This window comes from Lamprocystis purpurea DSM 4197 (assembly GCF_000379525.1).
GTDB classification, from domain to species: Bacteria; Pseudomonadota; Gammaproteobacteria; order Chromatiales; family Chromatiaceae; genus Thiodictyon; species Thiodictyon purpureum.
The window spans coordinates 1-52,389 of the sequence record NZ_KB902519.1 but is presented as its reverse complement, the minus strand read 5'-3'; the positions used below and the strand labels follow the sequence as shown (position 1 = coordinate 52,389).

Here is a 52,389-nt window from a genome sequence, read left to right as displayed (position 1 = left end):
CAGATACAACCGCTCCAGGTCGCTGCGCGCGTCAACATCGCGCCAGTCAAATAAGCTCGGTTCAATGGCCGCCATGGGGTCCTCCTGCAAAGGATCGTCTCGATAACGATATGATCCCTTGGCGGCCGCCTTTTTGCACGACCCCGCCGCTACGCTGGGGTGAATTTTCGCCCGCCGCCCCAGCCCACCCGCGCAACTGACTGATTGTTCGTTCCGGGCTGGGGTAAACGAAAGTTTTCCACCGCCGGGCGGCTTTTCAGTTCAGGGGGTTGCGGACACCGCTAGAGGCTCGCCACCACCAACGAGGACAACACGATAACTGGACGAGCGGCCGCGCACACCCGGCAGCAGCCGCGCAGCAAATCACTTCTTGCACTGACTCACTGGAACGCTCATAATGCCCGGTTTTCCGCGATTCCCCTCTGCCTGACCCCCTCCTCGGACGCTCTCCCCGGATGCACTCCAGGCACCACTTACTCTGCGAGGTCCCCCATGGACTCCCCCAAGACGACCGAGGACGCCGGCGACACGCCGGTTCAGGCCAATCCCGAACTGACATCCGATCAGACCCCGGTCGAGCCCGACCAGGATGGTGTGCCAGCCGCACCGTTCACCGAGCCGGACGACGACACGCCGCGCATCCAGGAACCAGAGACTCGGGAGCCAGGGGTCGACAAGCCGGAAATTCGCGAACCGGCCGCTGACGCGGCCCGTGTCGACGCCACGAACCAGGGCGCACGCGAGACGGCGACCGAGCCCACGGCAGCCGCACCCGAGCCCGCCGACCTGCCCCCGGCCGACGGCTTTGGCGACCTGGGTCTGGCCCCCGCGGTCGCCCGCGCAATCGCCGAACTGGGCTACGAGTCCACCACCGCGATTCAGCGTGAGTGCATCCCGCATCTGCTGGCCGGGCGCGATCTGCTTGGCCAGGCGCAGACCGGCACCGGCAAGACCGCGGCCTTCGCCCTGCCGCTGCTTTCCCGGCTCGACGCGAACTGTCCGCTGCCCCAGGTGCTGGTGCTGACGCCGACCCGCGAACTCGCGCTCCAGGTCGCCGAGGCCTTCCAGCGCTACGCGCACTATCTCAAAGACTTCCAGGTTCTACCGATCTACGGCGGCCAAAGTTACGGGTTGCAGGTGCGCCAACTCCAGCGCGTTCCTCAAGTCGTGGTCGGCACGCCGGGGCGGATCATGGATCACATGCGCCGCGCCACCCTGTCGCTCAGCGCACTCAAGACCCTGGTCCTCGACGAAGCCGACGAAATGCTCAACATGGGCTTCGCCGAGGACATCGACTGGATCTTTGAGCACACCCCGCCCGAACGACAGGTCGCCCTGTTCTCCGCGACCATGCCCCAGGAGATTCTGCGGGTCGCCCGTGATCACCTGAACGATCCGGTCGAAGTCCGGATTCACTCCGCCACCGCCACCGTCGACACCATCGACCAACAGCATTGCGTGGTCACCCGTTTCCACAAGGTGGACGTGCTGACCCGCATCCTGGAGCTCGAAACCTTCGATGCGATGCTGATCTTCGTCCGCACCAAGGGCGGCACCACCGAACTGGCGGACCGGCTACGCTCGCAGGGATTCGCCGCCGAGGCGCTGAACGGCGACATGAATCAGGAGATGCGCGAGCGCACGGTGGAGCGCATCAAGGGCGGCAAACTCGACATCCTGGTCGCCACCGACGTGGCCGCCCGCGGGCTCGACGTGGAACGGATCAGCCATGTGGTGAACTTCGATATCCCCACCGACCCCTCGGCCTATGTGCACCGCATCGGTCGTACCGGCCGGGCGGGACGCACCGGCAAGGCGATCCTGCTGGTCGAGCCGCGCGAGCGCGGCCTGCTGCGCTCCATCGAGCGGACCATCCGCCGCTCCATCCCGGAGATGAACCCGCCCTCGGCCGCCCAGCTCAGCGCCTCGCGCATCGATCGGTTCACCGCCCAACTGCGCGAAACCCTGACCGAGCAGGATCTCGACTTCTTCTACCGCCTGATCGCCCGGATCGAGAAGGAGCAGGAACTGAACCTGCTGGATATCGCCGCCGCCGCGAGCTACCTGATCCAGCGCGAGCGCCCGCTCGAAGTCAAAGAAACGCCGCGTGAGCCGCGGCGCGACAACTACCGGGAGGGCGGTTACGAGCGCCCGCGGCGCCAGGACGGCGGCCGCCCGTTCGAACGCCCCTACGAGAATCGGCCCAGGCGCGATCAGGATGACCGTGGCCCCCGCCCGGAGCGCGACGCCGCGGGCGGCGAACGCCGCTACGACAACCGCGCAGAGCGCCCCGCACCCGCCTACAACCGGGAGCGCACGCCGGGCCGCGACGATCGTCCGCCGCGGGCCGACCGCGGTGGTCAACCCAGCCAGGTGCCCTATCAGGGCGAACGCGCCCAGCGCCCGGACGAGCGGCCTTTCCCGCGCGACCGAGAGGGCCGCGGCGATCCGCCCCGCTTCGACCGGGGACCCAGCCCGGCCCGTGACGACCGTGGGTTCCGGCCCGAGCGCGACGCCCGGCCGCCGTTCCGGGATCAGGGTGCGGCCCCGTTCCGCGAGCGCGACGGCAATCGGGACAGCGGGCGGAGCGACCCCCGTGACGACGACCGCGGCAACCGCTTCCCGCAAGGCGAGCGTGACCGGCCCCAGGGCGACTATCGCGACGCGCCCCGCACGGATACCCGCCCCCCGCGCGACCGTGATGACCGGGGGCACCGTGATCGTCCGGACCTGATCCAGCACCGCATCGAGGTGGGACACCGCGACGGCGTCACCCCGCGCGAGATCGTCGGGGCCATCGCCAACGAGAGCGGACTGGAAGGCCGCTTCATCGGTCATATCGATATCCAGGACGACCATGCCATCGTCGACCTGCCGGCGGGCATGCCGCGGGAGATCTTCAGCCACCTGAAGCGGGTCTTCATCCGCGGCCGGGCACTGCAGATCTCCGTCCTGGACGGCCCCCACCGCCCGCCGCAACCGCGCCGCGATGATCAGGACGGCCGCCCCCCGCGGCCGCGGGATGACGGGCGGGCGCCGGCCCCCCGGCGCTTCGGCGGTGAGGACGGTCCGCCGCGCGGGCCGCGACCGGATCAGGGCTTTCCGCGCAAGCGTCGGGACTGATTCCCCGTCCCTCGGCTCAGCGCGGCCAGCCGGGCGCGCTGTTGGGCCTCAATCAAGATTCCGGCCACTTGGGCTCGCCGGGTGCGTAGTCAGGCCATCCTGGCCTGACATCGTCAGGGCTGGAAGCCCTGACTACGCACACTACTGGCCGGAATACGATCAAGGCCAGTGAACCATTCCTGATCCGCACCCTGGCCACTATGCAAGACCCTGATACCTCAAACGACACTCTGGCCGAATTTTTGGCACTGGAGGAGCGGATCGGCCGCACCCACCTGCGCCAGCGCCTGGGGCTGGAGGGCGACCACGAGGTCTTTTGCTTTGCCCGTGCGGGGGCGCATTTTTTCTATCCGGAGAACTGGTATTCGGTTCACGGCTTCATCCGCACCGCCTTGCGACTGGTCGGTCTCTATGAGCGCGCCCAACGCAATGCCCGGACCATCCGGCTCACGCACAACCGGCTGACCATCGCCGGACTGCCGCGCCCGTTCGAGGGGCTGCGGCTGCTGCACCTGAGCGATCTGCACACGGACCTGGACCCCCGCATTACCCAAGCAATCTGTGAGCGCCTGCGCGGACTGGACTATGACCTGTGCGTGCTCACCGGGGATTACCGCGCCCGTACCTATGGCCCCTTCCAACCGGCACTGGACGGCCTGGCACGGATCCGACGCAGTTTGCAGGCACCCATTTACGCGATTCTCGGCAACCATGACACGATCCGCCTGGTGCCGGGGCTGGAAGCCATGGGGATCAGAGTCCTGCTGAACGAATCCGTGCCGATCGACCGGGCCGGCGCCGTGCTTCACCTGGCCGGCATCGATGACGCCCATTACTACCAGGTCCACAATCTTCACCAGGCCGCCGCCGCCATCCCCCCCGACGGCGTCGCCCTGCTCCTCTCACATACTCCGGAAGTCTATCGCCAGGCCGCCCACGCCGGCTTCCAGGCCATGCTCTGCGGGCACACCCATGGCGGTCAGATCTGCCTGCCCGGCGGCTATGCGCTGACCTGGGACGCCCGCTGCCCGCGCCGCCTCGCCGCCGGGTCCTGGTCCTATGGGACCATGAGCGGCTACACCTCGGTCGGCGCCGGCAGTTCGGTAGTCAACGCCCGGCTCAATTGCCTGCCCGAGATCACCCTCCATGAGCTGCGGCCGTGAGGACGCGCGCCACGGCAATCGCTGAGTCGTCGGCGGATGCCGGATGATGGAGCATCTCGCCCAGATCCTGATGTTGCTGAGCGTGGCCGTCGCCGTGGTCCTCGCGTTTCAACAAGTCCATATTCCAACCAGCCTCGGTTACTTACTGGTCGGTGTCATTCTTGGGCCGCACACGGCGGGACCAACGGTCCATGTGCCGGAGTTCGAAGCGCTCGCCGAGTTCGGTGTCGTCTTCCTGTTGTTCACCATCGGTCTCAACTTCTCCTTACCCCAACTGCACGCACTCAGGCATCAGGTGCTTGGACTGGGAACCGCACAAGTCGGATTCACCACGGCCGTCGTCGGCATCATCGTCTGGCTGGCCGGACTCCCCGCCGCCGCCGCGTTCGTGATCGGGGCCGTGTTCGCGCAGTCATCAACGACCATCATCGGCAGCCAACTGGCCGAGCAAGGGGAAGACAACAGCCCGCACGGCCGGCTCGGACTCGCCCTCTCCGTGTTTCAGGACATCATGGCGGTTCCCTTCCTGGTGGTCATCCCCGTCCTGGGCGCGGCGGTCGGTGCCGGTGTCCTGGCCGGCGCACTCGGCTGGGCGATGATCAAAGCCGTGGCCGCGTTCGCACTCGTCTTCTTTGTCGGCCGGTGGTTGCTGCGCCCGTTGTTCCATCTGGTCGCCAAGCGGCGCTCCGCCGAGCTGTTTACGCTCGCGGTGCTGTTGGTGGCATTGCTGGCGGCCTGGACCACCAGCAGTCTTGGACTGTCGCTGGCATTCGGTGCCTTTCTCGCCGGCATGATGCTCGGCGAGACCGAGTTCCGTCATCGAACTGCACCTGGGCCAGATCGCACTGACCTCAGTGCTCTTCGCCATGATCGCGGGCGCCCTGCTGATTCGCTTCAACCAGGCTATTGCGACACGCTTGGCCGGCCTCGGCCAGGGCCCGACGCACGGGGTCACCGAGCCGTTACCGCAAGCGCCGACACCGCAGGTCTTGATCGGCGGCTATGGACGCGTCGGACACGCCATCGCGATCCTGCTGCAAAGCAGCGGCGTTCCATTCATGGCCTTTGATACCGACCCGAAGCGGGTGGCACAGGGCCGCAGCGCGGGTCATCAGGTCTTGTACGGCGACATCGCCGACCCCGAACTACTGGCGGCGGCCCACGCGGAACGGGCCTCGTTGATCGTCATCACCGTCGACCGTTCAGCGACCGCGTTACGCGCCGTCTCCGCACTGCGCGGTGCTTGCCCCCAGGTTCCGATCATCGCGCGGGCACGCGACCTCGAAGCAAGCGCTCAACTGCTTGACGCCGGCGCGACCCATGCCTATCCGGAAGCAATTGAAGCGAGCTTGCGCCTGGGGGCGACGGCCCTGCGGATGCTGCATGTTCCGGGTGACGATATCGATCTGATCCTCCAGGGCGTCCGTGACTGGGGATACCTGCCCGTCGTGGAAGAAAAACAGGAACCTGGCCCCTAGCAGCCTGTCGGACTTAGCCCCTAGCATAAGGGCATGAGTCAACAAAAAGGCTTTTTATTGCTCCACAATCTAACGTAAGGTGATTTCCGCGAGAAACCCAACCCGTAGGAGCCCGCTTGCGGGCGACGGGTGGGGGCACAATGACGCGATTCCGGCAGGTCACGTCGCCCGCAAGCGGGCTCCTACGGAGCTTGATTCTTGATAGCGTCTTATTCGGAAATCGCCTAAAGTCCGACAGGCTGCTAGCCCAGGCAGCGAAGCGGCCTTGCCGTCGCGCTGCGGCGCATCGCACAGCGGATCACGGGGGCACACTCAGCGCCGTCGCCGTCCGGCCAGCCGTTTGCCCACCGGGGTCAGCACCAGGTCCAAGACCACGAAGGCACCGATGGCCAGACCCAGATCGACCCAGTCGAGACCCATCGCCTCGGCAACCAGCAGGGCCGGCAGCAGCGTCTCGGGCAACTGATCAAATACCGGCACCGACGCACTGGAGACGAGCCCCAACCGGCGCTTGGTGAAACTCGCGAGCAAATCGCCGACCATGGCGGCAAGGGCGATGGTCAACCCCACCTCCCAGCCGCACCCCAGGATCCAGGCAGCGACCGGTGTCAGCACCAGGGCCGCGGCCAAGCCCCGCCAGGTCTTGGATCGCCCGAAGACCGGGCGGCCGTCCCGCCACACCCGCCCCCCGTCCACTGGTCCGGCGGCAGCGCCGAACAGCAGACCCAACACGACCGGAGCCCCGTTGGCCAGCAGCAAGAGCAGGAGCAAGGTGAGCGGCAGGCCGCAGTGGGACAGCATCTGAACACCCAACATTCAGCGGATCGACGATAGAACCTTCGTATTCGGATATCCGGACAGACACGCGTGTAGGGGCGGGTTTGCAACCCGCCCCTAGGTCCGGCTATCACGTTCGACGGCTATAGGAGGGGCCTGTCCGACCATCCGGACGTCGCTCAGTCGGGGACGAATAACTCCGCCTGGTAGCCGGCATCGACCACGGCGCGAATCAGGGGCTCCGCCGGCACCTGACCTTCGATCAGTGCCATGCCGGTTTCCAGTTTCACCGCGGCACCCTCGACACCGGGGACCGATGCCAGCGCCCGCGAGACGGCACGGGCGCAGTGTTGGCAGGTCATTCCGGTGACCTTGAGTTCGATTGACATCAGCGTTGCTCCAAGTGCAGGTAAGCCGCCGCCGGCCGGCGGCGGTCGAAAGCGATCAGCGGGCAGTCATGTAGCGCGCTGCCCCAAGCAGCGGCGTGTCCCCGCACAGGATGACCCGCACCGGCATGCGGCGCATCAGCGGTTCCATCCGGCCCTTGGCGAAAAAGCCTTCCAGAAACCGGCTGCTGCGCAGCGCCTCCAGATTCTTGGGGGCGATCCCCCCGCCCAGATAAACACCGCCTACGGCCAGATGTTTGAGGCCCATGTTGCCGGCCTCGCGTCCATAGAGTTGGAAGAACATCTCCATGGTTTCGACGCAGATCGGACAACGGCCTGCCGCGGCGGCGGTCGCAATGGCTGCCGCCTGATCCGCCGCGGCGAACTCGGCGGCCAGCCAGTCGGGGGTCAGCGTCCGGCGCCAGGTGAGTAGAAAAGCATAAAGGTTGGCGATCCCCATCCCGGAAACGACACGCTCCCAGCTCACTCGCCCGAAGCGCTCTTGAAGATAACGCAGCAGGGCGAACTCCCGTTCATCCACCGGGGCAAAATCGGTGTGACCGCCCTCGGTGGCGAAGGGGTGATGACCGGCACCGTCCCAGAACAGTCCGGCCTCGCCCAAACCGGTGCCGGCCGCGACCACACAGGCATGGCCGACACCGGCCGCACCAGGGTGCAGCTCCGCCAGGTCGTCCGGCCCCAGGGCGGGGACCCCCCAGGCCACGGCCTCCAGGTCATTGAGCAGACCGACACGCTGTAACCCCAGCGCCCCCTCCAAGCGGTCCGCGTCGACATCCCAGGGCAGATTCGTGGTCTTACTGCGCCGACCCTCCACGGGTCCGGCGATGGCGAAGGCACCGAACGGGCAGTCGGTCGCCGGGGTCTGCCCGGTGTCTTCCAGATAGCGGCCGACGATGGCCTCCAATGAGGCAAAGTCGCCGCTCGGATAGCGGCGCTGACCGCTCAGACTCACCACCGAGCCGTCGATCACGGCTACCCCGAGCCCGGTCTTGGTACCACCGATATCGCCGACCAATACGCGCATGACCCAGCCTCCGTCTGTCGAATCGAATCGGCCCCGCTGCCCGCGGGCGCGCGGAACCGACTATGAGGTCGGAATCATAACAAGACGGGGAGGGGCGGCGAAGCCGTAAGCAGTCCTCCCACGAAACATAGCGGTTGCGGGCCGGGCGACGACTGCCCGACCACGCCGGCAAGACTAATACCTGTGGCAGTGCCCCGTATTGATCCAAATCAACTACCCCGAATCTCAACGACGACCGGATTGATCCGTTTCGAAGCGAAACGGCGCGGCGAACAGTCCGCGCGGAGTGGTCAGCAGAACCTTTGCCTCCCAAAGCATCCGGGCCCGCACGCAGGTGGGCAGCATGCCCGCACCACGCCAGGATCCTGAGCCAACGGGTGCCAATGATGGCCGGTTGTAGCCCATGTTCATATCAACGCCTGCGAAGTCCACGGCAACCGTGCTGACCTCGAGACCCCGGACCACAACCCGCAGGACCAAAGGACGGATCACCGGGATGCCGCGTGGCTCCAGATCAAGAGTGACCTCGCCGCCGCCCGCGAAGCGCGCGATGCAGGGTCCGGCGCGCAGATCACAGTCGGGCTCGGCGACGGCCAGCACGCGCGGCGCGGGGACGAGCAGGGGTCCGAGTTTGACCGCGATCATACCCACCAGGGCGGCCGCCACGAACGCCGCCAGCACCCAGAGCGCGCGATGACGCATGTCAGGGTGGCCCGTCAGGCTCCTTCCGATTGCCAGGACTGGCGTTTGCGATAGATGGTGGACGGACTGACCTCCAGCAGCACCGCGGCGCGCGGGATATTCCCCTCGCAGAACGCGATGGCACGCTCGATCGCCTCCTTTTCGATGACATGCAGCGGCCTGATCTCCTGCGCGCCGGTCTCGATCACCCGCGCTGCCGGGGCCGCCGCCACCGGGGAAGCGGCGCGACCGGTGAACCGATTCAGCGGCGGCGGCAGCATCGCCAGGGTGACTTGTTCAGCGTCGTAAAGCACCACGACGTTGCGCAGCACGTTCTGCAACTGACGAATGTTGCCCGGCCAGTCGTACTCCAGGAAGACCGCTTCGACCTCCGGAGCGAACTCACGGAACGCCTTGTGCTCCTCCGCGGCGAATTTGCGCAGGAAGTTATTGGCCAACAGCAGAATGTCATCCACCCGATCGCGCAGGGCGGGCAGGTGGATCGGGATCACGTGCAGGCGATAGAACAGATCCTCGCGGAACCGCCCCTCGTCGACCTCCTTCTGAGGATCGCGATTCGTGGCACAGATGAAACGGACATCCACCTTGACCAATTGGGTCGCCCCGACCCGCGCAAAGGACCCGGTTTGCACGAAACGCAGGAGCTTGGTTTGCAAGTCCAGGTCCATCTCCCCGATCTCGTCGAGGAACAGGGTCCCGCCGTCCGCCATTTCGGCGGCGCCCTCCCGATCCCGCGTGGCCCCGGTGAAGGCCCCGCGGACATGGCCGAAAATCTCGCTCTCCATCAGATCGCGCGGGATGGCGCCGCAGTTCAGCGGGATAAAGGGCTTGTCCCGGCGGTTGCTTTGCCGGTGAATCGCCTCGGCACAAACCTCCTTGCCGGTCCCGCTCTCCCCGGTGATGAAGACCGTCGCCTTGCTCGGTGCGGCGCTGTCGATGATGCGATAGACCGCTTGCAGCGCCAGCGATGAACCGATGAATCCGTGGTAATGATCGCGTTGGAAGTCGTCGCGGATTTGCTCGACCAGCGTATTGAGGTTCTGCCGATCCACCGCGTTGCGCAGCGTGACCTTGACGCGTTTGGCGCTGAACGGCTTCTCGATGAAATCGAAAGCACCGTAGCGCATGGCGTCGATCGCCACATCCACCGAGGCATGACCGGTGATGATCACCACCGAGGTCGGAATCTGCCGATCATGGATGTACTTGAGGATGTCCATGCCGTCCATATCCGGGAGCTTCAGGTCCAGCAGCAGCGCCTCGGGCGGGTCGCGCTCGATCTCCGCCATGCCGCTCTTGCCGTCGCCGACGTGCTTGACCTGGTAGGGCTCCCCCCGCAGATAGCTGCGATAGACCTCCGCCAGGGCGGGGCTGTCCTCGATGATCAGAACTCTGGGCTTACTGGTGGACATGGATATCGCCTTACCCGGCGCATACGCCGCGGCCGGGTTGTCAGGGCCGTCACGGGCGGCCTTCAGTGGTCCCGGTGCGGGGAACTGTGACCTGTCCTTCCGACGGATCAAGGGGTGCAAGGATGATGATGGTCGCGTCGTCCCGCGGGGTCTCGCCGGCGACCGCGAAGAAGGTCTCCATCAACGCGTCGGCCTGCGCCGCGAGCGGGGCCGCCAGGCCGTCACAAGCCGCGGCAAGCAGATCCTGTTCCAGCACCTTGCGGCCAGGTCCGGACACGGCCCCTTCGAACAGGCCATCGGTGAACAACAGCAGCCGCTCACCCGCCTGCAACTTGAGCGAGAGAGTGTCGTAAACCGACTCCGACTGCAACCCCGGCAGCACGCCCCCGATGTCGAGCTGATGGGCACCATCGGCATCCAACAGCAGCGGCGCCGGATGACCGGCACAGGCGATCTCGACCCAGCCGGAGGGGGCCAGGTGCACCGCCACGCAGGTTAGCAGACTGTATTGATTAAGTTTATCCTCAAAGACGCGCTGGGAGATGGCCCGGCACAACTGGGCGGGTTCCCAGGCATCCGGCCGGGAGTGCAACAATCCGCCGACGTAGCCCGCATGGGCGTGCGCGAAAAACTTGGCGGCGACCCCGTGGCCCATCACATCGACCAACACGACACACGCATGATCGGCGCTCGACGTAAACGAGATGAAGTCCCCACCCCCGGCCTCGGCCGCCACCGAACGCACCGCCGCCTGCCAGCCCCCGAGTTCCTGGGGCAGCTTGGGCTTCAGGGCTTCGGTGATCGCTGCATCGATGCGATGACCGAGCCGCGCGCGCACACTGCGGCTGCGATACAGCGTGCGCTGAATCGCCGCGATCAGTTGGCGCTTGCGTATCGGCTTCAGCAGAAAATCATCGATCCCCAGCAGATCCGCCTGCTCCCGCACCATTTCGTCGCGGGTTTCGGTCATGAAGATGAAGGGGACCAACTCGGTGGCCGGATCGTCGGCCAGGCGGCGGCGCAGTTCCAGGCCATCCATTCCCGGCATATGGATGTCGGCGAGCACCAGATCGGGCGGCGCCCGCCGCAGTTGCTCTATGGCGACCAAGGGTTGAGAGAACGGCATGACCTGGTAAGCCTCGGAGAGATAGGCCGCCATCACCCGCAACTGCACCACGTCATCATCGATCACCGCGACGCTGACACTGCTCTCGCCCAGACTGAGGCGCCACCGGTTGAAATCACGCGCCGATGGACGAGGCTCGTAGAGCGCATCCGGAAACATGGCGGCGACCAGGGCAAGTCCTCTGCCGTGATCCCGCGCGACAATACTCTCTCCGTCGATATCGGCCGTGCTGAGTCGCTCCCGCCAATCCTGCAACGGCGCGCCGTTATCGATGATCTCCAGGCGCCACTGACCCCGCTCACGCGACAGCCGAACGCGAATCCAGTCCGGTACCGGTCGGCTGTGTTGCACCAGATTCGTCGCCAACTCGGAGACCGCCACCAGGATTTGGCCCTGTCGCGCCTCGGACAAACCGGTACAACCCAGGCCCATGGTCACTTTCCGCCGCAACTCACGCACCCCCTCCAACGTCGGAGGGACTTCAAAGGTCTGGAGATTACTGCGTATCATGGCGCCAGGAAGGGATAATCGGCACACAACCGAGCGCGGGTAGCAACGACCACAAGGCGCAGTTCCGGCAGCAGCGCGGCGAGACGTTCGCACGCCCCCGCGCGCCCCGCTTGCTCCAGTTCGTGCACTATTTGACGAAATGCCATCGCCCCGAAGGTCCCCGCACTCCCCTTGAGGGCATGGGCCTGATCGGCAGCACCTTGCGGATCATTGGCACTGACCCGCGCTTCGAGGAGGCCCACCCGGCGCTCACTCTCCAGTAAAAAGGTCAAGAGAATCTCGGGCAATTGCTCGCTCCCCACGTCTTCTTCCAATTGAATCAAAGTCCGCCGATTCACCAGCGGCGGCGTCACGCCAGGGCGCGCTGCCAGACCCCAGGCTGGGTCATCCGCCGCCTCGACCCAATGAGTCACCGCCTCCAGCAAGTCGAGCCGATCGGTCGCTGTGCTCAGAAAGCCGTCGATGCCGGCGGCGGAGCACCGGTCCTTGTCCTCCGCGCCGGCAGTCTCCGTCATGGTCAGAATCGGCACGTCGCCGCACGGGTGCGGCAGGCGCCGAATGCGGCGCGTCGCCTCGACGGCATCCAGCCCAGGCATCGCCAGCGCCATCAGGATCAGGTCGTAGCGGCACGCGGCGGCAGCCTCCACCGCGCTGCGGCCATCCGCGACCTCATCCACGGCATAACCGGCCTGCGCCAACACCTGGCTGGCCAGCATCCGTTTGGAACGGCTACCCTCGGCGAGCAGAATCCGATGGCGCTGGTCGGCAGTGCTCACAGGTGCGGCTCCGGATAGCCAACGAAGATTGGGCCTCGGCGCATCACCTCAGGTCTCCAGATTCAGCAGTTGCGACGCACGGATCCGCCCCCGCAAGCGTTGCGTGAACCCCGGCAAGAGACGATCGAAGCGCTGGGTCTCGCGCCGCAGTTCCTCCGCCAGCGAGGGGTTGTAACGATCGTTCAAGACAGTCCCGAGCGGCGTGACCCCCGCCGCTTTGAGGCGATCGAGAGCGGCGCGCACGGCAGAGGCCGGGGTCATGCCCGCGAGCACCACCAGGATCGACCCCGCGCATCCGTGACACACCCGCTCTGCCGGGATATTGCCCTTGTTACTGCCGTTCACTGGGGTGGTGTCAAAGAGGACAACATCATACTGGCTCAGCCAGACGTCGAGATACTCCGCGAAGTGATGTGAATCGCGAAGGAGCACCGCCTCGCCGCGATTCGCGGGGGCCGGCATCACGAAGAGTTTGTCACCCAGATCGACCCGCGGCAGGGCATCCGGACCGTGGGCACCATCCGGAATCGCCGGGATGAAACTCAGACCAAAGCGCTGGTGCAGAGCCGGCCGGTGGAGATTGAGATCGACCACCAGGGTCGATCGCCCCGAGTGACGGTTGCGCTTGGCCAGGGCGACGACCAGCGTGGTGACACCCTCGCCCTCGTCTGCCGCGGTGACGGCCAGCGAACGCACCCCCAACCCGATAGTCAAGGAGTAAACGCGTTCGAGTTCCGCATAGTGTTCAGGTAATTCGACTGCCATCTAATCACTCCCCAATCCCTCGATCAAGCTGAAGAGAGAAAGAATCCGGACCACATCGGTGATCCCCTGGCGGACCTCAAACGCCGTACTCTGGGTCTTATCCGGAACGTACACCGTATCCCCGGCCCGCACCACCGGCAACACCGCGAAATCCGGCTTGCGCATAAAACGTTCCATATCGAAGACGCGTGCCTGGTCCTTACAACACGAGAGATTCACGACGGTAATCCGGTCGGTCCAGGCATTCGCCGTCGTACCCCCGGCATGGGCGAGCAGATCCAGCAAGGTCAGCGAATCATTGAAGCTGTAACGACCAGGCTTGGCCACGGCACCCAGGACCCTGATCGTCTCCTCCTTGGTCTGCTCCCGCCAGTCCGGTTCACGGTCAGGAAAGAAAATGGTATCGCCCGTCCTGATCTTGGGCAGCAATGAATCGTCGCCGGTCTCGAAGTAGCGCGCCAGGTTGACCGTCGTGACCTCGACCCGCTTGCCGTTGCGGTGATTGACCCGGACATTGTACAGATCAGCACTTGGGCTTGGACCATCGGCCGCGGCAATCAGGTCGAGGAACCCCATGCTGTCATTGAAGGCATAGCGCCCCGGGGCATTGATCTTGCCGAACAGATAGACCGTGTCCGCGGCGGGCAGTCGCATCCATTGCGCCTTGTTGTCACTCGGGTCGTCCGGCATCGCCGGCAGCACGATGGTGGCCCCGGCCCTGATCTCGGGCAACTCACTGATATCACCGCCGCGCAACAGAAACCGCTCCAGATCGAAGGTTTCCACGCGGCTTTTGCCCGCCGCGTCGGTCTGCACCACCCGCAGATGCGCGGTATCCGCCTTCATCGTCGGTCCGCCGACGTGCGAGAGGAGATCCAACAGGTTCATCTCATCGGACCACTCGTAGCGGCCCGGCCGCACCACCTCGCCGATGATGCGCACGGCCCGCGTGGGCGACACCTTGATCCATGATTTCTCGTTCTGGTCGGTCTTCTCGGGCACGAAGATCGCGTCCCCCGACCCCATTTTCGGCGGCCGGGTCTTGCTCAAACCCTCGGTGAAGGCATGCAGATCGAACCGCTCGACGCTGCCGTCGGCCCGCAGGATGGTGATGTTGCGCGTCTCCGCATAGCGCGTCGGACCGCCCGCGTTGGCCAGGATGTCCATAAAGGTCGCATTATCGCTGTTTTCAAAGGCTCCGTTGCGTGCCACCTCGCCCATCACATAGACGGTATTGCGGCCGGCCTTGATCTCCTCCTGCTGGCGCGGCACGAAGACGGTCGCCCCGGGCTGGATCCCGAGCAGCAGCGCGGGATCGCCGCGATCGAGGTAGGTGGTCAGATTGAACTTCTTGGGTTCGCCCTCGGAAATCAGCCGGATCTGGTCGACCGCGGCGAATTGGGTGACACCCTGAGCGCGCATCAGGGCATCGACGATGGTCATGGCCGGCTTATAGGCGAACAGACCCGGACTGCGCACCTCGCCGAAGACTTTGATGCCGACATCCTCCTCCGCCGCGTCGCCGCTCGCCGCGAGCTTATCGCCGCCGAGTGCGCCCTCGACATTCCCCACGAAGGGCGAGGCCGGCACGAATAACTCATCCAACGACTCGAGTTTCGGTATCACCGTCGGGTCACCGGTATCGAGATAACGTTTGTAGTCGAACTTGATCGTCTCATCACCGCGCCGAATCTGCATGCGATCGAGTTGGGCCCCGACCCGGAGCCCCCCGGCCGCCTCCAAGGCACTCTGCACGCCGCCGTCGGCATCCAAGGTGACCATCCCCGGTTTCACCACATAGCCCAGCACCTTGACCAGCACCGTCGACGCCTCACGCGCGACACTCAGCCGCGACAGATCCCGCAACACTTGCGACAGCGCCAGACGGATACGGCGTTCCGATTCGGCGAGACTATAACCCGCCACCTTGAGGTAGCCCACCTCCGGCAGGCGAATGCGCCCTTGCCGATCAACCGGAAACTCGAGGTTGAGGGTGTCCTCCCCCGGCAGATCGATACGCAGCACATCGCCGACACGCAACACCGCGTCATCGTCGGCAGCGGCGCCCTCGGCAGTGTCCGGGGTGTCCGCGGGGTCCGCGGGGTCCGCCGCGGCTGGTTCCCCGACCACCGGATCCACGGCGACCGGCTGCAGATCGTCGAGCGCCGCCGCGGCACTGCCGACGATCAAAAGCCCAAGCAAGAGCCACCAGACCCCAAAGCAACGGGTCGCACGACGCGATGCGCACCGCTCAACCGGGGTGCTTGCCCCTTGCCACATGACGTTACCCGCCGCCGCGGACTGCCGCACCCGCCATCGCGGGTGTCACGCAGGCGCCGTTTGCTTGAATGTAGTCCAAGCGCCGCTGCATTTCTGCGAGGCGCTCGCGCAAGATGATGAGGTCGTTCGCCGCATCCAGGGGCAGCCCACCGTACAGTGCCCGGACGATGCGCCGCTGGCGCTCACGGGCGGCAACCACGTGCGCGGGCAGACACAACTCGGCCCCTTGCAACACCAGCGCTTCCAGGTGACAGTCGGTTTGTCGACGCTGCTGATCCAGTTCCTGCCAAGCCGAATCGCCGCGACCAAACCAGCGGCCGAACCAGCTACCGGATACCGGGCGCGCCGGCGGGCGCAGCTCGGCCATGCCGCCGGCGCCGGATGCCGGCCAAAAGGTGCAGGCCGCCAAAGCGCAGGCGACGCCGAGCCACAGCACGAGCGCAGGGAGGATCACGGCAGCCCGCGTCAGCCGCCGCCCGGCGCACCGACCGTTCACTGCTGCGGCCGGGCCACCAGCGTCTGGTTCACCGGGATCACACTGGTGATGCGCAACAACGCCAGCAGGTCCATCGGTTGGCCGGTCACTCCCACCAGTGCCAGCGCCCGCTTCTGGCCCACCAGGCGCTTGTGCAGGAACACCAGTGCTCCGGCCCCCGAGGAGTCCATAAAGGTGACACCGCTGAGATCGACGATCACATCGCCAGCCTCGTCATTCACCAGACGTTCGAATTCAGAGCGGGTCACGGGAGCACTCAAGGCGTCGAATTCGCCCTCCAGCACGATCACCGCCGCATCTCTTTCTTGCTTGAATACCTTGACTTTCACGTCACTGCTCCAGATCGAATCGAGGCCTCGTCGGCGACGCGTGCGCGCCAACGGCCGTCACGGCCGCCGCGGACGGGCGCCGCGGATACACACCCGATGCACCGGCCTGGCGGCCGTTCACCACCCGACGGCGAATACTCATGTTTCCGGGGTCTCCGGGGCCGCCCCACCCGAGAGTTCCAGCTTGGCCCGATGCCAGCGCCCCCGCTCCAGACCCAGGAGGTAACGGGCCGAACCAATCAGACCGACCAAGTGGCCCTGCACCAGATAATGGAGCGCCTGAAGCGGCCACGGAACCTGCTCCGGACCAACCCCTTGTACCACGAAGGCCGCCGCGTAGACGATGACTTGGACCACAAAGAGCACCAAAAAGAACCAGGAAGTGCTCGCCAACAGGGCACTTCCAATCAGGATCAGCAACAACAGGAAGGGCATGACGGCGCGCAGTGCTTTGCCGGACGCGAAGACGAAGGCCACCCCGCGCAACGACGGTCGCAGCAGGGACGTCAAGCGGATCAACTGTTGCATGTTGCCCGCCGCGATGCGTCGGCGCCGCCGCCGGTCAAGATCCAGTGAGCCGTCCTCGAGTTCCAGGGCCAGGATGCGCGGCTCGTAGCACGCCCGATACCCTTGGGCCACGATGCGCATGGGCAGGATGAAATCGTCGTTGATGACATCCAGCTCGAGCTGCTCGAACAAGGTTCGGCGAATCATATAAAAGGCCCCATGCACCCCCATGGTGGCGCCCAATGCACCCTCGCGTTTCTTGATTTCGCTCTGATAGTCCCAGTAGAGCGCCTCGCCGCTGGTGTGCCGTCCGTGCGATTGATAGGAACCGAACAACCGATAGGAACCGCTGACGACCCCAACCCTGGGATCCGCGAAACGGGCCACGGCGACCAGCAGGGCATCGACTGAGATCAGCGCGGAGACGTCGCTCAAGGCCAGCAGGTCGCAGTCGATATCGGGGATGATCGCATTGAGCATCGCCACCTTGCCGCGATTCTGCGCGAATTCCAGGATCTGCAACGGCAAATCCCGACATTCAGGCTCCAGACCGGCCTGCGCCGCCCGCTCCGCCGTCGCGTCCGTGCACCCATCACAAGCCAGGATCACACGCAACCGATCGCTTGGGTAATCAAGCATCGCCAGATTGCGAATCTTATCCGCAACATGGTCCGCCTCGTTGTACGCCGGGATCAGGACCGCCACCACCGGGAGAATGGCATCCGCGCTCGCCGCCCGGTACGCGCGCTGCGGTGTCTCCTGCGCGGCGGGCTCGGGAAGCTCGCCCGCCAGCCATTTCAGCAGCAGCGGATAGCCCACATGGTGATAGATCACCAGGAGTCCGGCCACCATGATCAGAACGCCGAGAAAGATGTGCGTCATTACAAATAAGTCGTCTATTTCGGCGCTGGAACAGCGTGATTCTGAACCGGTTGGCGTACCGCGGCAAGGCGCCGCGGCGTTCCCGCAGACCGGCCGGGATTACTCATAGAGCGCCGCGTAGGCATCGACCATGGCGCGCGCATTGCCGTGCTCCAGCACAAATGGTCGGGGGTTCGGACCGCCCACGCGTCCGAGTTGCCCGGCGATCGCCGCGGCGAGGGCCGCCGCGTCCCCCGGCGGCACCAGACGCCCGCTGGCCGGACACAGGGTCTCGCCGGCCCCGCCGACCGCGGTCACCACGACCGGACAACCGCACGACTGGGCCTCCAGGGGAGACAAGGGCATCCCCTCCGCCAGGGACGGCAGACAAAACAGATCCAAGGCCCGATAGAACCCGGTCATCACCTCGACCGAACCCAGGAAGTGAACCCGTGCGGCGAGACCCAATGTCGCGCTTTGGGCGCGCAGGGCGTCCTCTTCCTCACCGCTGCCGGCCAAGGCCAGGTGAACCCCATCATCGAGCCGGGCCAGCGCGTCGAGCAGAAAACGATGGCCCTTGACCGGGTGCAGCCGCGCGGCGCAGCCGACCAAGGGGGCGGTCGCCGGCAGCGCCGCCCCGCATCCGAGCGCCGCCCGTGCGGCGACCCGATCGCCGGGAGTGAAAACATCGGTATCGATCCCGTTGCGAATGACCGCCACCGGCCATCCGGGTAAATGATCGCGCACCGCCGCGGCCACCGCGTCCGAGTCCGCAACCAGCCGGGGGCGCACCAACGCCAGGATCAGCCGCTGCAGCCAACGCCGCCGCGGGTCCTGCAAGTGCCAGGCATCGTGCTCGGTGTGGATGATGCGCGGCACGCCGGCCAGGCGAGCGGCAATCCCGCCGTAAACCAGCGGCCCAACATGGTGTGTATGAACCGCACGGGGCCGCGACTGCCGCAGCCGGCCCCGCAGCGCCGCGATGAGACCGATCCGCCAACCGGGATCCTTATCGAAAAACCTCAGTTCAGCGCCGGTCCGCGTCAGCCGCGGCCAAGCGGCCAACGCGGCCGCGCGCGTACCTTCCAGACTCAGGATGTCGGTGACCTGCCCGGCGGGCGCCAACCGCGCCAGTTCCAGCACCAGGGTCTCGATCCCGCCGGGCCGCAGATGCTGAACCACTTGACAGACGTGAGTCATGCGCTGGCCCTGCGCTTGAGCACCACCACGGGCTTCAACACCGGCGGACTTGGCATCTCCGCCGCCTCCGCCTCCCGCAAGGGTGGAATGCGGCTGAGCATCGGCACATCGGCGTCGGGCAAGACGGACTTCGTGAGTGCTTCCAGGGCCCGTCGGCTGCGGATACTGGAGTCCATGAGTTCCAGCACGGTGGCCAGACTGGCGCCCAGTGCGATGCCGGCAAAGACGCCGCCGATCACAAAAATGGCCAGCGGCGGAGTGGCCGATGATTGGGGTGTGAAGGGAGCATCAATGATCTTGATGCGTTCGGACTGCTCGAAGCGCCCCAGCGAACTGGTCACCCGCGCCCGCTCCCGGCGCGCCAGCAGGTCCTCGTAAAGATCGCGCTGCACCTTGATGTCACGTTCCATCTCCTTCAATTGCTGCGCGAGCGAGCTGACGTCCTGGGCGTTGACCTCCCCCTCCTTGAGGGAACCGCGTAACTGTTCGATCTCGCGCTGCAGCGTTTCCACGTCGGTCTTGGCGGTCGAATAGCGCTCCAACTGGGACACCAGGAGACTGTTGGTGGAACGAGGATCTTCCGCCGACGATGGCCCTGAGGGCGTATTCAACATGCGCTCGATATCCGCCAGTTGATCGTTCTCGGCCATCAGGCGTCCACGCTCCGCCTCCAGCCGCTCCAACTGGCGCGTCACCCCCTGCACCTTCGAGTGTTTGGACGTGTAACGGGCGCTGAGTAAAGCCAGTTCACCGCGCAATTCGACGATCTGCTGCTCCAGGTGACCCACCACCGGATTATTGCGGGCCAACTGGCGGCCGATACTCGCCAGGGCCTCCTGGGCCCCGGCCAACTGCAATTCCTTCTTGGCGATTTCAGTCCGCATCTGGGCCATCCGGGCCATGTTCTGGCTGAAAAACTCCGGCAGCCCGTCCGTATTGGCGTCCTTGAAGGCCGCAAGCTCCCGTTCCTTCAGGTCCAGGCCGACCTTCTGCGACTCCAATTGATCGCTCAAAAACTGCACCGAGGACTCCAGGGCGGAGCGCTCCGGGGCCAGGATCTGTTCGACGAACTGGTCGCTGATCCCTTGCAGAATGGCCTTCATATTCGCCGAGGAGCGGGCGTCATAGGTGATCCGCAACATGTCCTTGCCGATGAATGCCACGCCCAGACCGCCGCGCAACTGACCGATCATACCCTCCCGCCGCCGCTCTTCATCAGGCCCAGGCGGAACCAACGCGAGGTCATCGACGACCTTCCCGATCACCGAGCGGCTCTTAAGCTGTTCGGTGAGGCCGGCCTTGCGGTCCGGCAGCGAGACTTTCACGGCCAGATCCTCCATGATCGGATTCTGCAATGCCGTCTCGACGATGAGCAGCGAGGTATGACTCTGAAACTTCGGAGGAGTCATGGCGCCGACGAATCCGCCCAGAATCGGCATCAAAAACACGGGCACGGCGACGACATAGCGCTGCCGCCAGCCGGCCGCCAGAATATCGTAGAGCTTGTGCGATAGATCGGCTGCCACTTGGTGCCTTCGCCGACGGTTACTCGTTGCTCGATGCCGCGTCCGGTCTCCCCGGTGACGCCGCGGCCCACCAGGTTCTCGGAATTCCGGGACCGCCGTGTCGCGCGCCCGAGCGCGCCGGTCATCATGACGCCCATCATAGTATCGGACGACTTGAATGGCATTTCCGTTCCCCTCATCAGGAAATCGGAGATTGATGCCCTAGCCGAGGGCGTCGATCAGCGCCGCGGCCTCGGCCGCCCGCGCCTGCCAGGACTCCCCCGCCACCCGGGCGCGGCGCGGCGCGGCGCGCCCCGCGGGCTCCAGCCGCGCCGCCGCCACAGCCGCGGCGAAGTCGGCGGGCCCGGTGGCGACACTGACCAGATCGCGGTAGCCGTCCAGCCAGGGAAAGTCCGTGCTCACCACCGGCTGACCGGCCGCCAGATACTCCCTCAACTTCAGCGGATTGGCGGCACGCATGGTGTCGCCGTCACGAAACGGCAGGAGCGATACATCCCAATGCTGGGCATAGGACGGCAGACGCGCATAGGGCCGCGGCCCGGCCAGGGTCACATTGCCGAGGGCCGCCAGGGCACTGACATTGGTTTTCACCGACCCGATCAGAAAAAAGTGCCAATCGGGCAAGCGCCGCGCCAAGTCGGCGAGCAGGTCCGTGTCCACCCAATCTTCGATCATACCGAAGAAACCGGCGACGGGACCCGAATCCGGCAGATCGGGCGCCCGGACCGCCGGGGAACTGAACAGATCGAAGTCGACGCCTTGAAGCAAGAGCCGCGTCTTCGCCGCCGGAAATCGCGCAAGCAGCGGCTGACTGACCACGAACACCAGGTCGGCAAGCTCGACCAGTTCCTGCTCCATGCGCAGCACCGGGGCATGATCGACCCCGGCCAGGGCGCCGAAATCATCCCCGCAAAAATAGACCACCGCATGCTCGCCGAGCGTGCCGACCACGTCCACCGCCGTCGGCAGGGACGTCCACAGCACCGGCTCGCGCATCCCATGATCCGCGGCGGCACGCGCCACCTGACGCCCGAGCACCCGGCGATTGACCGCCCGTGCCAGCGGATTGCCGGGCCACGGCAGAGCACGCGGCGCCAGTACCGGGAAGGGCGGCGGCTCAGCGCTCGGTCCCGGCCGCCCGGCACCGCTCAGCATCGCGCGGACCTTATGCCCCAGGCGACCGAGGTCACCGGCGGTCAAGCGCGGTCGACGCATCCCGATCGAGTTGACCCAGAGCACCCGGCGATCACGGGCCAGGTGCCGCACCAGGTGCTGGGTACTGCTCGGCAGCCCGCCCCAGTCCTCGCCGAATACGATGAGATCACGCGCCATGCTGTTTAACACCTGATACCGCGGCCACTTCGGAACCACACCCGTGCCGTCCCCGCCGTTGTCGTTGTCGTGGTCGTAATCGAGCTTACGATATCCGCGCGTTGCGGTCGAAACCGTGATCATGGCCCCCGATCGACAGCGGGTTGTTCATGCTTATAGTGAATCGTTTCTCCGATTACGATTACGACAACGACAACGACAACGACAACGACAACGACAACGACACGGCTCCGGTAGACGGCCTAGCCGGGCGCCGCGGCGATCGACCGGATCACCCGGGCCGGAACCCCGCCGGCCAGCACCATCGGCGGCAGATCTTTCGTGACCACGCTGCCCGCCGCCACCACCGTACCGCGGCCGATGCGCACCCCCGCGGTCACCGTGACCCCGGTCGCCAGCCAGACATCATCCTCCAAAATGATGTCTCCGACCTGATCTTCGGTCTCCGCCAAGCCTTGCGCGCGCGCCGACGGGTCCAGTGGATGGCCGGGATAGCCGACCAGGAGGCAACGCCCGGCCAGGCGCACATTGTCGCCCAGGACCACCCGGGTGCCGACGGCAATGGTATTTTGCCAGCCGATATCCACGTTCGATCCCACCTCCAGACTGGGCGTCACCCGCCCGCTGGTTCGTCCGGACAGTGTAGTGATTCCGGAGACGCGGCAGTCCGCGCCAAGCCTGATCCGCAGCGCACCGCTCAGCAGCGGCAGACCGCTGTAGAGATACAGACGCGGCGCCGGCCCCTCGAGTTGACTCTTGAATAGCGGGGTGTAGTAACCAACCCGCAACAGGGTTGCGATGGTGGCGGCGACCCCGCGATGCAACTGATAGAGGGCACGGTGCAAGCCTGGGATGACCGGGACCTCGATGCTCCGCACGGACTTCGCACCCGCGTACAGCAGTCGAGAGACCGCATGGTCCCTGCGCTTGACCCAATGTCTAAACGAGCCAACGGCCATCAGTGTTCGTCACCACTTCAGGTAATTACCCGAAGCATTGTCAGTGATCGTCCGCGGGTAAGCAACCTGAGCAGGCCGGCAGTTCCCAATCTTGAGTTGCTGACGCGCACACCCGGCGGCACCCGAAACAGATATCCTTGACGACGCGTGCCTTGATCGATCAACCCAACGCGGATGAGCCGCCCCATGCGTATCCTTTACGTGCTGTTCAACGCTCCGCCCCTGCATTCGGGCCGTGCCCGCCAGGCCTTGATGCTCGCCGAGGAACTCAACCGCCACCCCGGGGTGCAGGTCCAGGCCATCTCGCTCGACCAGGGCCAGGTGATCGCCCCGCCCTATCCGCCGCCGCTGCGCCGCCGTCTGGACGTCTGGCAGGCCAGGCGGGTGTGGCGTGTCATCTTCACCTTTTGTATCCGCGAGCGCATCCAGGTCGTGCACTTCCATGGTCACAACTATGCCACACATCTGACCCCGGTGCTGCGCCTGCTCGGCATCCGCTGTTTCCAGCACATGACCCAGAAAGGCTTCGATGACCCCGCCACCCTGCTCGACGGGCGCGGCAGCCGCCTCCAGCGGTACGCCCTGAGCCGACTGTCCGCCTGGATCGTCCAGAACCCGGACGATGTCGTCGCCCACACCCGCCCGCCCGTGATCAACATCCCCAACGCCGTCGCCCCGCCGCGCCCCCGCCTGGAGACGCCAGGCAAGCGCACCCTCATCCTGTCCGGCGTGGTCTGCCCGCGCAAGGGACAGTTGGAGGTGCTGCGGCTCTTCGCCGCCCTGCCCGCGGCGGTCCGCGCCGGGCTGCGGCTGCGCCTGGCGGGTTCATACACCGACGACTTCTGGGAGTTCGACGCCGACTATGTGGCGCAATGCCGGTCACTCGCGGCGACCCTCCCCGAGGCCGCCCTGCTTGGGCACCTGTCAAAGCAGGAACTCACGGACGAACTGCGGCAAGCCCATTATTTTTTCGCCATCTCCGCCGTCGAAGGTCTCAGCAACGCCTACCTGGAATGCCTCAACCAAGGGCTCTTGCCGATCACCTACACCGATCGCCACGACCCTCTGTTCAACACCCTGACCATCACCGACGCCCTGATCCGCATCCCCGCCGGCGACCCCGCGCGCGGTGCCGCGGCCCTCGCCGCCGCGCTTGCCGGTGAGCCCTGGTCCGAACCGCTCGCCAGGGATATTCAGGCGCGGGTGGCCGCCGGTTTCGGGCTCACCCGGATCGCCGATCGGCTGCTGGCGCTGTACCGCAACCCGCTCGCGCCCGAGCCTGGGGCATCGATTCAGTAGAGCACCGTTGTCGTTATCGACGGATCGGATAAGGAACATCAGCCACCCCGGACGATGAATGACCCCCGTGGGAGCGGCGTCCCGCCGCGATGCGGTGCCGCGGTGATCTCGAACGCTGCGGTGACACGCCCGACCCCATCGCGGCGGGACGCCGCTCCCACAGGGTCGCTACGCGACTTTCGCGGTAAAGCCTCGACCTCCAGAAGGGAGCAGGTTCGCTATTTAGCGCCGCACTCGGCCAATCGACAGTGATTCACTTCCACGGTCACATGCAGCAGACTCGGTATCGCGTCCAGCAACGCCCGATAGTGCTCGACCGGGCGCGGCTGATGGGTGACCAGGGAGACGATGCAGGCGCGACCGGCCGGTCCGACCCGCCAGATGTGCAGATCGGCCACCTGATTGTCCGCGTCGGATTCGATGGCCGCGCGCACCTGGTTGGCGATGGCGCTGTGGTCACCGGCATCCAGTAAATCCCGCGCGCTGTCGCGGGCCAGCCCCCAGGCCCAGCGACTGATCAGCGCGGCGCCGATGATCCCCATCAGCGGGTCCAGGAAGGCCCAGCCGTAAGCCATCCCCAGGCCCAAGGCGACGATCGCCAGCACCGAGGTCAGGGCATCGGCGATGACGTGGAGATAGGCCGCCCGCAGGTTATGGTCCTGCTGGAGCTCCGCGTGGTCCGCATGAGCGTGATCATGGTCATGCACATGGCCGTGCGCGTGATCATGATCGTGATCCGGTCCACCGTGGCCCAGGAGCCAGGCCGACAGCAGGTTGACCGCCAGACCCAGTGCGGCCACCAACAGCGCTTCCCCGTAGTGGATCGGCAGCGGGTCGATGAGTCGCCCCAGCGAGGCCCCCAGCATCCACAGGGCACCCCCGGCCAGCAGCAAGGCGCTGGTATAACCAGCCAGTGACGACACCTTACCGGTGCCGAAGGTGAAACGCGGATCAGCCTCGTGCCGCCGCGCGAAGGCATAGGCGTAGGCGGCAATCCCCAGCGCGGCGGCATGGCTGCCCATGTGCCAGCCGTCGGCGAGCAAGGCCATGGAGCCGGTGAGCCAGCCGGCGATCAATTCGCCGGCCATCGCCGCCAGTGTCAGGCCCACCACCCAGCGGGTGCGCTGCTCGGCACGCCGCTGCGCCGCGTGACTGAAGTCGTGGGTGTGACCCCAGGCACGCGGATCGTGGGGGAGCGCAGCCTGATCTTCGGTTGGGTTGGACAAGGCCATGACGAGAGGTCTCCACTCGCAAGATCATTGGACACCGGGACCTTCGACAACCAATGCGCCGGGTTTCAGTCCCCGCTGCGCCCAGCGGCGCATCCCGAAGATCAGGACGACGAAGCCGATCGCCAAGCCCGCGATCCAGGCGGCCGAGGTCGCCGGATCACGCGCAAAGATGGCGGTTTGGTAGAACACCGTGGCGATGAGGTAACCAAGCCCGGTCGTCCAGGCGACGGCAAACAGGGTCCAGCCCGTGCCGCTCTCCCGCCGGATGGCGGCGGTCGCCGCCACGCAAGGGAAATAGAGCAGGATGAACAGCAGATAGGCGAAGGCACCGGCCGCGCCGTCGAAACGCGCGGCCATAGCCCCGAAAGTGCCGGCGGCGACCGCCTGCGCGGCAGCGACGGCCTCGCGGTCGCTCAGGTCGCCGACCTTGAGACCCAAGGGGTCGGCCCAGGACCCCAGCGCGACACCCAGGTTGGTCGGGATGGTCGCCAGTGCGGCCGTCCAGCCGCCGATCAGACTGAAGGGCGGCGGTGGCGGCGCAGCGGCGCCGGTGTCGGCGACCGCCAGGGCCGAGTAGGCGGCATCCAGGGTTCCCACCACCGCCTCCTTGGCCAGCACACCGGTAAAGATGCCAACGGTTGCCGGCCAGTTGTCCGCGGTGAGCCCCAGCGGGGCGAAGGCCGGGGTCAGGGTGCGTCCGAGCGCGGCCAGCACGGAGCCGTCAACGCTCTGCGGACGCAGACTCCCGTCGGTGCCGATACTGCCAAGCACGGTCAGCACCAGCACCATCGGAACGATGACCTGGCCGGCGCCCACCACGAATCCATGCGTGCGTTCCCAGGTGCGGATCAGCACCCCCTTGACGGTCGGCAGGTGGTAGGGCGGCAGTTCCATCACGAAGGGGCTGCTCTCCCCCTGGAGCAGGGTATATTTCAGGATGTAGCCGGTGAGCACCGCGACGATGATCCCGATCAGATAGAGGGCGAAGACGATGTTCTGGCCGCCGGTCGGGAAGAAGGCGGCGGCAAACAACACATAGACCGGCAGCCGCGCACCACAGGACATGAAGGGTGCCATGAGCATGGTGAGGATGCGGTCGCGCGGATTCTCCAGGGTGCGGGTGGCCATGATCGCCGGCACGTTGCAGCCGAAACCGACCAGCAAGGGCACGAACGACTTGCCGGGCAGGCCAATGGCACGCATGAAGCGGTCCATGACGAAGGCGGCACGCGCCATGTATCCCGAGTCCTCCAGCACCGAGAGAAAAATATAAAGGAAGGCGATGATCGGGATGAAGGTGGCGACCACCTGGATACCGCCGCCGATCCCGTCGGCAAGCAGCAGCCGCACCCAATCGGACGCACCCAGACTGGCCAGGACCCAGCCGGTACCGCCGACGAACAGGGTGCCGGCCGCCTGGTCGAAGAAATCGATGAAGGCGCCGCCGATGTTGATGGTCAACATGAACATCAAATACATCACGGCGAGGAAGATCGGAATGCCCAGCACCCGGTTGAGCATCACCCGATCGATGGCCTCGGAACGGTCGCGCGACGCCTGCCCGGTGTGCACCACGCTCGCCTGGGTCAGTGCGTGAGCCAATCCATAGCGGGCATCCGCCAGCAGGATGTCCACGTCATCCGCCTGGTCGGCGAGCAAGCCCCTGACTTCCTCGCGGCTCACCCGGTCCCCGACCAGCGCCTGAGCCAGATCGTCCCCCTCCAGCAGCCGGGAGGCGATCCAGCGCGGGGGGTCTCCGGCAGCACGGGCGACTGGTTCCACCCGCGGCAGCAGGACCCTGATCGCGGACTCCAGGAGGTGGCCGTAGGTGACCTCGACGGTCGCGGTCGGCGGGGCCTCCGCGGCCTGGAGCAAGACGCGTTTCAGGTCTTCGATGCCTTCGCCGCTCGCCGCGGACACCGCCACCACCGGGCAGCCGAGCCGCAGTGCCAGCCCCGCCACGTCGATGCGCAGCCCGCGGTCACGGGCCGCGTCGATCATATTGAGCGCCAGCACCAGCGGCCGCCCCATCTCGATCAACTGGGTGGTGAGATAGAGATTGCGCTCCAGACTGCCGGCATCCAGGATATTGAGGATCAGGTCCGCCTCGCGCGCATGCACGAAGTCGCGGGCGATGCGTTCGTCGAGCGACACCTCCTGATCCGTCCCGGCGCCGAATACATCCAGCGAGTAGGTCCCCGGCAAATCGACCAGATCGAACCCGACATCGGCGAACCGATAATGCCCGGTCTTACGCTCCACCGTGACACCCGGCCAGTTGCCCACCCGCTGATGGGCACCGGTCAGGGCGTTGAACAGGGTGGTCTTGCCGCAGTTGGGATTCCCGACGACACCGATGGTGAAGACCTTCGCGTGCACCGCGCTCATGTTCATACCCTGGTTCGTGCGCCCGTGCGTGCTCGTGCTGATGCGGCTCGATAGAGCCTTCTCACCTGATATCCAGACAAACCCTTGGTGTAGGGGCGGGTTTGAAACCCGCCCCTACGTCCGGTTATCACGTTCGACGGCTATCCATCGACCGTCCGGTCTCCGGCGTTGCGCAGACAGAAAAGCGTACAGCATACCAGTGTCGCCGCCTCACCGGCTTCATCCTGCCGGTGGGCAGCAGTTCTAAATTTGGGCGGCATCGCGCGACCCCTGGTGGATGCGGCGCGCCCGACCGCCGTGCCGAGTCCCTGCCACCGAGCGGCGCGCCTTATCCACCCTACAACGGAGCAGGTTTCGTAGGGTGGATAAGCGCAGCGCATCCACCATCGGCCTCGCTGCCGACACGCTTTTTGGCGGCGGCTACCCAAATTTGGAACTGCTGGCCGGTGGGTCTCGCGCTCCGGCGCAGACGAGTGCCTGTTCGATCAAACGGCGGGCGAAGGTCCAGTCGGCGGGCAAGCCGGCACCGGCGGTCGGTAAGAACACCTCGATCCCGAGGTAGCGAAACGCCGCGTTGTCCCAGACGGATCTGGGGATCACGGTGTGAGCGGACAGCAGGGCGTCGCCGACCCGCGGCGGGTCATCCGGACCGGCGAGCAGCACCCCCCGCACCAGTTCGCCCGACGGCGGCGGCTGGGCCGGGCTCCGCTGGTCGAGCAGACACGCCAGCAGGTGTCGATCCGCGCAGATCAGATCGGCGCACCGCCCGGGCTCGTTCACTCCGGCGTGCAGATCCAGCAGCAGATCGTAGTGTCCGCGCACCTGCGCCAGGAGTTGCAGGTACAACTCCTGGTGGTTGGTACGGTAGTAGAAGGCCTGATCCTGACTGGGGCGAACCCCCGAAACACCCGCGGGAATCCGCAACAACGCGAGCTGCGACAGGTCGAGCCCGGCGGCCACGGCCTCGCCGAACGCCAGTTCCTCCCGGTGGATACCGATGACCAGGACCGCGCGCATCGGTCGCTGCGCGGCGAACTCAGGCCGCGGGGCTGCCGACGACCGCGGGCGGGGCCGTCTCACCCACCCACTCGTAGGTCTCGACGCTGGCCTGGTCGCACTTGCAGCACCCGCTGGAGCATGCGGCCCCGTTGGCAATGCGGCGCACCCGACCCTTGCGCTCCAGGGCCGCCAGCATCCCGCGCAGGGCATCCTCACTGGTCTCGAAGCGCAGCGCCATGTCCACCAGGGGCGCGCGCTTGCGCTCGGTCAGATAGGCGGTGAGCTCGGCAAGGATCATCTTGAGTCTCCTGTGGTGTCGTAGCGCCGGTGTCCGGCGTGCGGGAAACGCGGCTGCCTCAGGCCGCGGCCCGGACCAACCCCTCCGGACTCGGATCACGCGCCGCCCACCAGCGCAGGCCGATCAGCACCGCGGCGAACAGCCCGAGCATCCCCAGGATCCAGAGCGCCGAGGTGGTCGGGTCCCGGTCGAAGATCGCGGCCTGATAGAAGACCGTCGCCGTGATGTAACCGAGCCCCGTGGTCCAGGCCGCGGTGAAGATCGCCCAGCCGGGCGTGGTCTCCCGATAGATCGCCGCGATGGCCGCTACGCAAGGCGCATAGAGCAGGATAAACAGCAGGTAGGCAAAGGCCCCGGCCGCCCCGTCGAATCGCGCCGCCATGGCGCCGAAGGTGCCGGTACTGACCTCCTGGGCCGCGGCCGTCGCCTGCGTGTCGGTCAGGTCACCGACCGCCAACCCCAAGGGGTCGCCCCAGGTGCCGAGCGCAGCGCCCAGATTCGCCGGGATGGTGGCCAGTGCTGCCTGCAGACCGCCGGTCAGACTGAAGGGCGCGGGCTCTTCCGGCTCGCCCGCGTCCGTCGCGGCCAGCGCCGAGTAGGTCGCGTTGAGCGTCCCCACCACCGCCTCCTTGGCCAGGATCCCGGTGAAGATGCCGACCGTAGCCGGCCAGTTGTCCGCATCGAGCCCCATGGGCGCGAAGGCCGGCGCGATGGTGCGGCCGATCTCCGCCAGCACGGACTTCTCGCTGTCCTCGTTGCCGTAGGTTCCATCGGTCCCGATGCTGTTGAGCACATTGAGGATCAGCACCATCGGCACGATCACCCGACCCGCCCGCACGACGAACCCCTGGGTGCGCTCCCAGGTGCGGATCATCACGCCTTTGAGCGTCGGCAGGTGATAGGGCGGCAGTTCCATGACGAAGGGCGTGCTCTCACCCTTGAGCAGCGTGTGCTTCATCGCAAAACCCGTGAGCACCGCCGCCGCAATCCCGATCAGATAGAGCCCGAACACGATATTCTGTCCGCCCGCGGGAAAGAAGGCGGCAGCGAACAGGACATAGACCGGCAGCCGCGCCCCGCACGACATGAAGGGCGCCATGAGCACCGTCAGAATCCGATCGCGCACGTTCTCCAGCGTGCGCGCGGCCATGATCGCCGGCACATTGCAGCCGAACCCGACCAGGAGCGGCACGAAGGCCTTGCCGGGCAGGCCGATGGTGCGCATGAAGCGATCCATGACGAAGGCCGCCCGCGCCATATAGCCCGAGTCCTCCAGGGCCGACATGAAGATATACAGAAAGGCGATGATCGGGATGAAGGTCGCGACCACCTGAATGCCGGCGCCGATGCCGTTGGCAAGCAGCACGATCACCCACTCGGGAGCGGCCAGCCGGGTCAGCACCGCGGCGGTCCCGTCCACGAAGATGGTCCCGGCCGCCTGATCGAAGAAGTCGATGAAAGCCCCGCCGATGTTGATGGTGAACATGAACATCAGATACATCACGACCAGAAAGATCGGGATGCCCAGGGCGCGATTGAGCATCACCCGGTCGATGGCGTCCGACCGGTTGCGCGACGCCTGACCGGTGCGGACCACGGTCGATTGTGTCAGGGCATGGCTGATCCCATAGCGGGCGTCGGCGAGCAGGATGTCCACATCGTCCGCCTGGTCGCCCAGCAGGGCGCGGACCGTCTCGCCGTCAATGGCATCCCCCACCAGACGGCGCGCCAGATCGTCACCCTCCAGCAGCCGGGCGGCCAGCCAGCGCGGCGCATCGCCGCCGGTCGCGGCGATCGGCGTGAGCCGCGGCAGCAGAGCAGCGATGGCGGACTCGATGAGCGGATCGAAAGTGATCGCCAGGCTGGGCACCGGCCGCGCCGCCGCGGCCTGCAACAGCACCGCCTTGAGCTCATCCACCCCCTCCCCGCTCGCCGCCGACACCGGGACCACCGGACAGCCGAGTTGCCGTGCCAACCCGGCCGCATCGATGCGCAACCCCTTCTCGCGAGCCACGTCCATCATGTTCAGGGCCACCACCAGCGGCCGGCCCGTTTCGATCAACTGGGTGGTGAGATAGAGATTGCGCTCCAGGTTGGAAGCGTCCAGGATGTTGAGGATCAGGTCCGCCTCACGGGCATGCACGAAATCCCGGGCGATGCGCTCATCCAGCGAGACCTCCTGATCCGTCACATCCAGGGAGTAGGTCCCCGGCAGGTCGACCAGCGTGAACTCCGCTCCCTGGAAGCGATAGCGCCCGGTCTTGCGCTCGACCGTCACGCCGGGCCAGTTGCCCACCCGCTGACGGGAGCCGGTCAGGGCATTGAACAGCGTCGTCTTGCCGCAGTTCGGATTGCCGACGACGCCGATCGTGAAGGTCGCAACCGGACTGGTGTTGGGGTCGATACGGCTCATGGCATGCGCTCTACATTCAGCGTGGCCGCCTCGTCTTTGCGCAGACTCACCGAGGTCCCGCGCACCCGCACCTCCACCGGATCGCCCATGGGCGCCACCCGCACCACCAGGAACTCGACCCCCGGCGTCAGCCCCATGGCCAGGAGCTTGCGCCGATACGCCTGGCCGCCCGCGGCGAAGCCCTGCACCCGGCCCTGGTCGCCGGCTTTCATCTCTTTCAGCATGATCGACATCTTGAACCTACTTAAACCGCGCCCAACGCGGTGTGCGATGTTATTGGATGAGATCGGCCCCGACAGACTCGACGATGACTGGAGCTGACGCGGTTTAACAGCTGTGCCGGGTATCCTGGGCGCGGCAAGCACCGCTGGCCCAAAAACGCATCATAATGGTGCGACCAGGATCTTGGCGGCCATCCCGCCGCCCAAGGCGATGCGCGCCTCACCGCGGGCGACCAGCAGGCCGCCGCCCTGACGCTGCACCACCTGGATCTCCGCGCCGACATTGAGCCCCAGTTCGGTCAGGCGCAGCGACAGCGCCTTACCGCCGCGCAGGGCGAGGATACGCAGCGGCGCTCCTTCATCGGCCATCATCAGCGGAAAGCCCTTGGGCTCGGTGTCCATGATTGACTCTGGGTTTACGACTGTGGATTGACGACTTTGGGACTCGGGCATTAATGCGAACGATTCGCATCTTACTACCTGCCGACCAGTTAACGCAAATCCTTCTCATCTACGCTACAGTAGCGCAGCGTCGCTCCGACACCCCGTCGCACGCGGCCTGACATCGCATTCCTTACGTTCTGGAGCCCGACATGACTCGTGACACGCAGCCGGCAACACCCCCAACGGACGACTGGGAGGTCTTTCAACTCGATGACCTGGTGGCGCAGGTCGCACCGGGCGCACTGTCCCTGCGTGAGTTCCTGCGCACGCCCTCGTTGAGTTGCTCCATCTACCATCTGCCGGTCGGCTCCCGTGACATGGCGAGTGCGCACGAGGAGGACGAACTCTATCTGGTGCTCAGCGGACGCGCCCGACTGCGGGTCGGGACGAGCGAGCATGAGGTGCGCCCCGGCACCCTGATGTACGTTCACGCCGCCTGTGATCACACCTTTTTCGACATCGAGGAACACCTGACCGTCCTTGCCTTTTTTGGTGCACCCCTGCGCGGACGCTGGTCCGCACGGGATGCTTAAGCCTGGAATAAGCATATTCCGCGCCAGGACGCCTGGGATGGCGCTTGCGCAGCGGCTCCAAATTTCGGTGACCGTCGCCGGCAGCGTGCCGGCGGCGGGGTTGATGGTGGATGCGCTGCGCTTATCCACCCCACAAGACCGGCGCTGCCGTAGGGTGGATAAGGCGCGCCGCTCGATGTCAGGGGCCTGGCACGGTGGTCGCGCGCGCCGCATCCACCAGGGGTCGCGCGATGCCACCCAAATTGGGAATCGCTGGCGCCTGCGGGTCCAGTATGATGAATTTTAATTTCGTCATACAATGCGTCGGAACGCGGGCCCCAGGTCCGTGAACACGCACTCGCGACCCACTCAGGAGCAACCGCTATGCCCGGCACCCCCACGCGCATCCCTGGTCCGGAAATCGTCCTGATGGGCCTGCTCGCCCTCGCTCTGACACCGGCAACGCCGGCCGCGGCGCACTTTCAGGAACTGATTCCATCGACCGAGATCATCACTGAGGGGGGGAATACCCCGGTCGGCCTGAGTCTGGCGTTTACCCATCCCATGGAGCGCGGACCGGTGATGGAAATGGCCGAGCCGGTGCAGTTCGGGGTCCTGGGTCCAGCCGGGCGGGAAGACCTGAAATCCGCGCTGAAACGGGTCGCGGTCGACGGGAAATCCGCCTACATCGCCGAGTACCGCATCAAACAGCCGGGCGACTATGTGTTCTTCGTCGAACCCGCGCCTTACTGGGAGCCGGGTGAGGGCAAGATGATCGTCCATTACACCAAGGTGGTGGTCGATGCCTTCGGCGCCGAAGACGGTTGGGACGCCGCCCTTGGCCTGCCGGTCGAAATCGAACCCCTGGTGCGCCCCTACGGTCTGTGGACGGGCAATCTGTTCCGCGGCATCGTCAAACAGTACGGTAAGCCGGTCCCCTTCGCGACAGTCGAGGTGGAGTGGCGCAACGACGGGTCGGTCAAGCCCCCGGCCGACCCCTTCATCACCCAGACCATCAAGGCCGACAGCAACGGCGTCTTCAGCTATGCGATGCCCAAGGCCGGCTGGTGGGGCTTCGCCGCCCTGCTGGACGGGCCGGCCCCGCTGACCAATCCGGACGGCAAGGAAGTCCCGGTGGAACAGGGCGCGCTGATCTGGGTGCGCACGCGGGATATGTGATCCATGGCCCACATCCCAGACGGCGTCCTGTCCGCCCCGGTGCTGATCACCGGCGCCATCGCGTCGGCCGGACTGCTGACGCTGGCCCTGCGGCGCCTGGACTATGATCACCTGCCCGCGGCGGCGGCCCTGTCCGCCGCCTTCTTCGTCTCTTCACTGATCAGCGTCCCGGTGGGTCCCAGCAGCGTCCATCTGCTCCTGAACGGGCTCATGGGCCTGCTGCTCGGTTGGACCGCCCTGCCCGCCCTGTTCGTCGCCCTGGTGCTGCAAGCCGTTTTCTTTGGCTACGGCGGCTTCGCGGTACTGGGCGTCAACACCCTGAACATGGCCCTGCCGGCCCTGCTCTGCGCGCTGGCGTTGCGCCCCTTGCTGCGCCGCGAACGGCAGCGGCCCGAAGCGCGCCCGGTGTTCCGGATCGGCGCCGCGGCGGGCGCCGCCGGGGTCCTGCTGACGGCCCTCATGCTGGCCCTGAGCCTGGGCCTGAGCGGTCAGGCCTTCATCCCCGCCGCCCAGGTGCTGGTCATCACCTATGTGCCGCTGGCCCTGGTGGAAGCCCTGATCACCGGCACCGTGCTGCGGTTCCTGCAACGGGTCGAACCCGACCTGCTGCCCGGGCCTCGCGCACTGGAGGTCGAGGCTTTACCGTGAAAGTCGCGCAGCGNCCCCGTGGGAGCGGCGTCCCGCCGCGACGGGGCCTGGCGCGCAGCCGCTACGTTCGCGGTCACCGCGGCACCGCATCGCGGCGGGACGCCGCTCCCACGGGGGACTTTCATCTTCTGGGGTGGCTGATGTTCCTTATTGTCGTTGTCGTAATCGAGGTTCTCATGGCGCCCCGGCCGATCCCCTCGCACCGCGTACCGATCCTGGTCATGGTCCTGGTCCTGCTGGGTCTCGGCCTCAGCCCCCCCGCCCAGGCCCACAAACTGCGCGTTTTCGCCGCGGCCGAGGGCCCGCTGATCACCGGGTCGGCCTACTTCGCCGGGGGCGGCGCGGCCGGCGGCGCACGAATCCGCGTCCTGGATGCGCAGGGCCGCACCCTGGCCGAGCCGACCCCGGACGCCGCGGGCCGCTTCAGCTACCGCGCCCAAGCCGCCGCGGACCTGCTGATCCTGGCCGAAACCGGCGACGGCCACCGCGCCGAATGGCGGATACCCGCGTCCGACCTGGCCGGGTCCTTCCCGACCGGAGGCACAGGCGCGCCCGAGCAGCCCGCGGCGGCCCCAACCGCGCCCGCCGCGGCACCCCCGACGCCCGCGCCGACCGGCCTCGACCCCCTGCTCACGGCCGCCATCGAAGGCGCGGTCGCCCGGCAGATTCGTCCGCTGCGCGAGGAGTTGCAGTCCTTTCAGGAGCAGGCGCGGCTGCGCGACGTCCTGGGCGGCATTGGCTACATCCTCGGGCTCATGGGTCTGGCCCTCTGGTGGCGGAGCCGGCGAACGGCGGCCCGAACTTGACCGCGGCACTCTTTCCCACCGACGGGGCGGCCGCAGCCGACTGGCTGGCGGCGCGGGACGCGCGCCTGCGGCTCCTCGCGGCCGGCCTGTTCGCCCTGATGACCCTGAGCCTCACGCAGATCTGGACCACACTGACGGCCGGGCTGATCGCACTCGCCCTGGCCGCCGCCGCGGGGCTGAGCCCGCGGATGCTGGGGGGCCGGCTGCTGGCCCTGGAAGGCTTCATGCTGATTCTGCTCCTCACCCTGCCCTTCACCGTCCCCGGCGAGCCGCTGCTGAGCCTGGGCCCGCTGACCGCCAGCCGCGACGGCGCCGCGCAGGCGCTGCTCATCCTGCTCAAAGCGAATGGGATCGTGATCACCCTGCTCGCGCTGGCGGGGAGCCTGGAACCGGTCGTCTTCGGCCATGCCCTGGCGCGACTGGGACTGCCCGAGAAGCTGGTGCACCTGCTCTTGTTCACGGTCCGCCAGATCCACCTGCTGCATCAGGAATACCAGCGGATGGATCAGGCCATGCGGGTGCGCGCCTTCCGCCCGCGCAGCGACCGCCATACCTGGAACAGCTACGGCTGGCTGATCGGGATGCTGCTGGTGCGCAGCCTGGCCCGCGCGCGGCGCATCATGGGCGCCATGCGCTGCCGCGGCTTCCACGGCCGGCTCTATCTCCTGGACAGGCCCACCTGGAACCGCGGCGACACCTGGTCGGCCGCGGCCCTGGGGGTGATGGTGACGGCACTGACCACGGCGGACCGGCTGTGCTGACGGACCCCGAAACCGAATCGCTGTACCCGCCCTTGCTGGAACTGCGCGCGGTCCATTTCCGCCGCGGCGACCGCGCGGTGCTGCGCGGCGTCGATCTGGTCTTACAGGCCGGCGATCGGGTCGCGCTGATCGGACCCAACGGCGCCGGCAAGACCACCCTGCTGCACCTGCTGGTCGGTCTGGCCCGCCCCAGCGCCGGCGAGGTCCGCGCCTTCGGCCAGACGCGCCGCACCGAGCCCGATTTCCACGACGTGCGCACCCGGGTCGGTCTCCTGTTTCAGGACTCGGACGACCAACTGTTCTGCCCCACGGTGCTGGAAGATGTCGCCTTCGGCCCGCTCAACCTGGGCCGCACCCCCGCCCAGGCGCGCGCCGATGCGGAGCAGGTCCTGGCGGCACTGGGTCTGTCCGACTATGCCGACCGTGTCACCCACCGCCTCTCGGGCGGGGAGAAACGTTTGGTTGCGCTCGCCACCATCCTCGCCATGCACCCCGCCGTGCTGCTGCTGGACGAGCCCACCACCGGTCTGGACCAGGCCACCCAGGAACGGCTCATCGGCCACCTGTCCGCCTTGCCCCAGGCCATGCTGATCGTCTCGCACGACCACCGCGTCCTGGAGCAGTTGGTGCAACGTGCCGTGCTCCTGGTCGACGGGCAACTCGCCACGGGGACCCTGCACCAGCACCCCCACACCCATCGCCATGCCCACCTGCATGTGCACGCCCCGGACGAAGTTGCCGACCATGAGGACCCGGCGGCGGCCCCGCTCCACGGCGCGCATCACGAGCCGTGATGCCTGACCCCAGGAGCCCACTTGTCAGGCTCTTCATTCTTTGAGGCAAACGTCTTGTCCTCCGCAAGAACATCGTAACCCTGATTATCCACTTCCGGTTTCGCGACTTCGAGAGAGCAATCGCCTCTCGCCCAAGAAATTTTCAGCAACTCGCCAATAAGCAAATGCTCGATAAGCTTTTCGCGGAATGCCGATTTGAGAAAATGCTGATCCATCCTTCTATTACGCCTAACGACCCCGCTAAAGCGGCGCCCGCCGACACGAACCCGCGGATAAAGAGAACGCTCGTGGCGGGCGCTCGCTTTTGAGCGGGCTTGTTAGCCCAACAACTGGTCATACTCGGCATGACTGCCAATCCAAAACCACTGCACACCGTCGGGGACGGGTACGCCAAGAGCCCGAAAATGCTTTCCCACACGAACGCTTCGATACTGTCCATTCTTGACTTGTTTGAAGCGCAGGGACGGATGCGACGGGTCTTGGCGCAAAAGTTCGTAGTTCGCTCTTGCCAACTGCTGAATGGACTCTGGAAGATCGCCGAAGCATCCCCAGAACTTGGTTGATGCGTAGTGTTTCAAATTTCTCTAGCCGACCCGGAGCGGTACTCGGCGAGCGCTTCTGCCGCTAAGGCGTCCAACTTACCAGCTTGGGCATCTGCCTCTATTTGGCGGTCCCAGGCATCGGCGTCCCATTCCTGAAACCAGCGGCGAAACTCGTAAAGCTCCTTTTCAGACAACGTCTGAACCTGAGCTTCGATTCTTTCTAGTACAGTCATTTCTGTTGCCTCTAATGTTACCTGTGCTATTAGGTGCCTAATGGCTTTTCGGCGGACGAACTACCCCATAACGCGTTGTCTTTTTCGGATTGCATCAGGGTTTATCCGGGTTGTCAAGCCCTTGCGCGCAGTTCCTCGCTGCACCGTTCGTGCGCTATGAGGCAACATTGCCTAATAACGCACGAACGAGTTGCGGATACGCGACATAGACCGGAGGATGCCTACGTGATTCTGACAAAGGAATAGGCGAAAAAACAATCGTATGAAGTGCCTTTCTCGGCGAATACTCAGGGTGTTTAGAGGCACCGGCAGGGGGTCGCGCTTAGCCTCGCTTCGTTTTCGCGTTATGAGGCGATTTTGCCTCATAACGCCCGAACGGGTCGGGATAAGCCGACCGGTGCTTGGGTCGTCATGGCATCAAGACATACCGAAAAAACAATAATATGGAGAAATTGTCTCGAATGCTTTTCAGGGTGCTTAGGGTGGGCCTTGATCACGGTTCCGGCCAGGGGACATCGTAGGGTGGACAAGCGCAGCGCAGTCCACCAGCGACGGCGCGGGATTCGGTGGACTACGCTAGCGCTTGTCCACCCTACGGCCGGAACGACGATCAAGGCCTTAGGGTGCACCGACAGGGGACCGCAGGCCTGATCATCGCTTAGGCCGTAGACAAGCGTAGCGCAGGCGCCGCTGGTGGACTGCGCTACGCTTGTCCACCCTACAACACCGGCCCCGCTGTAGGGTGGATAAGGCGCGCCGCTCAGTGTCCGGGACCCGGCACGGCGGTCGCGCGCGCCGCATCCACCGGGGGTCGCGCGATGCCGCGCGAATTCGGAATGAATCCGGTTGCGATGCCGGCCCAGTGCAGCGGCTGTCGGATGCTATGATCCACCATCATGGGGCAATCACGCATCCTTCGGAGGACGGACTCATGCGCTGGAAAACCGGCAGACGTAGCGAGCATATCGAGGACCGCCGCGACGACGGCAGCCTGGGGGGCGATCCCTTCGGCGGCGGCCGGCGGCCGATGCGCGTCGGACGCACCGTCGGGATCGGCGGCGGTCTGGGCGGGTTAGTGCTGGTGGTCGTGCTGATGCTGCTGGGCGTCGACCCCTCGGTGCTGCTGACCCGCGACGGTCAATACGGGCCGGACCCGACCGCCCGCCAGGACCCCATGGCCCATGCCGGGCCGGGCGGCGACCCCCAGTTCCGCGTCCCCTCGGCCAGCGTGGAAGACGAAATGAAGGAATTCGTCTCGGTCGTCCTGGCCGACACCGAGGATACCTGGAACGCGGTCTTCAAAGAGGCCGGCAAACGCTACAGCGAGCCGGTGCTGGTGCTGTTCAGCGGCGTCACCCGCTCCGCGTGCGGGCTCGGCGAGGCGGCGATGGGTCCCTTTTACTGCCCGGCCGACCACAAGGTCTATATCGACCTGGCGTTCTACGACGAGTTGCGCAACGACTTCGGCGCCCCTGGTGACTTCGCCCAGGCCTACGTGATCGCCCATGAGGTGGGCCATCACGTCCAGAACCTGCTCGGGATTTCCGATCAGGTCGAAAATCTGCGCCGCCGCGCCGGCCAGCGCGAAGGCAATCAGCTCTCCGTGCGGCTGGAACTCCAGGCCGACTGCTTTGCCGGCGTCTGGGCCAACCGCGCCCACGCCGCCCGTCGGATTCTCGAACAAGGCGACGTGGAAGAAGGCCTGAACGCCGCCTCCGCCATCGGCGATGACCGCCTGCAACGGCAGACCCGCGGCTACGTGACGCCGGACAGCTTCACCCACGGCAGTTCGCAACAACGGGTGCGCTGGTTCAAGCGCGGCCTGGCCGAGGGCCGGCTGGCGGCCTGCGACACCTTCTCGAACGACACCTTGTAAACCGTGAGCCGTGATCGGTCCGCACAGCGGACCCTCGTAGGGTCCGCTGTGCGGACCGCCGACCGCGCCGATCGCGAACTGACTAGGTTGATGACCAAGGTCGGAAATGGTCTGCCGAACCCGGAATCCATCTCTATCAAGCATCACTCCAGCGAGGTCCCTCATGTCGCCAAGCGCCCCTGAAACCACCTCCGCCGCGGATACAGCGCTGCCTCCGCTGCTCGCCCTCTGGAACTTCATCTGGAACTCCATCGTGCGCGTCCTGTGGCTGTGCGGCTATGCCACGGTCACCGCGGTCGGCGCCGCGGTCCTGTTCATCTATGTCGGTCAGGGGCAAGACCTGCTGCGCCTGTCCGCCGAGTTCGGCTTCGCCTGGTCCAACCTGTTCTTTCTGTTGAGTGCCCTGCTCCTGGGTCTGGGGCTCTGGTACAGCTCCCGTCTCCTGCTCGCGCACACCCTCGATGGCGATCAACTCCGCTGGCAGCGCTCCCAGTTCGGCCGGACCTGGCTGCCGCGGGTCTATGGCACCCTGGTACCGCTGGCCATCGGCATCGGGTTCCTGCGGCTCGAGACCAGCGCCCAGACCGGGGCCTGGGTGTTGGGCGCCCTCTTTCTGCTGCTGGCCGCGGGCCTGTGGTGGTTCTTCTACAAACGCCGCGACTGGTTCATGAAGGCGACAGCGCGCGGACGGGGGCTGACCGAACCCGGCGAAGCACGCGACCGCCGCTCGATGCTGGTGATCCTGTCGCTCGGTCAGGTCATGGTTTTCGTCCTGCTCGCCGCCTTCGTGGTCTGGCCGGTCAGCCTGCCCCAGACCCTGGGCACGCCGGCCATCCTGCTGGCCGGCTTCGCCGGCATCGCCCTCTTCGGCAGTCTGGTGCTCACCTACGCGTTTCTCGTCAATGGCCTGCCGGCCGGCACCGCATTGGCTCTGGTCCTCGCGGCCGGCTTCGGATTCTTCAACGACAATCACTGGATCCGCGTTGCCGACCAGGCCCCGGCCCTGCAACGGCTCGCCGCCGCCGCCCACTATCAGGCCTGGCGGGAGGTCAACCCGGCACCGCGGCAGATCGACGGACGCGATCCGGTCATCCTGGTCGCCGCGGCGGGCGGCGGCATCCGCGCCGCCTACTGGACCGCCTCCACCCTGGCGACCCTGGAAGCCAAGATCCCCACCTTCAGCCAATCCCTGTTCGCCATCAGCAGCGTCTCGGGCGGCAGCGTCGGCGCCGCGGTGTATGCGGCGGTCAAGCGTCAACAACTGGAGAACCGCGCCGCGCCGGCGGATGCAAACACCACCCTGACCACCCTGGCCACCGTGCAAAAGGCGCTGAGCCATGACTTTCTGTCACCGGTCGCGGCCGGCATGCTGTTCCCGGACCTGGTGCAGCGCTTCATCCCCTACCCCTTCCCGGAGGCGGACCGACAGCGCTTCCTGGAACTCGGATTCGAACAGGCCCTGCCGGAGGCGGACAACCCGTTGACTCGACCCTTCACGGCACTCTATGCCGACGGCTACAAGTTCCGCCTCCCCGGCCTGCTGCTGAACACCACGATCGTCGATTCGGGCCGGCGCGCGGTCACGTCCAACATCGCGCTCACCAATTTCACCGACACCCTGGATCTGCTGGCGGATGGTTTCCAGACCCAAACCATCCGGCTGTCCGCCGCCGCCGGGGCCAGTGCACGCTTCACCTACCTGAGCCCGGCCGGCAGTTTCATCGGCCCGGGTGCCCAAGGCGAACAGAAAATCCGCCTGGTCGACGGCGGCTATTTCGAGAATTCAGGCGCCACCACCATCGTCGATCTATTAGACCTGATCAACAACCCGACCCTCTATCCGATCCTGATCCTGATCCGCAACGACCCGCAGGCACCCGCGGTCTGTCAACGCCGCCCGCAGGTCACCGGGTTTGGGCCAGGCCCCGAAGGTCCACCCGCCAACGACTTCCTGAGCGAGGTCGCCTCCCCCGTGCGCGCCCTTCTGAACGGCCGGACGGCGCGCGGGCGGCTCGCCGAGGTCAGCACCGCGAAGCTGGTCGAAGGGGACATGCGCGGCGCGGTCATCGAGGTCTCACTGGCCGCCGTGGTCGAAGCCGAACTGGACCGCACCCAGGGTGACCCGGCGGCGCGCGGGCGGATCGAACAATCGCTGGTCGAGCCGCCGCTGGGATGGTCGCTTTCCCAGGCGGTGCGCCAGTCGATGGAATGGGTGATGGCCGAGGGCGGCGGCGGTCTCAAAGACGAGTTCGCCAACCTCACCGCGGTCCTGGAAGGCCGTCTGGCGGACTATCGACCCTGCAACGCACGCTGACCGATTCATCCAGGATCAATGCCGATGCCATTCAGATTCAGACGCTCTGCCTGTCTCATCCTCGCGCCCCTGCTCTGCGGGGCCGCGCCCGCCGGCGCGGACAACAACTTCAAGCTGGACCCGGAACCGATTCGACCCAGCAACATCCAGGAAGGGGCCGAACGGCAGGAAGCGGCCGTCACCCTCCCGCCCTGGCCGGGCGATCAGGACCTGCTCGCCTTCACCCCCGAAGGACCCGTGTCGCCGTTCAAATTCTTCATCGACGGCAAGAACCTGCGCATCGACGAACCCATCGCGGCGGTACGCTACACCCTGGTCATCGAATCCCCGAGCGGCGCCCGCACCATCTCCTACGAGGGCATCCGCTGCACCCTCAAGGGTGCCTGGAAGACCTACGCCTACGGCAGCGACGGCGCCTTCGCCAAGGCGCCGGCCGCCGAGTGGCAGCCACTGTCCACCGGCCCGTCCGACGCCTACCGCGACGACCTGCGCCGACACTATCTGTGCGTCCCGCGCGAGACCCGCACCCGACCGCTCAAAGACATCCTACGCGCGCTGCACGGACGTGGACGGACCAGCGAGATCACCGGCTTCCAGGCCAACTGACGCTGCCCGTGGGGACCTGAAAGCCCATCGTGCATGGTACTCGAAGGGTCGGGACTGAAATCTTTGAGCTGCCGTGACCGTGCGTTTTCACATACACCGCTTCCCTCTCGCGATGGGGAGAGGGTTTCTCTCCTCGCCTCTTGTGGGAGATGCCGGGGTGCGGGGAATGGTGTCGCCGTGAACGGCCAAAATCCATGAGCCATCATCCTAAGACTGACGCCACCAAGAATCTGATCGGTCGCAGTCTGGCGCTGCTGGCGCTGCTGCTGGCGCCCTTTTCCGCTGCCGGCGACGACACGGTGCGGCTGCAACTGAAGTGGCAGCACCAGTTCCAGTTCGCCGGATACTACGCGGCCCAGGCCATGGGCTACTACCGGAACGCGGGGCTGGAGGTCGAAATTCTACCCGCCGAACCGGGAGAAGACCCGGTGCGGCAGGTGATCGAGGGCAAGGCCGAGTTCGGCGTCGGTTCCACGGAGTTGCTGCTGCTGCGGGAACAGGGGGTACCGGTCGTGGTCCTGGCGGTCATCTTCCAGCATTCCCCCCTGACGCTCATGACCCTGAAGGATGATGGTATTCAGACCATCCATGACCTGGCTGGCCGCAAAGTCATGATCGAGCCGGGGTCAGCCGAGCTCCACGCCTACCTGCGCAGAGAGGGGATCTCGGCCGACAAGTTCACGCTGATGCCCCATACGTTCGACGTCCAGGCGCTGCTCTCGGGAGCGGTGGACGCCATTTCCGTCTACGTCACCGATGAACCCTTTGCGCTGAAACAGGCAGGGCGGGAGTACCTGCTCTATTCCCCCCGGGCGGTGGGCATCGATTTCTACGGCGATAACCTCTTTACCACCGAGGCGCTGCTCCGGCGGCGGCCCGAGTTGGTCAGGAAGTTCCGGGAGGCGAGTCTCAAGGGGTGGGACTACGCGATGCAGCACCAGGAAGAGGTGGCACGGCTTATCTACGACCGTTACAGCCGGCGACACAGCCTGGAGCACCTCCGGTTCGAGGCCCGGCAGATGGAGTCGCTGCTCCAACCGGCGCTGATCGAAGTCGGCCACATGAATCCGGGCCGGTGGCGCAATATCGCCGAAGTTTATGCCGAAATGGGCATGCTGCGGCGGAGCTTCGACCTGAAGGGTTTCCTCTACGACCCCCAGCCGCGCGACCTGACCTGGCTCTATGGTGTAGTCGCCGGCGTGGCCTTCCTGCTGCTGATCGCCGTTCTGGTGGCGGTCCGTTTCGCCTATCTGTCCGGGGCTTTGCGCAAGAGCAATGACCAGCGGGACAAGGTCGCGGTGGCGCTCCGGGAGAAGGAAGAGAAATATCGCATCCTCTTCATGGATTCGCCGGATGCCTATCTGATCATCAGCGACGGTGTGTTTGTCGATTGCAACCGAGCCGCCGAAGTCATGCTGGGAGCCGGACGGGCGGAGATTGTCGGTCTCGCGCCCGAGGGACTCTCCCCCGAATTCCAACCCGACGGCAGAAAATCGATGGTTGCGGCTCAGGAAAAGATCGCCCTGGCCTTGCAATGCGACAGTCTCACCTTCGACTGGGTCCACCGCCGCCGGGACGGCACGGATTTCCCGGTCGAGGTCTCCGTTGCGATGATCTGCCTGGACGGAAAAGACGCGCTCTTTACCACCTGGCGCGACATCAGCGAACGCAAGCGGGTAGAAGCGGCACTCGCAGAGCGAGAAAAACAATTCCGGAATCTATTCAAACATGCCCCGGTGGGAATATTCCATTCCAACCTGGAAGGACGGATGGTGGAGGCCAACCCTGCCCTGGCGCACATGTTGGGATATTCATCTCCGGATGAATTGACAACAGCCATCGCCGACATGACCACTCAAATCTACAATAACCCGGAACTGCGCCCACAGATCATGGCTGCATTGCTGGATACCGATGGCTGGGTCCACTACGACGATGTCGTGTGGCGATGCAAAGATGACCGCCTCATCACGGTTGATATGACCGGGCGGAAAGTGCTGAGCAACACGGGAGCCGTCGCCTACCTGGAAGGCTTTATCGAAGATATCACCGGGCGGAAGCAGGCTGAGGAGGCTCTGCGAGAGAGCGAGCAACTTCTTAAGAACGTCATCGACAATAACCAGGACGGCATGCTCGTGCTGAATCGGGGGCAGCGCGTGGTGCTGGTCAATCCGGCGGCGACGACGTTACTGGGTACCACCAGCGATGCGTTGCTGGCGCACGAGTTTGGTTATGTGGCGGCCGATGTCCCCGTTGAGATTCAGGTGCTCAGTGCGGCAAGCAGCACGACTCTGGAAATATGGACCACCGACCTGGCATGGAAAGGCGAGCCTGCCCAATTGGTGACCTTGCATGACATTACCGAACGCAAGCGGGTGGTAGAGGAGGTCTTGCGCAGCAACACCAGGTTACAACGTTTGGCGGACATTCTTCAGCATCCTTCCGAAACGATTCAGGAATTTCTTGATTACGCCCTGGAGCAGGCGCTCCAACTGACCGAAAGCAAGCTCGGCTTTATTTACTATTATCACGAAGATAACCAGGAGTTTACCCTCAACACCTGGTCTCGGGACGTCATGCCGGAATGCGCCGTGGTCAATCCTCAAACCTGTTACGCGCTGGACCAGACCGGGCTATGGGGCGAAGCCGTCCGCCAACGCCGTCCGATTCTGGTCAACGATTTTCAAGCCGCTCATCCCTTTAAAAAGGGGTATCCGCCCGGCCATGTTCACCTGTTTAGGTTCCTGACGGTCCCCGTCTTCAGGGGTGGGCGCATCGTCGGCGTGGTGGGTATGGCCAACAAGGAAACCGATTACGCGGAAACCGACATTTTCCAGATCTCCTTGTTGATGGATGCCGTCTGGAGCGTCACCGAACGCCGACAGGCGGAAGCGGCGCTGCAAGCCAGTGAGGCGAAGTTTTCCCAGGCATTCATCGCCTCGACCTATGCCATCATCATTACCCGCGCGGCGGATGGCGTCATCTTGGAAGTTAATCCGGCCTTCGAGACGATGGTCGGCTACGGTCGGGCCGAGGTGCTGGGAAAATCCACCCTCGACCTGGCGCTTTGGGAGGATAGCCAGGACCGTCAGCGCTTCCTGTCGCTGTTAATCGAGACTGGGCGCGCCGATACGCAGGAATATCGTTTCCGAAAAAAGAGCGGCGCCATCCTGATCGGGCTGCTTTCCGCCCGCCTCTTTATGCTGAACAATGAGCGGGTGTTACTGGGAAACATTACCGACATCACGGAACGCAAGCAGATGGAGGAGGAGTTGGCCCGATCCAGGGACGCGGCGCAGGCGGCCAATCGCGCCAAGAGTGAATTTCTGGCCAACATGAGCCACGAGATCCGCACCCCCATGAACGCGGTCATCGGCCTGACTCACCTGGCCCTCCAGACCGACCTGACGCCGAAACAACAGGATTATCTCCACAAGATCCAGAGTTCGGGCCAGGCCCTGCTGGGACTCATCAACGACATCCTCGACCTGTCCAAGATCGAGGCGGACCGGCTGGAGCTCGAACAAATCCCCTTCAGCCTGAGCCAGGTTCTGGACCGCATCGCCACCATGACCAGCCTGAAGGCCGAGGAAAAGGGTCTCAAATTCGGCTTTCACCTGGACCCGGCCACGCCGCGTCGCCTGCTGGGGGACCCCCTCCGACTGGGGCAGATTCTTCTCAATCTGGTTAACAACGCCGTCAAGTTCACGGCCCAGGGCGAAGTTGTCGTCTCCGTGTCACCCGCGGCCCGGGCCGGCGCTCAGGTTCGGCTCGGCTTCGCGGTGCGGGACACCGGCATCGGCATCCTGCCGGCACAGCAGGCCCGGCTGTTCGAGGTGTTTTCCCAGGCCGACGGCTCGACGACGCGCCGCTACGGCGGCACCGGGCTGGGACTGGCCATCAGCAAGAAACTCGCGGACCTCATGGGGGGTGAGATCAGCGTCGAGAGTGCTCCCGGTGTCGGGAGTACCTTTACCTGTACTCTGCCCTTCAGTTTGGATACGGCTGCTGCCGACGCGGAGCAGGAGGTCACGCCGACCGTCGGCGTTGTTGAAGTCGCCGCTGAACCGCGGCCCACCCTGTCCGGCGCGCGGGTGCTGCTGGTGGAAGACAATGACATCAACCAGATGGTGGCGCGGGAGATTCTGGAGCGCTTCGGCCTGGTCGTGGAGGTCGCCCGCGATGGGCACGCGGCCGTGGAGCTGCTGCGCGCCAATCCCACCCGCTGCTCCCTGGTCTTCATGGACCTGCAGATGCCGGAGATGGATGGCTTCGAGGCCACCCGAATCCTCCGCGAGGAGTTGGGGCTTACGGACCTGCCGATCATCGCCATGACCGCTCATGCCCTGGCGGACGAGCGTCAACACTGTCTGGCCGCTGGTATGAATGACCACGTGGCCAAGCCCATTGATCCGCCAACCCTCCGAACGGTGCTCTCCCGCTGGCTTCCCCCCCGCGGCGATGCGCAGGAGCCTCCGAACGAGACCGTTGCGGTCCCTGATTTCCCCGCCGCGCTGCCCGGGGTGGACCTGCCGGCTGCGCTGCGTCGGCTCTCGGGCAACCGGGACCTGCTCCTGAAGATGCTGCGGAACTTTGGTCAGGAGTGGTCAGGAGCGCATGAATCCTTCCACGTCGCCCTATCGGCGGGCGATCTACAGCAAGCGCGCCAAAGGGTCCACACGCTGCGCGGAGTGGCGGGTAACCTGTCGATGAGCACCGTCGTCGCCGCCGCCGAAGCACTGGAACGGGCGCTGAAGCGGGAGGAGAGCCACGAGATCGAACGCTGCCTGGGGACGCTGGCCGCGACCCTCGCGCCGGTGCTGGCGGGACTGGAACGGTTGCCGCGCGCGTCGCCGCTCCCGGTCGACGTCGGCGCCTTGGATTACCCGCGGTTGGAACGTCAACTCTCGGATCTGGCTGAGTTACTGCGCCGGCAGGACATGAAGGCCGACGCCCGCTTTGCCGAATTCCGGGAGTGCCTGGGAGCCGGTGAGTGGGCGTACGCGATGGCGCGCCTGGAGCAGCAGCTTGACCGGCTGGATTTTGCCGCGGCCGGGACAACGCTGGCGGAAGTGGCGGAACTGCTGGGAATGGCGGCATTGGACCGATGAAGCAACAGGGACGTTGCATTGAACAAGTCATGGTGATGAAAACCGCGCCAACTCCAACTTGTCGAGTCTGCTCGGGCCGATCCCGTCCATCTGCGCGGCTTTGTATGAACTGCTTGACCGATATTTCGCGTTGCCGAACTTGGCCTTGATAATCGTTGCGGTCCAGCGACTTTAGTCAGCAGAATCCTTGATATACTCCAAGAATGAACCGCGACCAACTCAAGCAACTCGAAGACGACCTCTGGTCCGCCGCCGATAACCTGCGAGCGAACTCCGACCTCAAGGCATCCGAGTACGGCACCCCCGTCCTTGGCCTGATCTTCCTCAAATTCGCCGACATCAACTACCGCCGTCACGAGGCCGACATCCAGGCCGAGCACGCCGCACTCAAGGGCACCCGCCGCGAGAAGCCGCTGCACGAGATCGCCGTCGCCAGGTGCGGTTTCTATCTGGCCGACTACGCCCGCTACAACCACCTCCTCGATCTGCCGGAGAGCGAGGACATCGCCAAGGCCATCGTAGCGGCCATGGAATCGATTGAATTCTTCAAGCCCGAACTCAAGGACTGCCTGCCCAAGGACGAATACTTCCGTCTCACCCGCACCCCGGAGACCAGGGACCTGCCGTTCGAACTCCTGCGCCAGTTCGACAACATCCCGGACGATGCCACCGGCGACGTCTTCGGCCAGATCTACGAATACTTCCTCGGCAAGTTCGCCATGGCCGAGGGCCAGGGTGGGGGCGAGTTCTTCACCCCACGCTCGGTGGTCCGCCTGATGGTAGAGATCATCGAGCCCCATGGCGGCACCGTCTTCGATCCCGCCTGCGGGTCCGGCGGCATGTTCGTGCAGTCCGCCGACTTCATCGCCCGGCACCGCCGGGAGTTGGAGGCCCAGGGCAAGGACACCAGCGTCTACGTCTACGGGCAGGAGAAACAGGGCGAGACCGTCAAGCTCGCCCGCATGAACCTGGCGGTGAACGGGCTGCGCGGTGAGATCAAGGCCGCCAACACCTACTATGCCGACGAGTTCAAATCCTTCGGCACCTTCGACTATGTGCTGGCCAATCCGCCCTTCAATGTCGACGACGTGGCTCTCTCAGCCGTTGAGAAAGACAAGCGCTTCAACACCTTTGGGCTACCGCGCAACAAGACCAAGGCCAAGAAATCCGAGCAGGGCAAAGAGACGGTCCCCAACGCCAACTATCTCTGGATCAACCTCTTCGCCACCTCGCTCAAGGCGACGGGCCGCGCCGCCCTGGTCATGGCCAACTCCGCCTCCGACGCCCGCCACGGCGAGGCCGACTGCCGCCAAACGCTGATCGAGAACAACCTCATCTACGGCATGCTCACCCTGCCGTCGAACATGTTCTATACGGTGACGCTGCCGGCCACCCTCTGGTTCTTCGACAAGGCCAAAACCGATCCGCGCATCCTCTTCATCGACGCCCGCAACATCTTCACCCAGATCGACCGCGCCCATCGGGAACTCACCGAGGAGCAGATCCAGAACATCGCCGTGATCAGCCGCCTGCACAAGGGCCGCCGCGGCGAATTCGTCAGCCTCATCGACCGCTACTTCGGCCAAGGGATGGAGCGACTGGTCGAGAACCGGCAACAGGTCGAACCGGTCTCGGCGCAACTGCTGGCCGTCCTCGCCGGCCAGGCGGGCAAAGCCGCGGTCGCGAGCCTGGTCAAGGCATGGGACGGGCTCGACGCCCTGCAACAGTCCTACGCCGCCTATCAGCAGCACAACGCCGCCCTGGCCAAGGTGGACGACAAGAACACCGCCCAACGGACACTGCGCGCCACCTTCGACCCCTTCTTCACCGCCTTGCACGACTGTCTCAAACAGCTCGACCGCGCCGTCCGCCACCAGGAGAAGCAGGTTGCCGACCAGGCCAAGGCCGACGGCAAGCGCGGCGCCGTCGACCGCCAGACCAAGGCGCTCAAGACCGCGCTCGAAGCTATCCATGCCGAGGTCAGGAGCGCCGAAAGCTGGTTCTCACACATCCATTGGCTGCAAGAGCGCTTTCCCGAGGCGCGGTACGAGGACGTTACCGGACTGTGCAAACTGGCCGACCTGGATGAGATCAAGGAGCAGGACTATTCGCTCAATCCGGGGCGCTATGTGGGGGTGGTGATTGAGGAGGATGGGAAGACGGAGGAGGAGTTTCTTGCCGAGTTCCTGGAACTCAACGCACAACTCATGTCAGCCCAGAGCGTAGCCAATGGTCTTGAACGGCTGATCCAAGAAAACGCAAAAGCACTCGCCGGAGAATAGATGAGCGCGTTTTCGAAAATCAAGCTAGGAGACGCGGTGACTTTCCAGCGTGGTTTTGACATCACGAAGGTAGAACAAACCCTGGGCGAAGTGCCAATCATTTCTTCTTCTGGAATATCCAGCACTCACAATCAGTCTAGAGCAAAAGGACCTGGGGTGATTATTGGTCGCAAGGGAACGCTTGGCACGGTGCACTTCGTTAGACAGGACTATTGGCCCCACGATACAACACTCTGGGTAAAGGACTTCAAGAATAGCAACCCGGAATTTATCTCTTACTTCCTTCGCACGCTGAAGCTAGAAAACTTTGATACCGGCTCATCAAACCCAACACTGAACAGAAATCATCTTCATAAGATCGGTGTTGTCTTTCCGAAAGAACCTGCGACGCAGCGCAAGATCGCCGCCATCCTAGCGGTCTACGATGACCTGATCGAAACCAACAAACGCCGTATCACCCTCCTCGAAAAGATGGCTGCGGAGACCTACCGCGAATGGTTCGTCCGCATGCGTTTTCCGGGCTACCGTGACAGCATTCTCGTCAAAGGGGTGCCAAAGGGGTGGGAAGCTACTCAGTTCGGACAAATTGCAAACATAACAATGGGGCAAAGCCCCAAATCGGAGTTCTACAACAATAGCGGTCAAGGTCTTCCCTTCCACCAAGGGGTTGGCACCTACGGAGACAGATTTCCCAGAAAGGTTACGTTCTGCACAGCCAACGGCAGGAAGGCCAAAAAGGGGAGTATTCTCTTCAGCGTTCGCGCCCCGGTAGGGAGACTCAATATCGCTGATTGCGAAGTAATTATCGGTCGAGGCATTGCTGCGATTCGACATAAGGAGGGTAAAAACTCTTACCTATATTATCTACTGAAAACGATATTTGCTAACGAAGACATTATCGGTAACGGATCAATATTTAATTCTGTCGGAAAAGACGAACTCGCACGATTCGCAATTCTAACCCATCCTAACGCTCTAATCGCCAGGTTTGAAGAATTCGCGCGTCCGATAGATCAACAGATCGAGACTCTGATTCATTCCAACTCAGTCCTGACCGAGACCCGCGACCTCCTCCTCCCCCGCCTGATCTCCGGCAAACTCTCGGTCGCCGACCTCGACATCCAGTTCCCACCCAGCATGCGCGAAGGTGACGAGGAGGCCGAGCGAAAAGCATTAGATTCAACATCAGAGTCCGGCCAAGTCCATCGACTCTAGACAGAGCACCGGATGGAATTTACCTGGCACGACACGAAAACGATGAAATCGAAGACTTCTTCTCCCACCTCTGAGCCCCGTCTCCGGGTCGGGCTCAAGGATGTCAGCCGCGAGGAATTCGCCGCGGCCGTCGGTGACCGACTGGGAACCGAGCAGGTTAGTCTCGTTCCCACGCTCCAGCGTGGGAATGCAGTTCGGCCGCTCCAGCGGCCCGTGGGGTTACGCGACGCTGGAGCGTCGGGACTTGCTCCCACGCAGGAGCGTGGGAGCCAGATACGCTCAGCCGTCGTAATGAAACCGACAGGCAATGATGACCAACTCGGTGTCGGTCGCACGGTAGACCAGGCGATGGGTGTCGTCAATGCGCCGCGACCAGTAGCCCGATAGATTGCCGCGCAGCGGTTCGGGTTTGCCGATCCCGGCGAAGGGATCACGGACGGCCTCGTTGATCAGGAGGTTGATGCGTTTTAGCGTCTTGCGATCCTGCTGTTGCCAATAGAGGTACGCATCCCAGGCGTCCGGGACGAAACGAATCCCGCGCATGGTTAATCGCCGTTCGCATCGATCAGGGTCCGCGGTTGCGCCTCGCCCGCCTGATCCTGCCGGATGGCGCGCGCCAAGGCCTCGGCGTTGGCGGGGGTCGACAGCAGGTGCAGGGTCTCCATCAGGCTGTTGTAGTGATCCAGTGACATGACCACCGCATCACCCTCGGCATCCCGACGGCTGATGATGGCCACGTCCGCATCCCGCACGACCGTATCCAGCAAGGATTTCAGTGCATTGCGTGCATGGGAGTAGGTGACGACTTTCATGGCATCAAACTTGTTCAATAAGTTGATCAAGTGTAACATGTTGGCGCGCGGCGGTGCCATGGGCCGGTGGGGGGCTTTCATCGATAAACCGCGTCAGTGACAATGCTCCTGATCGTCGAAGGGCACGTTGCCACTGAAAACCTTACCTATCGCTCAGGACGCGGTTTATGCCGGCCTTCATTTCCGAGGACCAGATCGAAGCGGCCATGCTGCAACGTTTGCAGTTGCTCTATGGCTACGACGTGCAGGACTGCCACACCGCCGATCCGGCGGATCTCAACGACGGCTCGGGACGCACCGATAAACGCGAGGTCATCCTGTACGACCGCCTGCGGGCGGCGGTGATCGACCTGAATAAGGGCATCCCTATAGTGGACCCTGAAAACCGGACAGTAATTTAAGCTCGCGTCGAACCAAAAGGGGCATATCATAATGGGCGAAGCGAAGCGCAAGACGTACACGGCATCCTTCAAGGCCAAAGTCGGCCTGGAGGCGATCCGCGGGGTCAAAACGACGAACGAGATCGGACAGGAGCATGGAGTCCATCCGGTCCAGGTGGGGCAGTGGAAAAAGGAGATCCTGGAGCAGGCCGGGACGCTGTTTGAAACCAAGCGTGGACGTCAGAAAGTGGACGATCAGGCTGGGCCGGAA

The 52,389-nt window shown here is 65.0% G+C and carries 47 protein-coding genes and 1 pseudogene; 20 read left to right on the top strand and 28 right to left on the bottom strand.

Translation table 11 applies throughout. From position 1 onward, the window contains the following. Positions 1-786 precede the first annotated feature (786 nt). The 5 genes and pseudogenes from A39O_RS43655 to A39O_RS42830 all read left to right on the top strand — a co-directional run. Positions 787-2,238: pseudogene (locus tag A39O_RS43655) on the top strand (DEAD/DEAH box helicase); the annotation flags it as partial. Positions 2,239-2,373: 135 nt separating this feature from the next. Beyond that, a complete protein-coding gene (locus A39O_RS43650; RefSeq protein WP_245561955.1) occupies positions 2,374-3,123 on the top strand; it encodes a DbpA RNA binding domain-containing protein in 750 nt (249 codons plus the stop codon). Between the two features lie 200 nt (positions 3,124-3,323). Further along, positions 3,324-4,286, top strand: a complete 963-nt coding sequence (locus A39O_RS0121480) for a metallophosphoesterase (RefSeq protein ID WP_020506730.1) — start codon at positions 3,324-3,326, stop codon at positions 4,284-4,286. A gap of 46 nt (positions 4,287-4,332) precedes the next feature. Next, complete coding sequence (locus tag A39O_RS34540) at positions 4,333-5,355, top strand: cation:proton antiporter (protein ID WP_245561954.1); 1,023 nt, start codon at positions 4,333-4,335, stop codon at positions 5,353-5,355. Then, positions 5,276-5,764, top strand: a complete 489-nt coding sequence (locus tag A39O_RS42830; RefSeq protein WP_245561953.1) for an NAD-binding protein — start codon at positions 5,276-5,278, stop codon at positions 5,762-5,764. Before A39O_RS34540 ends, A39O_RS42830 begins: the two co-directional genes overlap by 80 nt. Before the next feature lie 312 nt (positions 5,765-6,076). Here A39O_RS42830 and A39O_RS0121470 read toward each other — a convergent pair whose 3' ends face one another. The 16 genes from A39O_RS0121470 to A39O_RS0121395 all read right to left on the bottom strand — a co-directional run bounded on the left by A39O_RS0121470 (position 6,077) and on the right by A39O_RS0121395 (position 22,672). Beyond that, positions 6,077-6,565 carry a CDP-archaeol synthase gene (locus tag A39O_RS0121470; protein ID WP_020506729.1) on the bottom strand — a complete coding sequence of 163 codons (489 nt, stop codon included), beginning with the start codon at positions 6,563-6,565 and terminating at the stop codon, positions 6,077-6,079. A gap of 155 nt (positions 6,566-6,720) precedes the next feature. Further along, complete coding sequence (locus A39O_RS0121465; protein ID WP_020506728.1) at positions 6,721-6,930, bottom strand: CopZ family metallochaperone; 210 nt, start codon at positions 6,928-6,930, stop codon at positions 6,721-6,723. A 55-nt stretch (positions 6,931-6,985) separates the two neighbouring features. Beyond that, entirely contained in the window at positions 6,986-7,972 is a 987-nt protein-coding gene (gene glk / locus A39O_RS0121460) for a glucokinase (protein ID WP_020506727.1), read from the bottom strand. A gap of 225 nt (positions 7,973-8,197) precedes the next feature. Next, positions 8,198-8,674 carry a hypothetical protein gene (locus tag A39O_RS0121455; RefSeq protein WP_020506726.1) on the bottom strand — a complete coding sequence of 159 codons (477 nt, stop codon included), beginning with the start codon at positions 8,672-8,674 and terminating at the stop codon, positions 8,198-8,200. A gap of 14 nt (positions 8,675-8,688) precedes the next feature. After that, the gene (locus A39O_RS0121450) at positions 8,689-10,086 is read right to left on the bottom strand and encodes a sigma-54-dependent transcriptional regulator (protein ID WP_020506725.1); all 1,398 of its coding nucleotides are present in this window, start codon (positions 10,084-10,086) and stop codon (positions 8,689-8,691) included. Positions 10,087-10,135: 49 nt separating this feature from the next. Further along, the gene (locus A39O_RS0121445) at positions 10,136-11,722 is read right to left on the bottom strand and encodes a SpoIIE family protein phosphatase (RefSeq protein WP_020506724.1); all 1,587 of its coding nucleotides are present in this window, start codon (positions 11,720-11,722) and stop codon (positions 10,136-10,138) included. Continuing rightward, on the bottom strand, positions 11,719-12,498 hold the full coding sequence (locus A39O_RS34535; protein ID WP_157640314.1) for a response regulator: 780 nt from the start codon (positions 12,496-12,498) through the stop codon (positions 11,719-11,721). Before A39O_RS34535 ends, A39O_RS0121445 begins: the two co-directional genes overlap by 4 nt. A gap of 48 nt (positions 12,499-12,546) precedes the next feature. Continuing rightward, entirely contained in the window at positions 12,547-13,263 is a 717-nt protein-coding gene (locus tag A39O_RS0121435) for a CpsD/CapB family tyrosine-protein kinase (protein WP_020506722.1), read from the bottom strand. After that, entirely contained in the window at positions 13,264-15,465 is a 2,202-nt protein-coding gene (locus A39O_RS0121430; RefSeq protein ID WP_211211667.1) for an SLBB domain-containing protein, read from the bottom strand. A gap of 82 nt (positions 15,466-15,547) precedes the next feature. Then, positions 15,548-15,997, bottom strand: a complete 450-nt coding sequence (locus A39O_RS34530) for a hypothetical protein (protein ID WP_157640313.1) — start codon at positions 15,995-15,997, stop codon at positions 15,548-15,550. A 38-nt stretch (positions 15,998-16,035) separates the two neighbouring features. Beyond that, complete coding sequence (locus A39O_RS0121420; protein ID WP_020506719.1) at positions 16,036-16,368, bottom strand: STAS domain-containing protein; 333 nt, start codon at positions 16,366-16,368, stop codon at positions 16,036-16,038. 138 nt (positions 16,369-16,506) lie between these two features. After that, entirely contained in the window at positions 16,507-17,757 is a 1,251-nt protein-coding gene (locus A39O_RS0121415; protein WP_020506718.1) for a glycosyltransferase family 2 protein, read from the bottom strand. 99 nt (positions 17,758-17,856) lie between these two features. Beyond that, positions 17,857-18,936 carry a glycosyltransferase gene (locus A39O_RS0121410; RefSeq protein WP_026199618.1) on the bottom strand — a complete coding sequence of 360 codons (1,080 nt, stop codon included), beginning with the start codon at positions 18,934-18,936 and terminating at the stop codon, positions 17,857-17,859. Beyond that, positions 18,933-20,462 (bottom strand): GumC family protein, encoded by a 1,530-nt coding sequence (locus A39O_RS34525; RefSeq protein ID WP_020506716.1) that lies wholly within the window; start codon positions 20,460-20,462, stop codon positions 18,933-18,935. The genes A39O_RS0121410 and A39O_RS34525 overlap by 4 nt, the downstream gene beginning before the upstream one ends. Positions 20,463-20,663: 201 nt before the next feature. Further along, positions 20,664-21,917 carry a glycosyltransferase gene (locus tag A39O_RS0121400; RefSeq protein ID WP_020506715.1) on the bottom strand — a complete coding sequence of 418 codons (1,254 nt, stop codon included), beginning with the start codon at positions 21,915-21,917 and terminating at the stop codon, positions 20,664-20,666. A gap of 119 nt (positions 21,918-22,036) precedes the next feature. Then, positions 22,037-22,672, bottom strand: coding sequence for an acyltransferase (locus tag A39O_RS0121395; protein WP_020506714.1), 636 nt, complete (start codon positions 22,670-22,672; stop codon positions 22,037-22,039). 267 nt (positions 22,673-22,939) lie between these two features. On the opposite strand from A39O_RS0121395, the gene A39O_RS0121390 reads away from it, so the two are divergent. Beyond that, on the top strand, positions 22,940-24,052 hold the full coding sequence (locus A39O_RS0121390; RefSeq protein WP_020506713.1) for a glycosyltransferase family 4 protein: 1,113 nt from the start codon (positions 22,940-22,942) through the stop codon (positions 24,050-24,052). Between the two features lie 218 nt (positions 24,053-24,270). Here the strand turns inward: A39O_RS0121390 and dmeF are convergent, their stop codons facing one another. From dmeF to A39O_RS0121355, 7 genes are all read right to left on the bottom strand, one after another. Beyond that, positions 24,271-25,284, bottom strand: coding sequence for a CDF family Co(II)/Ni(II) efflux transporter DmeF (dmeF, locus tag A39O_RS0121385; RefSeq protein ID WP_020506712.1), 1,014 nt, complete (start codon positions 25,282-25,284; stop codon positions 24,271-24,273). A 24-nt stretch (positions 25,285-25,308) separates the two neighbouring features. After that, a complete protein-coding gene (feoB, locus tag A39O_RS0121380; RefSeq protein ID WP_020506711.1) occupies positions 25,309-27,678 on the bottom strand; it encodes a Fe(2+) transporter permease subunit FeoB in 2,370 nt (789 codons plus the stop codon). A 414-nt stretch (positions 27,679-28,092) separates the two neighbouring features. Then, positions 28,093-28,689 carry a hypothetical protein gene (locus tag A39O_RS34520; RefSeq protein WP_020506710.1) on the bottom strand — a complete coding sequence of 199 codons (597 nt, stop codon included), beginning with the start codon at positions 28,687-28,689 and terminating at the stop codon, positions 28,093-28,095. A gap of 19 nt (positions 28,690-28,708) precedes the next feature. Then, positions 28,709-28,969 carry a FeoC-like transcriptional regulator gene (locus A39O_RS0121370; RefSeq protein ID WP_020506709.1) on the bottom strand — a complete coding sequence of 87 codons (261 nt, stop codon included), beginning with the start codon at positions 28,967-28,969 and terminating at the stop codon, positions 28,709-28,711. A 58-nt stretch (positions 28,970-29,027) separates the two neighbouring features. After that, a complete protein-coding gene (gene feoB, locus A39O_RS0121365; protein ID WP_020506708.1) occupies positions 29,028-31,382 on the bottom strand; it encodes a Fe(2+) transporter permease subunit FeoB in 2,355 nt (784 codons plus the stop codon). After that, on the bottom strand, positions 31,379-31,615 hold the full coding sequence (locus tag A39O_RS0121360) for a FeoA family protein (RefSeq protein WP_281170100.1): 237 nt from the start codon (positions 31,613-31,615) through the stop codon (positions 31,379-31,381). Before A39O_RS0121360 ends, feoB (A39O_RS0121365) begins: the two co-directional genes overlap by 4 nt. 150 nt (positions 31,616-31,765) lie before the next feature. Continuing rightward, entirely contained in the window at positions 31,766-32,005 is a 240-nt protein-coding gene (locus A39O_RS0121355) for a FeoA family protein (protein WP_020506705.1), read from the bottom strand. A gap of 191 nt (positions 32,006-32,196) precedes the next feature. Here A39O_RS0121355 and A39O_RS0121350 point away from each other — a divergent pair, with 191 nt between their 5' ends. The 6 genes from A39O_RS0121350 (at position 32,197) to A39O_RS0121320 (ending at position 36,747) form a co-directional block, all read left to right on the top strand. Beyond that, entirely contained in the window at positions 32,197-32,580 is a 384-nt protein-coding gene (locus tag A39O_RS0121350; protein ID WP_020506704.1) for a cupin domain-containing protein, read from the top strand. Positions 32,581-32,943: 363 nt separating this feature from the next. Then, entirely contained in the window at positions 32,944-33,738 is a 795-nt protein-coding gene (locus A39O_RS0121340; RefSeq protein WP_020506702.1) for a DUF4198 domain-containing protein, read from the top strand. A 3-nt stretch (positions 33,739-33,741) separates the two neighbouring features. Next, a complete protein-coding gene (gene cbiM / locus A39O_RS0121335) occupies positions 33,742-34,386 on the top strand; it encodes a cobalt transporter CbiM (RefSeq protein WP_020506701.1) in 645 nt (214 codons plus the stop codon). A 140-nt stretch (positions 34,387-34,526) separates the two neighbouring features. After that, positions 34,527-35,192: a hypothetical protein gene (locus A39O_RS0121330; RefSeq protein WP_020506700.1), complete on the top strand. Its 666-nt coding sequence runs from the start codon at positions 34,527-34,529 to the stop codon at positions 35,190-35,192. Continuing rightward, positions 35,189-35,953 (top strand): cobalt ECF transporter T component CbiQ, encoded by a 765-nt coding sequence (gene cbiQ, locus A39O_RS0121325; RefSeq protein ID WP_051088866.1) that lies wholly within the window; start codon positions 35,189-35,191, stop codon positions 35,951-35,953. Before A39O_RS0121330 ends, cbiQ begins: the two co-directional genes overlap by 4 nt. After that, positions 35,947-36,747, top strand: coding sequence for an energy-coupling factor ABC transporter ATP-binding protein (locus tag A39O_RS0121320; protein ID WP_020506698.1), 801 nt, complete (start codon positions 35,947-35,949; stop codon positions 36,745-36,747). Before cbiQ ends, A39O_RS0121320 begins: the two co-directional genes overlap by 7 nt. On the opposite strand, the gene A39O_RS0121315 is transcribed toward A39O_RS0121320, so the two are convergent. The 3 genes from A39O_RS0121315 to A39O_RS0121310 form a co-directional block, all read right to left on the bottom strand. Beyond that, positions 36,735-36,962 carry a hypothetical protein gene (locus tag A39O_RS0121315; protein ID WP_020506697.1) on the bottom strand — a complete coding sequence of 76 codons (228 nt, stop codon included), beginning with the start codon at positions 36,960-36,962 and terminating at the stop codon, positions 36,735-36,737. The two genes, A39O_RS0121320 and A39O_RS0121315, sit on opposite strands and share 13 nt — an antisense overlap. 102 nt (positions 36,963-37,064) lie before the next feature. After that, positions 37,065-37,259: a ParE family toxin-like protein gene (locus A39O_RS43835; protein ID WP_456073032.1), complete on the bottom strand. Its 195-nt coding sequence runs from the start codon at positions 37,257-37,259 to the stop codon at positions 37,065-37,067. A 62-nt stretch (positions 37,260-37,321) separates the two neighbouring features. Then, positions 37,322-37,522, bottom strand: coding sequence for a hypothetical protein (locus A39O_RS0121310; protein WP_020506696.1), 201 nt, complete (start codon positions 37,520-37,522; stop codon positions 37,322-37,324). Between the two features lie 931 nt (positions 37,523-38,453). Between A39O_RS0121310 and ypfJ the strand changes: the two genes are divergently transcribed. The 6 genes from ypfJ to A39O_RS36935 all read left to right on the top strand — a co-directional run bounded on the left by ypfJ (position 38,454) and on the right by A39O_RS36935 (position 50,926). Further along, complete coding sequence (ypfJ, locus tag A39O_RS0121300) at positions 38,454-39,398, top strand: KPN_02809 family neutral zinc metallopeptidase (RefSeq protein WP_020506694.1); 945 nt, start codon at positions 38,454-38,456, stop codon at positions 39,396-39,398. Between the two features lie 163 nt (positions 39,399-39,561). Continuing rightward, positions 39,562-41,712 carry a hypothetical protein gene (locus A39O_RS0121290; RefSeq protein ID WP_020506692.1) on the top strand — a complete coding sequence of 717 codons (2,151 nt, stop codon included), beginning with the start codon at positions 39,562-39,564 and terminating at the stop codon, positions 41,710-41,712. A 24-nt stretch (positions 41,713-41,736) separates the two neighbouring features. Then, on the top strand, positions 41,737-42,318 hold the full coding sequence (locus A39O_RS0121285; RefSeq protein WP_040528374.1) for a CNP1-like family protein: 582 nt from the start codon (positions 41,737-41,739) through the stop codon (positions 42,316-42,318). A gap of 194 nt (positions 42,319-42,512) precedes the next feature. Further along, entirely contained in the window at positions 42,513-47,429 is a 4,917-nt protein-coding gene (locus A39O_RS36940; RefSeq protein WP_020506690.1) for a PAS domain S-box protein, read from the top strand. A gap of 203 nt (positions 47,430-47,632) precedes the next feature. Beyond that, positions 47,633-49,711 (top strand): type I restriction-modification system subunit M, encoded by a 2,079-nt coding sequence (locus A39O_RS0121275; protein WP_020506689.1) that lies wholly within the window; start codon positions 47,633-47,635, stop codon positions 49,709-49,711. Further along, positions 49,712-50,926 carry a restriction endonuclease subunit S gene (locus tag A39O_RS36935; RefSeq protein ID WP_020506688.1) on the top strand — a complete coding sequence of 405 codons (1,215 nt, stop codon included), beginning with the start codon at positions 49,712-49,714 and terminating at the stop codon, positions 50,924-50,926. A gap of 279 nt (positions 50,927-51,205) precedes the next feature. Here A39O_RS36935 and A39O_RS0121265 read toward each other — a convergent pair whose 3' ends face one another. Beyond that, positions 51,206-51,469: a Txe/YoeB family addiction module toxin gene (locus A39O_RS0121265; protein WP_020506687.1), complete on the bottom strand. Its 264-nt coding sequence runs from the start codon at positions 51,467-51,469 to the stop codon at positions 51,206-51,208. Positions 51,470-51,471: 2 nt separating this feature from the next. Further along, on the bottom strand, positions 51,472-51,738 hold the full coding sequence (locus A39O_RS0121260) for a type II toxin-antitoxin system Phd/YefM family antitoxin (RefSeq protein ID WP_026199610.1): 267 nt from the start codon (positions 51,736-51,738) through the stop codon (positions 51,472-51,474). Between the two features lie 167 nt (positions 51,739-51,905). Here A39O_RS0121260 and A39O_RS0121255 point away from each other — a divergent pair, with 167 nt between their 5' ends. After that, the gene (locus tag A39O_RS0121255) at positions 51,906-52,139 is read left to right on the top strand and encodes a hypothetical protein (RefSeq protein ID WP_020506685.1); all 234 of its coding nucleotides are present in this window, start codon (positions 51,906-51,908) and stop codon (positions 52,137-52,139) included. 31 nt (positions 52,140-52,170) lie between these two features. Beyond that, on the top strand, positions 52,171-52,389 hold a 219-nt coding region (locus A39O_RS0121250), incomplete at its 3' end, for an IS3 family transposase (protein ID WP_020503893.1).

Excerpts from the sequence above, each read along its gene's own strand:
- A39O_RS0121480 (WP_020506730.1), top strand. The coding sequence starts at position 3,324 with ATGCAAGACCCTGATACCTCAAACGACACTCTGGCCGAATTTTTGGCA.
- A39O_RS34540 (WP_245561954.1), top strand. The coding sequence starts at position 4,333 with ATGGAGCATCTCGCCCAGATCCTGATGTTGCTGAGCGTGGCCGTCGCC.
- A39O_RS0121470 (WP_020506729.1), bottom strand. The coding sequence starts at position 6,565 with ATGCTGTCCCACTGCGGCCTGCCGCTCACCTTGCTCCTGCTCTTGCTG.
- A39O_RS0121465 (WP_020506728.1), bottom strand. The coding sequence starts at position 6,930 with ATGTCAATCGAACTCAAGGTCACCGGAATGACCTGCCAACACTGCGCC.
- glk (WP_020506727.1), bottom strand. The coding sequence starts at position 7,972 with ATGCGCGTATTGGTCGGCGATATCGGTGGTACCAAGACCGGGCTCGGG.
- A39O_RS0121455 (WP_020506726.1), bottom strand. The coding sequence starts at position 8,674 with ATGCGTCATCGCGCGCTCTGGGTGCTGGCGGCGTTCGTGGCGGCCGCC.
- A39O_RS0121450 (WP_020506725.1), bottom strand. The coding sequence starts at position 10,086 with ATGTCCACCAGTAAGCCCAGAGTTCTGATCATCGAGGACAGCCCCGCC.
- A39O_RS0121445 (WP_020506724.1), bottom strand. The coding sequence starts at position 11,722 with ATGATACGCAGTAATCTCCAGACCTTTGAAGTCCCTCCGACGTTGGAG.
- A39O_RS0121435 (WP_020506722.1), bottom strand. The coding sequence starts at position 13,263 with ATGGCAGTCGAATTACCTGAACACTATGCGGAACTCGAACGCGTTTAC.
- A39O_RS0121415 (WP_020506718.1), bottom strand. The coding sequence starts at position 17,757 with ATGACGCACATCTTTCTCGGCGTTCTGATCATGGTGGCCGGACTCCTG.
- A39O_RS0121410 (WP_026199618.1), bottom strand. The coding sequence starts at position 18,936 with ATGACTCACGTCTGTCAAGTGGTTCAGCATCTGCGGCCCGGCGGGATC.
- A39O_RS0121400 (WP_020506715.1), bottom strand. The coding sequence starts at position 21,917 with ATGATCACGGTTTCGACCGCAACGCGCGGATATCGTAAGCTCGATTAC.
- A39O_RS0121390 (WP_020506713.1), top strand. The coding sequence starts at position 22,940 with ATGCGTATCCTTTACGTGCTGTTCAACGCTCCGCCCCTGCATTCGGGC.
- dmeF (WP_020506712.1), bottom strand. The coding sequence starts at position 25,284 with ATGGCCTTGTCCAACCCAACCGAAGATCAGGCTGCGCTCCCCCACGAT.
- feoB (WP_020506711.1), bottom strand. The coding sequence starts at position 27,678 with ATGAACATGAGCGCGGTGCACGCGAAGGTCTTCACCATCGGTGTCGTC.
- A39O_RS34520 (WP_020506710.1), bottom strand. The coding sequence starts at position 28,689 with ATGCGCGCGGTCCTGGTCATCGGTATCCACCGGGAGGAACTGGCGTTC.
- A39O_RS0121370 (WP_020506709.1), bottom strand. The coding sequence starts at position 28,969 with ATGATCCTTGCCGAGCTCACCGCCTATCTGACCGAGCGCAAGCGCGCG.
- feoB (WP_020506708.1), bottom strand. The coding sequence starts at position 31,382 with ATGAGCCGTATCGACCCCAACACCAGTCCGGTTGCGACCTTCACGATC.
- A39O_RS0121360 (WP_281170100.1), bottom strand. The coding sequence starts at position 31,615 with ATGTCGATCATGCTGAAAGAGATGAAAGCCGGCGACCAGGGCCGGGTG.
- A39O_RS0121355 (WP_020506705.1), bottom strand. The coding sequence starts at position 32,005 with ATGGACACCGAGCCCAAGGGCTTTCCGCTGATGATGGCCGATGAAGGA.
- A39O_RS0121350 (WP_020506704.1), top strand. The coding sequence starts at position 32,197 with ATGACTCGTGACACGCAGCCGGCAACACCCCCAACGGACGACTGGGAG.
- A39O_RS0121340 (WP_020506702.1), top strand. The coding sequence starts at position 32,944 with ATGCCCGGCACCCCCACGCGCATCCCTGGTCCGGAAATCGTCCTGATG.
- cbiM (WP_020506701.1), top strand. The coding sequence starts at position 33,742 with ATGGCCCACATCCCAGACGGCGTCCTGTCCGCCCCGGTGCTGATCACC.
- A39O_RS0121330 (WP_020506700.1), top strand. The coding sequence starts at position 34,527 with ATGTTCCTTATTGTCGTTGTCGTAATCGAGGTTCTCATGGCGCCCCGG.
- A39O_RS0121315 (WP_020506697.1), bottom strand. The coding sequence starts at position 36,962 with ATGGATCAGCATTTTCTCAAATCGGCATTCCGCGAAAAGCTTATCGAG.
- A39O_RS0121310 (WP_020506696.1), bottom strand. The coding sequence starts at position 37,522 with ATGACTGTACTAGAAAGAATCGAAGCTCAGGTTCAGACGTTGTCTGAA.
- ypfJ (WP_020506694.1), top strand. The coding sequence starts at position 38,454 with ATGCGCTGGAAAACCGGCAGACGTAGCGAGCATATCGAGGACCGCCGC.
- A39O_RS0121290 (WP_020506692.1), top strand. The coding sequence starts at position 39,562 with ATGTCGCCAAGCGCCCCTGAAACCACCTCCGCCGCGGATACAGCGCTG.
- A39O_RS0121285 (WP_040528374.1), top strand. The coding sequence starts at position 41,737 with ATGCCATTCAGATTCAGACGCTCTGCCTGTCTCATCCTCGCGCCCCTG.
- A39O_RS36940 (WP_020506690.1), top strand. The coding sequence starts at position 42,513 with ATGAGCCATCATCCTAAGACTGACGCCACCAAGAATCTGATCGGTCGC.
- A39O_RS0121275 (WP_020506689.1), top strand. The coding sequence starts at position 47,633 with ATGAACCGCGACCAACTCAAGCAACTCGAAGACGACCTCTGGTCCGCC.
- A39O_RS36935 (WP_020506688.1), top strand. The coding sequence starts at position 49,712 with ATGAGCGCGTTTTCGAAAATCAAGCTAGGAGACGCGGTGACTTTCCAG.
- A39O_RS0121265 (WP_020506687.1), bottom strand. The coding sequence starts at position 51,469 with ATGCGCGGGATTCGTTTCGTCCCGGACGCCTGGGATGCGTACCTCTAT.
- A39O_RS0121260 (WP_026199610.1), bottom strand. The coding sequence starts at position 51,738 with ATGAAAGTCGTCACCTACTCCCATGCACGCAATGCACTGAAATCCTTG.
- A39O_RS0121255 (WP_020506685.1), top strand. The coding sequence starts at position 51,906 with ATGCCGGCCTTCATTTCCGAGGACCAGATCGAAGCGGCCATGCTGCAA.